Here is a 57,671-nt window from a genome sequence, read left to right on the forward strand (position 1 = left end):
TGCCTGTAGCAGGGGCAACACCGCGCACATGCGCCGGAAACGGCCAAAAACCGCAGGCCTGAGCGTCATTGGCGCGACCGATGCGGCTTACCTCATCCTCCGATGGCGTTGATCAGACCATCCTTAGATGTCGAACGCCTGGATACCGTCACCGTGCGCAATGCGCACGCGATTTCCCGTGAAAGGAATGACTACGCTCCCCACCGAAGGTGAAAGGCCCGGCAACAAGTCGGCCATGGCCTTGCATTGCTCATGGATAGAGCATCGAAGAATCCTCACCGACAAAGAGCCATTCACCACCTCATAGTCAGCACCCGCAACGTAATACTGACTCTCCATTGGCACCTTGAAATCTATCCGCACATTCTCGGTGTCCTGCCGATGAACAGTCAAGGGAGACAACGACAACTGGGAGTATTGAACCGGCACTTTGTTCTCCGCACATGCAGTGGTCGACATAGCCAGCACGGCCATCATCAACAAGTCTGAATTTCTCATAGCTTACGTTCCATGCCCTCGATCCACTTCAGGTGTGTATCTTTTTGTGAGACGACGTTAAGGATTCATCAGCATTACCGGCTGCAACTAGCGCTATTCCTTAATAACACAAAACGTGTCGATGGCGGCTATGTACGTGACTTCAACGAAGACGGGGCGACTTCGTCACTACGTTCCGCGGAAGTAAAAAGCAGCAACCCGGCACGTTATCCGCACCCACCTAGCCCACAAAAAGTCAGGCCGACTAAGCGAACCTGACCCCGTTATTTTGGGAACCAAACGCTTAGTCGATCCCTACACCGCCAGCACCCCTCGTTTCTCGCCAAGCCAAGCCGTGAGTCCAACAAGTTACGCGTGTGGCAACTTGGCATTGCCTTGCTCTCAGGTACTGGACTGATTACATACCGATCATGAACAATTCACCGGTATAGCGGCCCTGGAATCTCTCAATCGATTTTCCGGTCATCGCAACGACTTCCGCATCGAGCGCTGTGTACCCATCGCCGCCTCGCTGGTAGGCATAGGCGTTTCCCACCTGATGGATGCGCGCCGCGCCAGCTCCATACACTTGCGATTGCGAGTAGCCACTAGTCAGCACTGCTGCCAGCTTGGCGCCCGGCTCAAGCGTCACTATCCAGCGGACAGACTCATACGAACTCAGCACCAGGATGATCGGCTTGTTCGAACGTCGTACCCGCACCTGCACGGTCCCGATGCGGGCGCCGGCCCCTGACGTACTGGTTTCTCTACGCCCCTCGTAAACGCCGACCGCTTCAATATGCGAGGTTCGCCCAAGCTCAGCGATTTCTCCATGCGGCAAACGTGGTGCCGTCGCCCGTGCGCTGTTAGTTGCAGTAGATCGCAATAGCGCTGCGCGCAGTAGGCGCAATTGCTCGGTGGTCATCGGAATCCCGCCTGCCGCATGCCGCTCTACTTCGGCAGCCCGGAGCAATGACTGGTTCAGTTGTGCATTACGTGCAGCCACCAACTGGGCAATCGCCTGTGTCCGCACTTCAAGATAGGTATTCACGTCTACGGGCGGCTGCGACTGGAACCTCTCCACCAACCTGATCTGCGCGTTGTCGACCACGGCATTGCGGCGTAACGAGGGTACGTAGAGCACGCGACTACCCACTCCTGGAACATCGTCCAGTTCAGCCAGCGTGCGTTTGCTGATCGAGTAAATGTATGTCCGACTACCCTCCGGGTCGTTGGTGAAATAGCCGGTGATTACAAGAGCATCGGGATCCGGCGTAGTCGTTGCAGACGTCGCCATAAGCGGCGATAGCGTAATACTTGACGCCTGCAGTGATGGCAGCGCAAGCCGCTTGATCCCCCCGGCCACAGAAAAAGCGAATGTCTCATCGGACGAAAGGTTGGAGCGCCCCCATCCAGAGATCGGCATCTCGCGTTGGGAAAGGATTCGCGTAGTCCATCCCTCAGCATCACGGTGCAGCTCGATTTCTGCAATCGTTTTCCACGCCATCAGTAGAAAATGTAGTGGCTTGCCCGGCACTGGATATACCATCTGCAGGCCCGGCGATGACAGAGGGAGCGACTGTATATTTCCACTGGCCAAATCCAGAAACACAGGCCCCGCGTTACCCATTTTTTGGTCGGAGTTGTTTCGTGGCGTGTAGATCACACCTACATCCCCAACAAGGTGGATTCCCGAGGGCGTCATCGTAAAGGTCGCGAGCGCGTCACCGGACTCGGTGTCACTGAGTTGCACGCGCCCCTCGCTATTGCTGGAAATCACCACCCGCCCGTTTGGTGATAAGGTCGCCGAGGTGAAGAGACCATTCCTCTCTGCCACGACCTGGCCGCTACCGATATCCACCACCATGTACTTGTCGGCAAGTTGCAGCAAGGCGACGCCAGCCCGTGTTGCGAATGCCGCATCTGCAATGTAACTAGGCGCCGTCAGCACCTGCAATGGAGATTTGGGGACAGCGCGCAACGGCGGAGCGGCGATTAGCAGGCTGGCTCGACGCATTCCCAGCCATTGGCTAAGCGACGCATCGGCACTGACAAAGCATGCCTTGTCGCTCAGCGCAGAGCGGATATCCTGCGCACTTGAGAGAAAAGAGGGCACATAACTCCCCGAGCATTCCCGAGCGCGACGTATCAACCTTGACTGATATTCGGATTCCAGCGCCGCAACATCAGCCGCAAATATCTTCGCCGTCGCATCCAGGCCAGCTTTGCCGGCGAGAACCTCACTCCCTGGCGGCATCGCATCGGTAATGCGTTCTTCCATCGTTTTGCCGAGATTACCGCAGCCACCCAGGCACGCAGCCATGGCGAGCAACGCAACATTCCGTGTCAGAAATTTCATGCCCATCCCCAAGTGTTCTTCGTTCCGAGCGCGTGGCTCGAAAGGCCGGCAGATCATAGCCGAGGTGATCGTCGCCTGCCTATTGCGGCGCTAACGGGGTCCGGCGCTAACGGGGTCGGCGCTAACGGGGTCAGGTTCACCTCCTAGCCAAATTTCAGGCTACGGCCTCAGCTTTCGGGAGGGTTTCCTCGCTATCAGCACCAACGCCTGGCTGCGAGTCTTGTACCGTGGCCAGACTTCCGCGTATTGACGTTCCCGGCATCCCGCAGCACATCGTGCAGCGCGGGAACAACCGCTTGCCGTGCTTTCTGGATGATGGCGACCGATTGCGCTACCTGCACTTGCTGCATGAAGCCCTGCACGCCACAGGCTGCCAGCTGCACGCTTACGTCTTGATGGACAACCATGTGCACTTGCTAGTCACGCCACCTGCAGCGGGACGAATCGGGCAAATGATGCAACGCCTTGGGCGAAACTACGTCGCATTGTTCAATGGCCGCCACAGGCGCACGGGTACACTATGGGAAGGCCGGTACAAAGCGTGTCTTGTGGACAGTGCGGACTACGTCCTTCGCTGCTATCGCTACATTGAGCTCAATCCGGTGCGTGCTCGCCTGACCGACAACCCGGCAGCGTATTGTTGGTCCAGCTGCCCAGCCAGCCTAGGCCAACGCAAGCACTCCGCACTGACACCGCATCCCTGTTGGCTTGCGCTTGGCAGCGACCCGATCGAGCGATCCAACGCCTACCGTGCTCTGCTCGATAAAGCCCTCTCCGACGAACTGCTGCCAGCATTCGCCTTCATCTACAGCAGCAGCGAGCCCTGGGCCACGACGCCTTCCGCGCAATGGTCCAAGCCAAGACCCACCGCTTTGCAGGCATCAGGCCCGCTCATCGGCCACGCAAACCGAACACCGCCGACTGATAAGTTAACCTGACCCCGTTATTCGTCTCTCGTTGTAGACCTTTCCAGGCCCTGACATCGCGCCGTGCTCGATGGGCGCAAACCCGAAGCTGGTTTGTTCCTTCCCGTGCGTGACTGTGTAGTACATGTGCCCTGCTGCCGATGTTCCACCGTCAAGAAGCGGTATCCCCGGCGCGGCAAAGTAGAGAGTGACAGCGTATTTATCGTCCATGAGGTGTTCCTACTTTGATTTATGCCGGCAAGCGACCAGCAACTCGGATTTGATCGATGCCAACTGCGGCGGCTGGCCAAGCAGCCTGATGCTCAGCCGATACCTGCCAGGCTGAATTCCTTGCGCCCATGCGAAGGCAAGCTGCGTGTAGCGACGCTCTGGAGATTCCAGACCCGCAGATTGAAGGGACGAGCCATCCACCTCGTCCAGCCACACGCCTGGAACACGCCCGTCTGCACTCACAGCGATGGTCCGAGCGGGGACGCCGGCCTGCGATTCAACGCGCACCAATGGGATGTTGACTGCGCCGCTTGGTTCAAGCCGTTTCAGAACAAGCTCAGCGTGCAGGCTGGATCTGCGGAGCGCTTGAGCAGCTTCAAGTGACTTCAGAGCATCCTCGTCACCGACGCGGATACCCAGGAACAGTGTGTCAGTTGCGCTCTTACCAGGAGGCTGCACGTTGAATTCGACCACCATCGGACTGGTCATCGCCGTCAACTGCAGCGGTCGTACGATGGGAACCTGCCCATCAGCCGCAACGCGCGTTGGCACGTCCTGCGTCTGGGTTGTCTGTGCCTGGCAACTTGTCAGCAGCGAGATGCCTGAGCAGACCAGAACACATAGCAGTATTTGGCAGTATCGTTGCATGTGTATCCCTTTACTTTAAGCAAAACTAGCGAGCCGCGCGTCTATGGCCCTGCTTATTTATACAGTGCTAGCAGCCGTCCGGTTTATTTCCTACGCCATATAAAGTGACGGGGGCAACTAACCAACCTGAGTTACCCCAGCAGGACGACCACGCGGACGGCACGTTGTTGGCCTACCCAAGGCGCGCTCCTGCATGAAGTGAAGGCGGATTGCATGTTTGACCTCTCGGGCTAGACCCGCATGAAGCCACTTGCATAGACAGACAACCTCTCGGCTACATCGCAGCCAAGACCTTGTGCGGCGTGATGAGTTGACTTTTCGCGCGCACCAGATGCGTGTGCCCGCTTAACCAGTGGTACTCGGTTGGCAGTGCCACCATGCGGGCGCGTACCGGATTGAGTAGCGCAAGGCAGTGAGCACATACTGTTCGGTCTGTTCCAGGCAGGACTTGAACCGCCCTGCCACAGTGTTCCGCTGCGCCGGTGCCTGACGTTGAAAGCTTGCACATACGATTGGCCGCTGGGCCGCATCGTCGAAGACACTGCGCCAGCCTTATCCGCCGAGACCAGCAGGTGCACGTGGTTGTCCATCAGCACAAACGCATGCACTCGCACAGCAAAGCGCTCGCAGCCACGCATAGTAGAAGGCAATAGTGGTACCGATCTTCATCGTGCAAGAAAATCTCGCATCGATTCACGCCCCTCTGGACGACATGCATCGGAACGCCGGGCAGTTCCAGACGCGGCTGACGCGGCATGGCTGGGTCTCCTGCTCAAGAAGAAGACCTCAGCCTGACGGCAGCGATACAGGCTCGCTATCAGACATCGCCGCGCGGGCCTGTACGAGCGGCTCGTTTAGTACTTGCGCGCCCTCTTTCCCGCTCACTAATTACCACTCTACTTTTTTCGAGACCCTTCGTCATGAAATAGGAATCAAGGAATTTCCATTCACTATGCCGGTAAATATGAGCTTGGCTAAGGGAGGCGGAACAGCGTTCCCTACCTGAGTGAATTTTGATTGAATTCCTCCCGCAGGTAAGAACCCATCCGGGAAACCCTGCAACAATGCACACTCGCGCCAAGACAAACGTCGCGGCTTCACGAGCGTACGTCTATTGGCATCTTTTTCAAGATGCTCATAATTACTTGTAAAATCCCACCGCTGCTTTGAACCATCTTTAAGATTAGACCAAGTTAGCTCCATGGCAGGGGAAGCAGGATGTAACGTGGTATGCCGCCAGTTTGCTACTACCGTGTATGAGGGTCCATCCCATGGAGCCTTCCGATTTCTAGACATATAGTACCAAGGGAAGTTGTCACCATCCCCCCCTTTCCTTTCGTAGAACTCACCCTCAGGCCATTCTGGCAAATGTGCGATTAAGTCCCCATGCGAAACAAAATCAAGCAAACCAGAACCATGTGTTGGTTTAGGGAACTCAAACTTTAAACGAAGATCCTTGCGAACCCCCACAATTAAAACTCTAGAGCGTCTCTGGGCTAGGCCATAGCGATGAGCATCCATGCGTGAAAAAGAAATTTCGTATCCATTTGCAGCTTTTGACAGCTCTAAAATTTGCTTCTTAAAAAACTCACCTTCGCGCAAATTCATCAAACCTATTACATTTTCAGCAACAAAGAATCTAGGCGCACCCAAATTGAGCATTCTCACGAAATCTAGATAAAGATCAGATCTTTTATCCTCACCAGGATCACGACGCCCTCCCATAGAAAATGACTGACACGGGTATCCCCCAGAAAAAATGTCGGCATCCGGAGAAGCTATCAACTGTGAAACCGGCCCATTAAAAACTTCAGCTTTAGGAAACTGCTGAGAAAAAGTATCTGCAGCGTCTCTGACAACGTCATTTCCGAAAACAATTTCACAGCCAGCTGCTTGGGCTCCAATGTCGAGCCCACCGCACCCAGAGAAAAAAGATGCAACTTTCACAAGAAGTCTAGCCTTAGAATTGAACCCGAATTATATTTGCTTTAGACGATACTTTCACTTGCCATCACCTCTCTTACAAGATTTTCGGCGAAGGGAAAAGAGCCTATGCCGCTATTTTCTATGCCCTTAATCAGTCTCAGACGGTCTAGAAAAATGACACTAGCTATCTCAGTTGCTACAGCCCACTGCCCTCCGATCCGCCTAAAGCAAATCGGCACAAACATAAAGGTTTTCCAGGAGGCGGGAGAATTCACATAGTGAAGATTTTGCGGAGATGCAGCTAACTGCTTGTTAGTCCAATTCGACCTGGAACATGCGCATTGCCCTAGACCTACTACTATATGTGACTGCATGTCCCCCATACCGTGCCAAGCCACCAAATCGATTCCGCTGTCACCAGAGTCATTAGGACGGTAATCCTCTTCTGCCACGGAAAGTGACGCTCTTATATCAGCACACAAAGACGCCAACTTATTGTATGCACTACCGGAGTACCTACTTGCATTGGCTTTTCCGAAAATATGAACTTGAGATCCAGCGGGCATTACGGATGAAAATGCGACCATTGACATCCGCTCGAACTCATTTGTTATATCGTTCGCGCGCTCCTTCACAAAAGCCAAGTTTGCTGAGATAAGTAAAAACAAATACACATAGTTCAGCTCTCTTAGCTCAGCTTTTAAACTCAGCATTGAGTTCGAGGCATCTAGTGTAAATGGGTAACTATCCCCGTACTCTGAGTTTCTCCAGGAAGCAAGTGAGATGGCATCAGAGAATCTTCGTCTAAGTCGCGTTACTAGAGCCCTACGGCGATTGACTACCGGCGCTCGCCCTTCATCTCTATCCGACGCCTCCTCATCCATGTCTTCTGCTTCTTCTACATCATCGTCCCCTCGACCTGCGCCGGGCGAATCAAAGAAACGATCGATTGCAGTATCAACAGTTGATACGCCATCCATGTTTACCAGGCAAAGAAGCTCCATGAAGTCAAGACACGTATGGGTATCCGAATCAATTGGCTTTTTATTAATCGATATAAAGCTCATCCTTGGGCTATTCCTTCGAAACCTCTGAGTCTATAGAGCTTCTAAGATATCTAGCAGATTTCTCTAACCCTTGGGCCTTCTCAAGATCCTGCATATTTAACCCACTTGCATGCCTTAAGTTTTCGAGAGCGGTTGAGAGCCGGCTTTCAGCCTCAGCCATCAACTTCCTTATAAGGACTAATGGTCCATCAGTGAAGAGATCTGCCTCATCAAGGCTTGCGCCTCTTTTGAAGCTCTTTAAGGCGGAATCGTTCTTTACAACACGCGCCAAGGTTTTAAGTTGACGAGATTCACCCAACCGAGTTCGCCCACCCTCCTCCTTAAATATCCAGGTAAAGAGTTCATTTAGTTTTTCTCGATCAATCTCATGATACTCAAACCCCTCCCTTGACTTCAGGCCGACATATTCATATATACTAGTATAACTCAATGCAGTAGTTAGAAGAGAAAAGGAAATCTTATCCGGATCAATAGAGTTTTTTTCGAAAAATCCATCGTCATTAGCAACCTCTACCAGCTCTAACGCACATAATGTTTGAGATACGTAATCCGACCTGCTGCCAATTTGTTTAGCTAGAATTTTGTTCTTATCGGGAATATCACCAAAATGTTGCGAGAGCTGCTGGAGATAACGAGCTTTTTCAAGCGCCCCCCATTCATTCACGCCAGTGATGTGTCTATATCCAAGATATACAAGAATATCGTCACGTTTCTTGAATTTAAGAACCGGCACTTTTTCAGGTTTATTAGTAGCTTCTTCCCTCGCAGCTGTAACCTGTCGGACAAGTATTGGCGGGGGATCGTTCCTCCCTAGTAGCTTCACTGCAGCTAGACGACGATTACCCTCCACAACCACGAAATCTGTCGTTCCTTCCTTGGGAACCACTAAAAGCGGCTCTCCCTGAAAGAATCCCTGAGACCCGATTGAGAGCATCAGCTCCACTAAGCTGCACTCACGGAGAAGATATGTAAAAACTTCACTCTCCGCGCCACCACGAAGCTTCAAAGGTAAACGCGGATTATCTGGATCAAAGTGCAGTTTTTCTATCGAAATATCTAGAATTTCCGGCTCTGATGCCCTCTCCGCTTTGATCAAAGGCTGCATATCTTCCCTTCGCTAGACTTGGACGACGGCAAGCAAGGCCAGTCGATGATGTGGATGCAATCATACTCAAAAAGCGAGGGCGGCCTATTCGGCCGCCCTCGCTTTTTTGCACTGACTACCAGGGCCATTCAAACCCCAACAGGATTAGCCTTCTCCGGATCAATCTTGTACTGCTTGATCGCCCGGGCCACATCCTTGCCCGTCATCTTGCCGTCCTTCGCCAGCGCGGCAATCGCCGCATGTGCGATGTAGTAGCGGTCGACCTCGAAGAAGCGGCGCAGGTTGGCACGCGTGTCCGAACGACCGAACCCATCCGTTCCGAGCACGGTATAGGTCATCGGGACGAAGGCGCGGATCTGGTCGGCGAAGGCGCGCACGTAGTCGGTTGCGGCGATGGCCGGGCCCTGGCGGCCTTCCAGCAGCTGGGTGACATAGGGCTTGCGTTGTTCGGCTTCCGGGTGCAGGCGGTTCCAGCGTTCCACGGCGTAACCGTCGCGGCGCACTTCGTTGAGGCTGGGGCAGGACCAGATGTCGGCAGTGACGCCGAAGTCCTTGTCCAGCAGCTCGGCCGCGGCAATGGCCTCGCGCAGGATGGTGCCGCTGCCCAGCAGCTGCACACGCAGCTCGCCCTTCTTGGGCTTGCCGGCGTCGGTGAGCAGGTACATGCCCTTGATGATGCCCTCGGCTGCGCCTTCCGGCATGCCGGGGTGGGCGTAGTTCTCGTTCATCAGGGTGATGTAGTAGTACTCGTCGATCTGGTCTTCCATCATCGCCTTCATGCCGTGCTGCATGATGACGGTGACTTCGAAGCCGAAGGTCGGGTCGTAGCTACGCACGTTCGGAATCGAGCCGGCGATGACCTGGCTGAAGCCGTCTTCGTGCTGCAGGCCTTCGCCATTGAGCGTGGTGCGGCCGGCGGTGCCGCCGAGCAGGAAGCCACGCGTGCGCATGTCCGCTGCCTGCCAGGCGATGTCGCCCACGCGCTGGAAGCCGAACATGGAGTAGTAGATGTAGAACGGCAGCATCGGCACGTCGGACACCGAGTAGCTGGTGCCGGCGGCCATCCACGAGGCGATGGCGCCCGGCTCGCTGATGCCCTGCTGCAGCACCTGGCCGGTCTGGTCTTCGCGGTAGTACATCAGCTGGTCGGCGTCGACCGGCTTGTACTTCTGGCCGAACGGGGCATAGATGCCGATCTGGCGGAACATGCCTTCCATACCGAAAGTGCGCGCCTCATCGGCCACGATCGGCACGATGCGCGGGCCCAGTTCCTTGTCGCGCAGGGCGATGTTGAGGCTCTGTACGAAGGACATGGTGGTGGAATAGCTGCGCTCGCCGCTGTCCTTGAGCAGGCGCTCGAACTTGTCGAGCGTGGGCGCCACAAACGACTTGCTGGCCTTGGGACGGCGCTGCGGCAGGAAGCCGCCGAGCACGTTGCGGCGCTCCTTCAGGTACTGCACTTCCGGGGAGTCTTCGCCGGGGTGGTAGAACGGCACCTGGCCGTCTTCCAGCTGGGCGTCGGTCACCGGGATGTTGAAGCGGTCGCGGAAGTGCTTGACCGCCGCGTCGTCCAGCTTCTTGGTCTGGTGGGTGGGGTTGAGCGCCTCACCGGCCGAGCCCATGCCGTAGCCCTTGACCGTCTTGGCCAGGATTACGGTGGGCATGCCCTTGGTGTTCACGGCCTGGTGGTAGGCGGCGTACACCTTGTGCGGGTCGTGGCCGCCACGGTTCAGGCGCCAGATGTCGTCGTCGGACAGGCCGGCGACCATGGCCGCGGTCTCCGGGTACTTGCCGAAGAAATTCTCGCGGGTGTAGGCGCCGCCGAAGGCCTTGCAGTTCTGGTATTCGCCGTCGACGGTTTCCATCATCAGCTTCTTGAGGACGCCGTCGGTGTCCTTGGCCAGCAGCGCATCCCAGTAACCGCCCCACAGCAGCTTGATGACATTCCAGCCGCCGCCACGGAACACGCCTTCCAGCTCCTGGATGATCTTGCCGTTGCCGCGTACCGGGCCGTCCAGGCGCTGCAGGTTGCAGTTGACCACGAAGATCAGGTTGTCCAGGCCTTCGCGGCCGGCCAGCGCGATGGCGCCGAGGGTTTCCGGCTCGTCGCTCTCGCCGTCGCCGATGAAGCACCACACCTTGCGGTCGGACTTCTCGATCAGGCCGCGGTTTTCCAGGTAGCGCATGAACTGCGCCTGGTAGATGGCAGCCAGCGGGCCCAGGCCCATCGACACGGTGGGGGTCTGCCAGAACTCGGGCATCAGCCACGGGTGCGGGTAGGAGGAGATGCCCTGGCCGTCCACTTCCATGCGGAAGTTGTCCAGCTGCGATTCGCTGATGCGGCCTTCGAGGAAGGCGCGGGCGTAGATACCCGGGGCACTATGGCCCTGGATGAACAGCAGGTCGCCCGGATGGGTGTCCGAGGGCGCGCGCCAGAAGTGGTTGAAGCCTACGTCGTACAGCGTGGCGCTGGAGGCGAACGAGGCGATGTGGCCGCCCAGGTCACCCGGCTTGCGGTTGGCGCGCACGACGGTGGCCATGGCGTTCCAGCGGATGATCGAACGGATCTTCCACTCCAGCGCGGAGTCGCCGGGGTTCTTGGCCTCATTGGCCGGTGCGATGGTGTTGACGTACTCGGTGGTGGGCGAGAACGGCAGGTAAGCGCCGGCGCGGCGGGTCTGTTCGACCATGCCTTCCAGCAGCTGATGGGCGCGCTCCGGGCCTTCGACGTCGATGACGGCCTTGATCGATTCGAGCCACTCCTGCGTCTCTAGCGGGTTCGGATCGTTGTGCAGCACTTCGTTCAACCAGTTCATTAGCGCTCCCGGGGGGACACACCCCGCGGGTGTGTCGACATCGTGAATTCGTGAACCCCCAAGTGTACCGCACGCACCTGTTGCCATTCCTCGCTACGGTGGCGTATGGAATGGGACGGTGTCGTGCGCTGGGTGGGGTGGCGCTACCGGCTGGGGCGAGGATCAAGCGCAGCGGGCGCGACCGGGATACGACCAAAGGATGAGGGCCACCACGCGCCGGAGCCGACGCATGGGCCTTTCTCCCATCGGGACATTGTCCTCCTTCATGGGGAGAAGGCGCCCCGCAGGGGCGGATGAGGGGCGCCTCCGGCATCTGTAAATGCCTGGAATGACAAACGCGTCGCTACGCGCCTTCAGACGTGAAGCGACGACTTCTTCGCCCTCCCCCCCCCCCGCTCCGCACCCCGGCCCGCGCTTACGGCGCGGGCGCTCCAAGGCACGCGCGCCGGTGGCGCGCAAGCCGAGCCTTCTCGCCCCGAGGGGAGAGCGGCGTTGATCCCGCACCGAGCGAGGGCGGGACGAACGGACGAAGACGAACGATGGGACGCGTGCCGGTCAGAACGCCTGCAACGCTTCGGTCAGTTGGCCGTTGTTGTTGACTGCGCCCATGGTGTAGCCCTGCCAGCCCGGGTAGGCGTTGGGTTCCCAATAGAACACGCCGAGGACGCGCGAGCCGATGGCGTTGCTGCGGCTGAGCAGGTTGGTGAGCATGGCGCGGGTGGTGGCGGCTTGCTGCCAGTCCATGCCGACCTCGGCCACGATCACGTCGCTGCCGTAGCGGGAGATCATGTCGCGCATGTTGGTGTCCAGGCGGTTGTTGTAGTCCTGCCAGCTGCCGACCGGCGGGTAATGCGACATGCCGATGACGTCCCACTTGCCGCCGGCCGAGCGCAGGTTGTCGAAGAACCAGCGGAAGTTGGCGTTGTCGTAACCGTTGGCCAGGTGCACGATGACCTTGGCGTTGGGATACACCGCCTTGGTGGCGTTGTAGCCGCTGTTGATGAACTGGCCCAGCGTGGCGAAGTTGGGCGTCTTGCCCTCGTTCCACAGCATGCCGCTGTTGATCTCGTTGCCCACCTGCACCCAGCTGACGGTGATGCCGTTGTCCTTGAGGTACTTGAGGATGCCCTGGGTGTGGCTGTAGACATCGGTATTGAGCTGGGCGACGGAGTGGCCCGCCCAGGCGGCTGGCTTGGTCTGCTTGCCGGGGTCGGCCCAGCTGTCGCTGTAGTGGAAGTCGATCATGATGCGCATGCCCTGCGCGGCGGCGCGCTTGGCCTTGTCGAGCGTGTCGCGGCCGTCGTTCCAGCCGCCGGAGGGATTGACCCACACGCGCAGGCGAATGGCGTTGCCGCCGACGTCCTTGAACAGCTTGATGAAGTCGGTGGTCTTGCCCGCTGCATCGCGAAACACCTGCGGCGGATTGTTGGCTGCCTGCTGATTGAGCCAGCTGACATCGGCGCCCTTGGCGATGCCTTGCGCGCCGGCACCGGCACTGACAAGCCCCAGCAACAGCACCAGCAGCAAACGGCTGTACCCGGTACGAAAAATGCGCATGAAACCCTCTCCCTTGATCGATGGATGTCGCGCCAGATGGCGCCCTGCCTGATCCCCTCCCGAATCCGCCGCGTGATGCGTAGCGATACGGGCGATGCTTGCGACGGCCAGGCACGCCGCGAAACGGGGGCGATTCCAGCACGGCCGCGCAACGCGGTCGCGCTCGCTATAGGTACCGGAGGAATGCGGCATATCTCGCGGCGGAAAAAGCCTGCACCAGCGACCTGGCGTTGGTGTGCGACAGCACAGTGTTGTGCGGGTGCAGCAGGAAACCGGCGCGGTATTGCGCAAAACCTCTGCTCCGCGCGCGCAGTCGCTGCAGCGATACGCATGACCAGTTCGCTGCCACAGAACATGGACCTGGCCCGGTGCGACGCGGCGACGCGCGACGGGCATCGCGGCAGCCGGGCGCGCTGCCGGACGCGCAAACTCGCTGGCAGCGGGATAGCGATAGTCGACATTGATGATGCCAGGGCGCTTAGCTGATCACCGCCGCACGCTCACCGCGCGCATCGCTTGGGCCGACTGCCGATGCTGGAACAGCCGCACCGACTCGACACACGTCAGCGGCGCGCCGCGCAGCACCGTGGGCGATTCCAGTTCGGCGATACCCGCCTGGCGGGCATCGGGGCACTCCTGCTGCCCGACGCCCTGCCCGTTCGGAGCACGCGGCACGCCCTCGCCGCAGGCGCGTCGGCGACCGAACGGCACAACGCCGGGCAAGCCGGCGTTGTGTGTGCAACCTGCGATGGCGCTTGGCAGATGGAGGCGGCGCCGCGTAACGGATGGCAGCCAAGCCACCGGGCGCCACGACGCCACGCCTGCATGAGCGCACTCAGCCCAGCGCGCGGGCGCCCTGCTGTTGCTGCTGGGTCTGGGTCTGCTGCTGTTCCAATGCCACCGACTGCCGTGCGGCGTTGTCGGCCACGCGCTGACTGCTCTGTTCGAGTGGCGTGTTCATGGCGGTCATGGTGTCCACGCTCACACGCAGTTGCGCCGGGTCGTCCACGCGGCCCTGCACGGCGAACGTGCGTGCGGCATCCTGACTCATCATCACCGCATCGATGCGCTGGCCGCCGGCGGCGTGCATCTCCGAGGCAAGCGAGCCGGACAACTGCGCACTCTGCTGGTCGGGTGTGCGCCCGGCGCGTGCGTCCTGCGCATGCACGCCGCGCTGCGCATCCTGGAACAAGGCGTTGCCCAGGTGCCCGGGCTGATCGATTCGCAGCGAAGTGTGGTCGTTGCCATGCTCGCGCGCATCGCGCCTGGCCGGCTCGCCCGGGGCGAGCGGGCCGCGGATGGCGTCGACCACATCACGCCCAAGGCCTTGGGGGCCGCGTGTCACGATGGTGGTACCGGTACGCAGCTCGTTAACGTCGCTGCGGTACTCCTCGATCATCCGCGCGTTCTTTTCCGCGAGCGGGCGCGCATTGGGGTCGGTGAGTGCGGAGTGCTCGCCCAGGAAATTACCTAACTTGTGCGCACCCAGCGACGCCCCCGCGGCCATGAGCGGGTCATCCGGAATCAGGAAATTGGCCTTACTATTGCTATAACCCGATGCGCCCAAGGCGAGCATTTCAGTCGGCTTTGCGTAGATGCGTACCTGCCCGAAATGCGGCGACGCCGCGCTTACCGGGTCCGATGCCATCACGTGGTTAAGCACGCTGTTGCCGCCTTCCGGAATGCGGTAACTCAGGCTGGCCGCACCATAGGCGTTGAAGGTTTCGCCCTTGAGATCGTAGTGGTGCGCCGAGATTTGCGCGAGCGTGCCGCCGAGCGAGTGACCGGTGACGGTGACTTGCGGTGTACGCCCCTCTTCCTTGCCGATTTCCTTTGCATAATCCAGGGCATGCTTGGTCAATGCCAAAGCATCGGCTGCCTGCGGATTGGTCCGCGAGGTGACCATGGTTGCATCGGTGAGGATGTCATTGAGTGCGCCCTGGGTACCGCGGTGCGCAACAACGATCTCCCCAGTGCCCTCGCGTTGGTAAATCGTGCCTTGGTAACCATTCGCCTTGTTATTGACGTGTTCGACAACAGCGTAGCGCTGCCCTTCGATCGTCACGATCTCTTCATGCCCAGGGGCGCGGCGGCCTACTGCACGATCCTTATAGACGTCATCGGAAAGGCCGGCATATTGCGGAGACGGGATGGTCATGGCGTAACTTCCTTGGCAGCCAACGTGATGGTGAAGAGCTTGTCGCGGATCTCTGGCTTGAACTCCTCAGCAGCGTGCTTGCCCATATCTGGGAAGTTGCTCATTTCAGAGCGTGGGTAACGCTCGCTCCAGTAATACTCCGTGGACGCCTGCTGCGCAGTCACCGTCTTGCCTTCGATAAACGACAGGAAGCGGGTCTCTTCCTCTGCACCGGTGGCCTTCAGCATCACGCTGGCACCGCTGAATTCCCAATGACAGACGCCGCGACCGTAATAGTTCTCGTCCTGCATCAGATCGAGATACACGGTGCCGCGGTACTCGGTGTCGGACACCTTCTTCAGCGCGAAGTCTTCCTGGCTGGTGATGCGCCCGGCGGTACCGGTTTCCGGCTGGATCTTGCCGCATTCGGCTTCGTTGCTGACGTCGTACTGCGCCGCGCCCTGTACCAGAGCGAACGCGCCAGGCGCGTTCTTCAAGGTGAGCGTGACCTCGAAGGCCTTGCGCGGGTTTGGATTCAGCTTGGCAAGGCCGCGGCCACCGGCCTCGACGTTGGCTTCTGCAGTGGCCTCGGTTGCGGGGGAAAGGGTCTGGGTCATGCTGGTCTCCGGGGCGTTACAGGCCGTAAGCAGTAGGGCCAGCAGGCTCGGTGTGAGAATCAGGCGCAAGGCCGGCCTCCATGGCGATAGGGGGCTCAATCTAGTTCGCTCGAGCCTGGAGGGTCAATTTACGGCAGCTGAGGATGAGGCCGCCGTGAGCGGGCATCGGGCAGTTGTCGCCGGCGGGAAAACTGCGATGATCTGCGCTATCCGCCAGGGGGAGCGTGTTATCGCCACGGTTCTCACATCGCCCGCCGACAGCGTGGCTGTCATTGCGCGCGTGCACTGGCGCAACAGCCTGCGCATGCGCGTACTGCTCGCCGCCACCGCGGTGCTGGTGGTGTTGCTGAGCGTGCTGGGCACGGTGTTCTACCTTGGCGCGCGCGCGGAGTTGGTGGAAGCGGCGCGCGTGGAAGTGGACGGCCTGACCGAGCAGACCGCGCGCAGCCTGGCGGCGATGCTGGATTCGGTGCAGGTGAGCGGGCGCACGCTGGCGGCCAGCAGTGGTGCGGTGGGGTTGCAGCCGTTCAACTTGCGCGCGTTGTTGCTGGCCACGCTCAGTGGCGACCCGGATATCGGTGCAGCGCGGCTGATCATCGAACCACGGACGCAAAAAGCCGGCGACACCGGGTTTGTCTGGTACGTGCATCGCGACGGCACGCGCACCGTCGAAAAGTCGGTGATGGAACTGGGCTACGACTATCGCGCGATGCCCTGGTACCTGCGCACCCAGCGCGAAGGCCGCGCGTGGTGGTCCGAGCCGTACCTCAACACCAATGGCGGCAACGAGCTTTACACCAGTTACAACCTGCCGCTGCGGCGGCCGGGCGATGCGCCCGATGCAGCGCCTGTCGGCATGGTGAGCGTGGATTTGCCGTTGCAGCATCTGCGCGAGATCATCGACCAGTTGCCGCGCGATATCGGTATCCGGCCGATGCTATTGTCGCCGGAAGGCATGCTGGTGTTCAGCCCGGATCCGGCGCTGGACCTGCACACCACGCTCGATCGCTATGTGGCGCGTTCGCGACCGGATCTGGCGCCGTTGCAGCGTGCGATGGCCGCCGGCCAGCCGATCTCGTTCTCGCACACTGCGCCCGACGGCGAGCGCTTCCTGACCCATAGCGCGGCAGTTGGACGCAGCGGCTGGACCTTTGTGCTGTCGGCCTCGGAAGGCTATGTGTTGTCTGGCCTGAACTGGCTGGCCGCATGGGTGGCTGCGGCCGCATTGGTGGGTGCGGCCGTCTGGTGGTGGCTGATGGTGCGGATCACACGCAAGTTGACGCGGCCGATTGAAGAGTTGACCGACACCGCCGAGCACTTCCGTCGTGGCGAATTCGAGTACCCGTTACGGCATATCGAGCGCAATGACGAAGTGGGCGTGATGGCGCGCGCGTTCGATAGCGCACGCGATGCGATCCGCCACCATATCGCCGAGATCGGCGAGATGACCGCCGCGCGCGAGCGCATGCACAGCGAACTGCAGATTGCGCGCGAGATCCAGCAGGCGATGCTGCCCTCCGGGCGCACCTTCGACCGTGCCAGCTCGCACCTGGAAACCTGCGCCTGGCTGGAGCCGGCCAAGGCGGTGGGCGGCGATTTCTACCATTTCTTCGAAACCGAGCCCGGATTGCTGTGGTTCGTGGTGGGCGATGTCTCCGACAAGGGCGTGCCGGCGGCGCTGTTCATGGCGCGCGCGGTGAGCGTGCTGGAAATCGCTGCGCGCCGGCACACGCGCCCGGACGGCATCCTGATCGCCGCTTCCACCCGCCTGGCCGAAAACAACGACACCTGCATGTTCGCCACCGTGCTGTGCGGGCTGATCAATGTAGTGAGCGGCGACTACTGGCTGGCCAGCGCCGGGCACGAGCCGCCGCTGTTGATCGATATCGATGGCAAGGCCTACCCGTTGCCGCTGGAAACCGGCGGCCCGCTGGGTATCGAGCCGCAGGTGGCCTACCCGGTGCTGCAGGGGCGCATGACCGCCGGGCAGACCCTGCTGGGCTATACCGACGGGGTGACCGAAGCGATGGACGAGCAGGGCGCCAGCTATGGGCTGGAGCGCCTGCTCGGTGCGTTGCGGCCACGCCGCAGCGCGGCGGCGCAATGCAAGGCGGTGATCGCCAACATCGCCCACTTCACCGGCAAGGCCGACCCCTACGACGACATCACCCTGCTGGCGATCCGGCTGCGGCAGGAGCATGCTGGACGGGTGGCAGAGGCTGGCCGGGAGCGTCCCGGAAAGGCAACGACCCCATGAAGCTCGATCTGGCCATCGCCCCGTCGCTGGCCCAACTGGCCGGTGCCAACGACGCGCTGGAAGACTCGCTGACGCGCGAAGGCCTGCATGCCGAGCGGATCGGCCAGGTGCGGCTGATCGTGGAAGAGCTCGGTTGCAATGCGCTCACCCACGGCCAGTGCGCGGAGCAACCGCTACGCCTGCAGCTGCAGCTCGACCCGCAGGCACTGGTGCTGGAGATGCACGACCCCGGCACCGCCTTCGACCCCTGCGGCGCCGCCATGCCCAATGTAACCGGCGAGCTCGACGATCGGCAGATTGGCGGCCTGGGGTTGTTTCTGGTGCATCAGTTCGCTGATCACATCGACTACCGCCGCGATGGTGCATACAACATCGTGCGCATCACCCTGCTGCACCCGTACGCCCCTGTCCCCGAGGCTTTGTCATGACTACGCTCGCCATCCAGATCGACCCGCCGCAAGACACCCGTCAACGCGTCATCCTGACCGGGCGGCTGGATACCCATACCTACCAGGACCTGGACGCGGCGCTGTCGCCGTTGCTGGGCACCCGCATCACCACCCTGGTGCTGGATCTGGCCGCATTGGAATACATCTCCAGCGCCGGCATCCGCAGCATCTTCAAGGCGCGCAAGGCGCTGGCCACGCGTCATGGCAAGGTGTTGGTGTCGCACCCCCAGCCACAGATCCGCAAGGTCTTCGACATGGTGAAGGCCGTGCCGCTGAGCGATGTGTTCGCCTCCACCGAGGAGCTGGATGCCTATCTGGCGGCGATGCAGCGCAAGGTGATCGAGCAGAGCGCGCACGGCGACGCGCCGATCGTGCCGCACTTCGCCGAAGCCTAGCGCCTTGCATCGCCTGCGCATACACGTGGGGACGTGTGTGCGTGGGAGCTGTAGGGCGGGTTAGTTAGGCTATAGCGCCCTGCCCTGCGCGTTGCCATGCCTGCACTGATCATTTTCGATTTCGACGGCACCCTGGCCGATTCGTTCGGCTTCTTCCTGAGCACACAGCGCGAACTGGCTGCGCGGCACGGGTTCCGCGCGGCCGAAACGCATGAAGTGGACGCCGCGCGCAGGTTGAGCACGCGCGCGCTGATCAAGCAGTCCGGATTACCCGCCTGGAAGGTTCCGCTGGTGGCGGCCGACTTCATCCGCCTGATGCGCGCCGCGCCGCCGGCGGCGTTGTTTCCCGGCATCGCGCAGACAGTCGGCGCGTTACACGGCGGGGGGACGCGGCTGGCGGTGGTGTCGTCCAACTCGGCAGAGAACGTGCAACGCGTGCTGGGCGAAGAGCTGAGTAAGAAGTTCGCCCTCATTGAAGGCGGCGCGCATCTGCTGGGCAAACAGCGCGCCCTGCGACGCGTGCTGCGCGCCACATCGCACACCGCGGCACAGGCGATCTATGTGGGCGATCAGGTCGCCGATTGGGAAGCGACCCAGGTGCTGGGCCTGCCATTTGCCGCGGTGGCCTGGGGCTATGCGCATCCGGAGGTGTTTGCCGGATTAGCCGGAACGCAGCTGATCGCGCGCGTGGAAGACCTGCTTGCGCTGGGCATGCACTAGGGGAGCTCTGAACCAACCTTTCATAGGCTGCCGATCGACGTCCCAGACAGGCCAGGTCGCTCGCAAGCATTTGATCTTCATCGATGGCGATTGTCGCGATTGGGCCGGATTGCAGGCCCATGAGTTGTTCAGAGGCTGCCTGGCACCAGGCACCGCCCTCATCCGCCCTTCGGGCACCTTCTCCCACAGGTGGGAGAAGGACGGGGAGACAGTTGGTCGCCAACCGCGGAAGCTGTCGATGTGGCATTGCCGCATCGAAAGGGCGCGTCTCTACCGGGCTGGCTGGGAACGCTGGAAAAGCAGCGTACTTCTGCAACCTACTGCGTGCCACCTGACATACCCCGGCACAGGCAATCTCTGCTGTCGATCAATCGTCGACTGGGAAGCGAACCGAGTATTGGACTTGCCGTTCACTTCCTATCGTTTTCTTCGGTGATTTTATCGCTGTTGCTGTTGCTCCCGCTGTTGCTGTTTTTCTTGCCCTTGTTCTTGCCCTTGTTCTTGCCGTTGTTCTTGCCGTTGTTCTTGCCGTTGTTCTTGCCGTTGTTCTTGCTGTTGTTCTTGCTGTTGTTCTTGCTGTTTTTTGCTGCTGTTTTTTGCTGCTGTTGCTGTTGCTGTTGCTGTTGCTGTTGCCTGCGCATTTTGCTTACTCCAAGTCGCCTTAAAGCAAGCCGAGCACCGCAGTCATGCGTGGCCGAAGAGGCGCCCTTGTCTGAGCGAAGCGAGTTTGGGCGCCGTGCCGCGCGTGGCGAGGAGCGCAGGGGACCGGCGCGGCTGTATCGCGCCGGATTGCGTCGGCGACAGCGTTTTGGTGACTTTTGCCAAGACAAAAGTCACCCCGCGCCGCCAGGCGCGGAAGCCCTTGCCCTTGCTTCAAAGCCCTTGCTTCAAAGCCGTTGCGTAAAAAAGCTCAGCTTCAAAGCATCTCCCTCAGAGCTATTGCTTCAAAACCCGACCTCAAGCCTCCTGCCTGAAAGCAGCCGCTTCAACACCACGACGTAGCCGCAGCAACCCCAAACCACCCCGCAGACACAAGCCCACACTTCCACGGTGTATAGAGTCAGGCTTCTCCGCGACACGACGATCCGCAACTTCCCATGACCACACCGCCGCCCTACCTGATCACTCCCAAACTGCAACGTGCCACCGACGCCGAGGTGCAGAGGCTTGCCGACTGGCTGGGCCAGCCCCTGCCGGCCGGCTACGCCGAGTACGTGACCGAATGGGGCGCCGGCACCTACGACAATCGCGTGATCGTGCGCCTGCCCGCCGAGATCATCGCCGAGACGCCGGCCGAACAGGCGTTCGTGCGCGAGTACTTCGACGATTTCTGGGGCGAAGACCACACCTTGAACCGCGACGAAGCGGCCCAGGGCGTGGCCTTCGGGTCCTCGCTCGACGGCGACAAGATCCTCTACAGCCGCCAACGCCACGCGCTGTTCGTACTGCCACGCCAGGACGAACGTGTGTACTGGATGCCGCAGGGTTTTTTCGACCCGCTGGACTGGGGCACTGATGGCCCCGTCCTGCGCTCGGCCTTGGTCAGCTTCGATTCCGGCATCGACCGCGCCACTGTCGAACTGTTCACCGCACGGGCGCTGGGCGTGGATGCCGTCGCCGCTGCGATCCTGCGATTCACACCGGCAGCTCATCGCGTAGATGCACCGTGGGGTGCGCTGCTCTATCTGCCCGATGTGTATGGCCGCGCGCAGCTCATCCAGGCGCACGGAGACAAGCGCGTTGGCGTGCGGCTCGACTACGACACCGATCGCTCGCCGCCGGTCGCCTCCATTGTCGCGGCCCTGGAAGCCCTGGGCATGTTCGTGACGCAACGCAGCGCATGACGCATGTCTGGTGCTGAGCGTGAAACTCTCAGTTGCTCGCCCGCCAGGCGAACACTTGTTCGACATCAAGCGTCACGCGCATGCCACTGTTCGCGCGCTTCCTGCTCAGGCGGGGTTTCCTTGATCGGCCATGCCAGTCTCAGCTGCAGCACGTGATGCAGAGTGCAGCACTCCGCCCCGTTCAAGCAGACGACTACACCCCGCCCGAGCGCGGCAACGGTGCCGGTACATTCAACATGCCGCCGGCCGCCACATAGGCTGCCAGTGCCTGGCCCTGGCTCAGCAGATGCCCGTGCATGGTGCGCTCCGCACCTTCCGCATCGCCGCGCCGCACGCACTCCATCAGTTGCCGATGCTCGGCCAGCGATTGCGCCATGCGGCCCGGCGTGAGCAATTGCCGCCCGCGATGCATCTTGAGGATGCGGTGCAGGTCGTGGGTGACGCGGATCAGCCACGGATTGCCGGCGTAGTGCTGCACCGTCTCATGGATCAGATAATTGTTGCGGTAGTACTCGGCCAGATCGCCGGAGGCGGCCGAGGCCTCCATCGCCGCATGCAACTCCTCCAGGCGCTGCACACCGGCTGCGTCGATGCGCTTGACCGCGTCGTGTGCGCAGCGGCCTTCCAGCATCGCCATCACCGGAAACAGCTGGTTGAGGTCTTCCAGCGTCAGCCGCGTGACCCGGCTGCCGCGGCCGGCGTCCAGCTGCACCAGGCCTTCGGCTGCGAGCAGCTTGAGACTTTCACGCAAGGGGGTGCGGCTGATGCCGAGCTCTTCGGCCAGCGCGGGCTCGTCGATCCATTCGCCCGGCGGCAATGCGTAGTCGTAGATCTTCTGGCGCAGGCGCTCTGCCACTTCCTCGTACAGCGGTACGCGCTTCTTGGCGCTGCGCGAATCAGGGGCGAGGGTCATGGTGGGCAGGTCGTCGGGAGTGGAGCGGGGGCGCCCATTCTACCGGGGCGCCCCTGGACCCTGCCCGATGCCGCCGGCGTCACAGCCAACCCGGCACCACGAACAACAGCCACGCCGCCAGCGGCCCCAACACCACCACCAGCCCGCTGTAGACCAGGAAGCGGCGGAACAGGCCGTCGCGCTCTTCCTTGGCGGCCGAGGCCACCACCAGCGCACCATTGGTGGAAAACGGGCTGACATCGACGATGGTGGACGACACTGCCAACGCGCAGATCACCCCGGCCGCGCCGAGATGGCCCTGCATCAGGAACGGTACCGCCAGCGGGATGGTGGCACCCAGTACTGCCGCCGACGAGGCGAATGCGGACACGATGCCACCCACATAGCAGACCAGCAGCGCGCCGAGCAGCGGCATGCCGATGTGCGAGACGCCGGTGCCGATGTAGTCCACCGCGCCGGCTTTTTCCAGCACGGCCACATAGGTCACCACACCGCTGATCAATAGCACCGTGGACCAGCTGATGCCGTCCACCGCACCCTTCTGCGCATTCGGCGAGATCAGCGCCAACGCCACCGCGACGGTGATCGACACCAGACCGACATTGAGGTTGTAGACCAGCGCCGCGACACCCAGGCCAAGCAGACCGACCAAGGTGATGACCCGGTCGCGGGTGATTGCCACCGCCTCCAGGGCCAGTGGGTCGGTGGACAAGGTGCCGCCACCGGCAGCGACCAGCGCACCATGGCCTTCGATGGCGAAGCGGCGTTGCGAGGCCTGATCGCCGGTGACCGGCACGTACTGGGCATCGGCCAGCGACATCTCCTGCCGGCGCATCAGCTTGAGCCCGCCGAAGGCGCAGAAGCAGATGATCGCCATCATCAGGTTGAAGCCCAGACTGGTGAGAAACACCGCCATTTCGGTGACATCCAGCCCGGCCTTTTCCACCACCTTGTTGGTGATGCCGCCATACACGCTGATCGGCGAGAAGCCGCCGCCCTGCGCACCATGGATCACCAGCAGGCCCATCATCAGCGGATTGATGCGGTACTGCTTGGCAAAGCGCAACGCGACCGGGCCGATGATGGCCACCGCTGCCGGCCCCAACGCACCGAAGGCGGTGAGCAGGCCGGTGATGACGAACATCACCCACGGAATGGCCACGATGCGCCCGCGGACCGCACGCACCGCCCAATGCACCAGCAGATCGATCGTGCCGTTCTTCTGCGCGATGGCGAACAGATAGGTGATGCCGACCAGTGTCAGGAACAGGTCACCGGGAAAGCCGGCCAAGACCTCCTTGCCATCCAGCCCCACCCACACGCCACCGACGATGAACGCCAGCGCGAAGGCCACCGCACCCATGTTGATGGGCAATGCGGTCGCCACGATGAACATGACAACCAAGCCAAGAATCGTTGCAATTTGCGGGGTCATGCGCCCTCCCAGACACCTGATACGCGTACAGCACGGATGGCCACCCGCCATCCAAGGGTCACGCCGTCTATGCCACCTGCCAGTCCTTCATGCCGCGCGCTCGCACGCGGCGGCGACCCACTCCACGACACCGTGGGTGCTGTGGAATTCATCGACCGAGCGTGCCTCGCACTCCGGTACGACCTCGCGCGCCATGCGCGCCAGTGCGCTGCCGGGGCCGAGTTCGAGAAACACGCGCGCACCGCGTTCGGCCGCCTGCACCAGCACGTCGCGCCAGCGCACGATCTGCGCGATCTGTGCCGACAGGCTGTCGATGACCAGTGCCGGCGTGGTGACCGCGCGCGCATCGATACCGGCCAGCACGCGCACCGCTGGCGCGCGCACTGCCACCTTGTTCAATTCGATTGCGAACGCATCGGCTGCGTCGCGCAGCCACGGCGTATGCGCGGGCACGCTGACCGGCAGCAAGGCCGTGCGCGCGCCGCGCGCCTGCGCGTCATCGCCCAGCGCCTGCAAGGCGGCGCGTGGGCCGCCGAGCACGGCATGGTCATTGCCATTGATGATGGCAAGCGCGGCGCCATGGCTGTTGCAGAGCGATTCAAGCGTGATGAGCGGCAGGCCGACCACCGCCATCAGCCCGGCGTGCGCGGGGCTGGCGGCGTCCATCAGGCGGGCGCGGGTGGCGGCCAGCCGCAGGCAGGTGGCGATCTCCATGCTGCCGGCCACGGCATGCGCGGCGAGCTCGCCAACGCTATAGCCCAGCGCCATCAAGGGCGCCGGCAATTGCTGGCGTAGCGCCTGCCACTGCGCCAGCGTCGCTGCGCACACCAGCGGCTGGGCGATGGCATTGGCATAGCGGCCGGGATCGGCCGCCAGACGCTGGGACGATGTGCCCAGCAGCGTGTCCGCGAGCGCGACGACCGCAGCCGCAGCCGGCGCATCCGCCACCTGCGCGAACATCTCCGGGTGCTGGCCGCCTTGGCCGGGGCAGAGAATGGCCAGGCTCATGGAGTTGCTCGGTGAGCTGTGGTCGGACGGTGTCTGCCAGAGCTGCCCTCATCCGCCCTTCGGGCACCTTCTCCCGTGGACGGGAGAAGGACGGCCGTGCGTGTGGCGGCGGAGACTGCGGCGTGGCTGCATGCACTCGTGGACTGGGCGAACGTTACGGCAGCTGCAGAGCTGCCCTCATCCGCCCTTTGAGCACCTTCTCCCGTGGACGGGAGAAGGACGGCCGTGCGTGTGGCGGCGGAGACTGCGGCGTGGCTGCATGCATTCGTGGACTGGGCGAAAGCTACGACCACTGCAGAGCTGCCCTCATCCGCCCTTTGGGCACCTTCTCCCGTGGACGGGAGAAGGACGGCCGTGCGTGTGGCGGCGGAGACTGCGGCGTGGCTGCATGCACTCGTGGACTGGGCGAACGTTACGGCAGCTGCAGAGCTGCCCTCATCCGCCCTTTGAGCACCTTCTCCCGTGGACGGGAGAAGGACGGCCGTGCGTGTGGCGGCGGAGACTGCGGCGTGGCTGCATGCACTCGTGGACTGGGCGAACGTTACGGCAGCTGCAGAGCTGCCCTCATCCGCCCTTTGGGTACCTTCTCCCGTGGACGGGACAAGGACGGCGGTCCGCGCGGCGGCCGGTGGGTGGCGATGGCGACTCATGCGCGCTCCTGGCAGTACAGAAACCACGCGCAGGCCAACAGATCGGCGCTGCCGCCGGGGCTGAGCCGACGCCGGACAAAGCCATGGCCGATGGCAGCGAGCTGATCGCGCCAGTTCGGCTGCATGGTGCCGCCGTCGGCCACAAAGCGGGCTGCCTGCGCCTTGGCATACGCCAGTCCGTCGGCACCACCGCGATGCAGCAGGTTGAGATCGTCGACCTGTGCCACCAACTGCATCAGGGTGTGCGCGAGCGCGGCCTCTTGCGTGGCGCCGGTGGCCAGCCGGGCACGCAAGGCCGGCAGCGCCACCTCGCGCAGCAGCGGGTAACCCATCGAGGCCTGCTCGCGCACCCCGCTGACGTTGTGCTGCGCACGCATGCGTTGGCCGTTGCTGCGCGGATCCAGCGGCGCGGCCAGCAAGGCCTCGCGCCAGACCTGCACGCCCTGGCAGACGGCATCGGCGACCGGCGGCCGGCGCTGTGCAACGCGTAGGCGCGCCGACTGCGCGGTGAGCAGGCCGAGACTGAAGATGGCGCCACGGTGCGTGTTGATGCCACCCGTGGCACGCCGCATGGCGGCCTCGGCAGCGATGCCCAGATCGCGCAGGCGGGCGAAGGGCGCGTCGTCGATACCGGCCTGGGCGATGGCGACAAAATAGCCACGCAACGCAAACAGGCTGCGCAGGAAGGTGGATGCGTCCATGTCGGCGTGGCTGCCGCTATCGAACGGCGTGACCAGGCCCGGCTTGGGAGCACATGCGAGTTCGGCATGCAGCGCGCCAACCGCGAGCCGGCCCAGGCGATGTGCCAGCGGGCTGGTGTGAACCTGACCGGGGGACGAAGACGGCTGCTGCAATGCTGCGTGCGCTGCGTGATCGCACACCACCGTGCGCAACGCGCGCGCCTGCACTGGCGACGCGTTGTCAGTGATCAGCACCGACGCTGCGGCAGGTTGCGCTGCGACGGGCTGATTTCGGTCATCGGCGGGTTCAAGCCCATGCCCGCTGCATGCGGCAACAAGCGTTGACGCCTTCGACGCTTCACGCATCGCGTGTTCTGCAAGATGCAGCGTCGGCAGCAGAGTGTTCGGCGGCGCAGCGCCACGCTGCACGGCTGTACCTTCGACGTAATGGCTGCGTTGCGCCTGCGTCTTCATGCCGCGCTCCAGACCGGGAACAGGGCGGCCCGCGGCAGCAGGCGGCAGCCGTTGCTGGACTTCACCAACACCTGCTGCGCACTGCCAGCGTATTCGCGCCAGTTCACCGCCATGTCGTCGGGCAGCAACAGCTCGCCATCTGCGCGTTGTCCATGGCGCTGTTCCCAGCGCTGCAGCAGCGCGACCACGGCATGCGCCTGTTCGGGCGTTTCGACGGTCCACAGCACATCCAGATCCGAGTGCGCGTGTACATAGGCCAGGCCGGTCAATGCCTGCCAGGCGAAGCTGCCGAACACGCGCGGCTGCAAGGCAGTGGCCTGGCATTGCGTCAGCAGCGCCTGCAAGGCCGGTTGCGCGGTATCGGGGGCGTGTGCGAGCACGGCGTCCAGTGCGAGCGGCGCGGTGCAGCGCGCAATCTCTTCAACGCGCACGCTCAGCGCCAGGCGGTGCTTGTCTTCCGCAGGCGGCAACGGCACACCCAGGCGCATGCTGCCCGGTGCCTCGCTGCCGTCGCGGCGCGCCACGACCGCCGGCAGGCCGGCAGCAAACCACCGCTGCAGCCGCGGCTGCGCACCGGGCGTGAGCGCCTGCCACTGCGCCGCAGGGCGCAACCACACCAGGGCGTGGCGGCCGGCCATGTCAGGCCTGCCCCGCTGCCACGGCAGCAGCGACGTCGTGCGCCAGGGTGCGGCCACCGCGCTGCGCACCGCGCGCACGACGCTGGTCGCCATCGGCAGGGGCAGCCAGCGCCTCCAGCAGCGCCTGCGCCAGATCGCCGTCCCACAGCGCGTCCACCGCGCCCATGCGCACGTAGTTCTCCACACCCGGCGCAAACACCGGCGAACTCTTGCTCAGCGCCTGCAAGGTCTCCACCGGCTGCTTGGTGACCCGCGCCATCGCACGCAGATCCATCACCCGGACCTGCGCGCTCGGCAAGGCATGGATGCGATCGGCCATCAGGCCGAAGGACAGGAATCCACCGCTGACGGCTTCGCCATAGACCAGCGTGACCAGCCGCGCACCGCGCTTGCGCGCAAGATCCAGCGCGCGCGCCAGATGCGCGAAATAGCCGTTGATGCCGAGCAGTTCGTCGCGACGCGCCAGCCGCTGCCCGGCGGTGTCGGCCAGCATCACGATGGGGCGTTGCGGATGTGCGCGGGTGCTGGCCAGCACGCTGGCGGCCAGCGCCAGGGCATGGTCCACGCCCACTTCCAGCTTGTTGGCGGTGCCGATCACCGTCACCTCGCCTGCGGCGGTGGTGGCGCTGCCGGTAAGGACATCGTCGTTGCGGGCGATGGCGTGACCGAGCGGAAACAGCTGGTCGAGCAACTGGCTCAGTTCCATGGCGTGCTCCGGTCTGCGGTGGCGGCATGGTCCACGCCCACTTCCAGCTTGTTGGCGGTGCCGATCACCGTCACCTCGCCTGCGGGGGTGGTGGCGCTGCCGATAAGGACATCGTCGTTGCGCGTGATGGCATGACCGAGCGGAAACAGCTGGTCGAGCAACTGGCTCAGTTCCATGGCGTGCTCCGGTCTGCGGTGGCGGCAAGGAAGGCGTCGGTGTCCAGCAGCGGCAGGCGCTGTGCATTGGCGATGCCCTGCCGCGTCCATATCTCCAGGCCGTCGCGGCAATCGCCGTACGCGTCGATGCGCGCGGACAAGTGCTGATGCGCGCGCTCCAGCGCCTGCAAGGCGGCTTCGCCGTCCGGTTCGGACAGCGTGTCCAGCGTGCTGGCTGCAGCATCGGCGAAGGCCGCGATGCGATCTGCCACCAGGGTGCGCGCTTCGCCGAGTAGATAGCGGTGTTTGCCGCCAGTGACGCGCCACACCAGGGCACGGTCGCGCGCATCGAACTCCTCTACACCGCGCACGGTTTCGATCACATCCGGGCCGGACAGCGACAGCCGGCCCTCTTCGGACATGATCACCGCGCTGCAACAGCGCGCCACGATGCCCATGCCACCGAACGCGCCGTTGCCGCTGCCGATCAGCGCCAGCACCGGGATGCCCGCGGCGCGGGTGTCCAGGGTGGCGCGCATGACTTCGGAGATGGCGATCAGGCCGGCGTTGGCCTCATGCAGGCGTACGCCGCCGGTATCGAGCAGCAGCAGCACCGCGTCCGGGCGCGTGGCGCTTGCGCGTTCGAGCAGGCCGGTGAGCTTGGCGCCGTGCACTTCGCCGACACCGCCGCCCATGAAGGCGCCCTGCTGCGCGGCGATCAGCACGTTGCGGCCCCGCAGCGTGCCTTGCCCCACGATGACGCCATCATCGAAGGCGCCCGGTACGTCGAGCTGCGCCAGATGCGGGCTGACCAGGCGTCTACGCGGGCCGACGAACTCGCCGAAGCTGCCGGCATCCAGCAACCCGTCGATGCGCTCGCGCGCGTCGGCTTCGTAATAGCTGCGGTCGGCCATGGGAACGGTGGTGCTCATGTGCGGCTCCGGCTGACTTGTGTAGGAGCACACCCGGGCGCGACCGAGGCGTTAGCGGCCAAGCCCGTCGCACCCGGGTGCGCTCCTACGGAGGTATCTGTCTCTGTGCAGTGCATGCGGCTCATGCGTCGGCTCCTTGCAGCACGTCGATGGCCTGGTCCAGGCGCAGGCTCACCACCGCCGGGGTGGCGCCGACATCGTTGATGCTGATGCGCACATCGCGCAGCGGGTGGCGTACGGCGAAGTCGTCCAGCACCGCTTGCCAGATCGTGCCGAAGCCACGCGCGGCGGTGAGGACCTGGATCTCCATCGCGCCATCCAGCGGTACGCGTTCGACCAGGACTTCCAGGTTGCCGGAGGCGACCACGCCCACCAGCGCATGTTCCAGACCGGTGCGCGCACCGTGCTGGCCGTCAAAGCGATATCGCAAGGTTTCCATGCTGAGCCCTTACCAATTGCGGAAACGTTTCGGCGGGTCGTACAGCCCACCGGACCAGCGCACCAGGTCCTTGACCGTGCGCGCGGCAAGCAGATCGCGCGTGGCATCGCGCGGGCGAATGCCCAGGTCGTCCGGGCGCTTGATCACGCCGCGGTCGCGCAGGTTTTCCACCATGCGTTTGTCGCGCGCCAAACCCACCGCGGTGTAACCGGACACGCCGCGGATCGCCTGCTCGCGTTCTTCCGGCGTGCGGCACAGCAACAGGTTGGCGATGCCTTCTTCGGTGAGCACATGGCTGACGTCGTCGCCGTAGATCATCACCGGCGGCAGCGGCATGTTGGCGCGCTCGGCCAGTTCCCAGGCATCGAGCCTGTCGACGAAGGCCGGCGCCATGTGCTCGCGGAAGGTCTCCACCATCTGCACCACCAGCTTGCGCCCGCGCGGCATCTCGCCGGGCCGTGCGGCCTCGCGCCCGGCCTTGAGCCAGGCAGCGCTGGCATGCCGGCGGCCGCGTGCATCCGACCCCATATTGGGCGCGCCACCGAAGCCGGCAATGCGGTCGCGCGTGGCGGTCGAGCTATTGCCCTGCAGATCGATCTGCAGGGTGGACCCGATGAACATGTCGCAGGCATACAGGCCGGCCGTCTGCGACAGTGCGCGGTTGGAGCGCATGCTGCCGTCGGCACCGGCAAAAAACACATCCGGGCGTGCAGCGATATACGCCTCCATGCCCAGCTCGGAGCCGAACGAATGCACCGATTCGACGAAGCCCGATTCGATCGCCGGAATCAGCGCCGGATGTGGATTGAGCGCCCAATTCCGGCAGATCTTGCCCTTCAACCCCAGCGATTCGGCATAGGTGGGCAGCAATAGTTCGATGGCGGCGGTATCGAAGCCGATGCCGTGGTTGAGGCGTTCCACGCCATACTCGGCATAGATGCCCTTGATGGCCATCATCGCCATCAGCACCTGGATCTCGGAGATCTGCGCCGGGTCGCGGGTGAACAGCGGTTCGATGTAATTGGGCTTGGGCGCCTGGGTGACGAAGTCCACCCAGTCGGCAGGGATATCCACGCGCGGCAAGGTGTCGAGGATTTCATTGACCTGCGCAATCACAATGCCGCCCTTGAACGCCGTGGCTTCCACAATCACCGGCGTGTCTTCGGTATTGGGGCCGGTATAGAGATTCCCGTGGCGATCGGCGGCCTGCGCGGTGACCAGCGCAATACGCGGCGTGAGGTCGATGAAGTAACGGCCGAACAATTCCAGGTAGGTGTGGATGGCACCGATCTCGATGCGCCCTTCGCTCACCAATCCGGCCAGGCGCGCGGCCTGCGGGCCGGAGAACGAAAAATCCAGCCGCTTGGCGATGCCGCGTTCGAACACATCCAGATGCGCGGCCAGCGACAGCACCGACTGCACCATGTGCAGGTCGTGCACGCGGGCCGGGTCTACCTCGGTCAGGCAGCGCGCGAGAAAGTCGGCCTGCTTCTGGTTATTGCCCTCCAGGCACACCCGGTCGCCGGGTTCGATCACCGCCTCCAGCAGCGCCACCACGTCATCGGCGGCCACCACCCGCCCCTGGGGCGCGAGCGCAGCGGCGCGCTGCAGGCGCTGGCGGCGGCTTTCGGCCTGGGTGTCCCACTGTCGACTCATCGCTCTTGCCTCACCGGGCCGAGCCCGTAATGTCATAGTAATTACATCGTAATTATGGAGATTGGCGCTGTCTAGCCGCGTTGCAGCATGGCGGCGCCGATGCCTGCAGCCGGTCAGCCAGGCGACAGGTGCGCGCTTGCGATGCCCACCGCTTCGATATATCGTTTCCACATGATTCGATATATCGAATGACAATGCGTTCCCGCCGTCACGGCCCATCCGAGCTGGATGCGCTGGCCGACAGCGCGCCTGGGCGCAGCGGCGCGCCTGGGCGCAGCGGCGCGCGGCCGCTGGAGCACGGCGATCTGCGCCTGTTGTTGCTGGCACTGATCGAACAACACCCACGCCACGGCTACGAGTTGATGCGGCAGATCGGCGCACTGTTCAAAGGCCTGTACGCGCCCAGTGCGGGTGCGATCTATCCGGCCCTGGCGCAACTGGAAGCCGACGGATGGGTGGATGCGGCCCTGCAGCAGGGCCGCAAGCGCTACCACCTCAGCCCTGCAGGCCGTCACTACGCCAGCGAGCACCGCGATGCGCTGGATGCCGCGCTGGCGCGTACCCAGCAACGTGCGCGCGCATTGATCAAGGCACAGACCCCTGCCCCGATCCGCGAGGCCATCCACCGTATCAAGCACAGCCTGTTCGCACGGCACGGGCAGTGGAGCGACGCCGAAACCATACGCATCGCCACCCTGCTCAACGCCGCCGCCGATGCCATGGAGCGGGACGATGAGTAAGTGCATGTGTCTGCCGCTTATGGCTTTCCAGCTTGCGCTGGTCCGGGACGCGGTCGGCTGCTGCCGTGGTTCCCCTGGCATGGGATGCGCGCAGGACGCGCTTTGGTTTGCGGTGATTGCCGCAAGCGGTAGCGCAGCCAGCGACAACTCACCGGAGCGAAAGTATCAAGCGACGGCGTTGCATCGTTCCAACCACATGAGGCTTCGCGCATAGCCTGGTCCGCCGCTGCGCGGCACCTTCTCCCCTTTGAAGGCAGACAATGTCCCGAGGGGGAGAAGGGTAGGCACAACATTGGCTGGCTGCTGCGCTGTTACGCCCTTGATTTCGATCTTCATCGTGTTTCATCACCCACTCCCCAACGCCGTATCGCGACACGGTATCCACAGGAATCGCACTTCATGGCTGCACATACCAACACCCAGATCCGCCGCGACCCACGCCTGCGTACCGTGCAGGTGGTGCGCTGCGAGTCGGTCACGCCGCAGATGCGCCGCATCGTGTTTGGCGGCAGCGAACTGGCCGGTTTCCAGAGCGAGGCGGCGGACGATCACGTCAAACTGTTTTTCCCCAATGCCGACGGCGCCTTCGTGCTGCCGACGATGACGGCCGACGGCCCGCGCTATGACGAAGGCGCCCTCCCCTCGCCCGGCCGGGACTACACGCCGCGCCTGTTCGACCCGCAAACCGGCGAACTCAGCATCGACTTCGTGCTGCATGGCGACGGCGTGGCCTCCAGCTGGGCGGCACAGGCGCAACCGGGCGATGCACTGTGCATCGGCGGCCCACGCGGCTCGTTTCTGGTGGCCGACGATTTCGATCATTACGTGCTGATCGGCGATGAAACCGCGTTACCGGCGATCGGCCGCTGGCTGGAAGCCATGCCGGCGGACATGCACGCCGACGTCTTCATCGAAGTGGCCGATGCCAGCGAGCGCCAGGAACTGCTCAGCGCTGCCGACGTGGATGTGTACTGGCTGGAGCGCAACGGCTTCGACGCGGCCAGCAGCACACTGCTGGAAGACAGCCTGCGCGACTACGAGCCGCACGACGGCGACACGTTCTACTGGATCGGTGCCGAATCCATGCGCGCCCGTGCCATGCGCAAGTTCATTGAAGAGCACATGGGCGTGGACAAGGAATGGGTGCGTGCGAAAGGGTATTGGAAGGCGAGCCCCGCAGCGGAGTAATGGCTTGCGTGCGCACTGCCACTGATCGCGTGCCGCTCCTCGCGTAGGGGCGCACCTGGGCGCGACGGGCTTTGCCCAGACAGCCGCCCGCGTCGGCGAGTCTGCCGATAAAGCGTCCGCGGCCAGGGCCGCTCTTACGTAGCGACGGTCAGGAGTGACAGAGCGTTTTGCGCACGCAACAACAAAAGCCCGCCAATCGGCGGGCTTTTGCATTGACGCATTGCATTGACACACCGGCGCGATCGCTCGCACCGGTGTGCCGGCAGCCGGCGCTTACTTCGCCGCAGCAGCCTCACCCGCCTTGGCCTGCAGGGCTTCGGTGGTGATGCGGATCTTCACTTCGTCGCTGACGTTCGGGGCGTACTGGCCCACGCCGAAGTCGCTGCGCTTGATCGTGGTGGTGGCGTCGAAACCGGCCGCCGGCACCTTCTTCATCGGGTGCTCGCCGGCACCGTTGAGGGTGACGTCCAGCACCACCGGCTTGGTCTGATCCTTGATGGTCAGATCGCCGGTGACGGTCAGCTTGTTGTTGCCGGCGGCTTCGACCTTGGTGCTCTTGAAGGTGGCGTTCGGGAACTTGGCCGCGTCGAAGAAGTCACCGCTCTTCAGGTGTTCGTCGAACTTGGCGGTGAAGCTGTTCAAGCCCGACAGCGGCAGGGTGACCTGCACGGTGGACTTGGTCACGTCGGCCGCGTCGTACACCAGGGTGCCGTCGACATTGCCGAAGTGCGCGCTCGGGTTGGAGAAGCCGAAGTGGCTCCACTGCGCGATCACGTCGGTGTGGCTCGGGTCCAGGGTGTACGTGCCGGAGGCAACCTGCACGGCCGGTGCGGTCGAGGCCGTCGATTCGGCAGCGGCCGGTGCCGTCGCAGCAGCGGTCTCGGCCGGCGCGGTGGCGGCCGGGGTTTCGGCGGCCGGGGTGGCGGCGTTGTCGGCCGGCTTGGAGCAGGCGGCGATAGCCAGGGTCAGGGCGAGCGGCAGCAACAGCTTGTGGGTGGTCTTCATTGGAACTCCATGTGATGAGAGACGCGTTGGATCAACGCGGATGGGGCGAAACGCAGACGGACGAGGACTGCAGGAAACTGGAAACGGCAAACCTATCTTGCACGGCAGTGAGCAGACGGCGAAGGACGGCAGGCCCAGAACGCGCAGTGGAGGTGACATCCACCGCTTCCGGGCATTGACCGCGCTCACCTGAGGGTGAGCGCAATCGCGTCATCGACGACATACGGCCATGCAGCAACACATATCGCAAACGACACCAGGCGGCTCCCATGACCACGCTCACTCACTTCCGGGCAGCCACGCTGCAGCATTGCTGTCAGGCCGGATGCGTCACGCGCGGCGCGGCGCACTGCCAACGATCACTCAAAGCGCGCAGCTTCATCGAAGCTCAGGCGCGGCGAGCGCGGGAACAGCCCGGCCGGATCACCGTAGCCCAGGTTGATCAGGAAATTGGACTTGATCGGCGTGCCGGCAAAAAACGCCGCGTCCACCTTGGCATTGTCGAAGCCGGACATCGGGCCGGCATCCAGACCCAGCGCGCGCGCAGCCAGGATCAGATAGGCGCCCTGCAGCGAGCCGTTGCGGAACGCCGATTCGGCGCGCCCTTCGCGCGGGCCGTCGAACCAGCTCTTGGCGTCGGCATGCGGGAACAGGTACGGCAGCTTCTCGTGGAAGTCTTCGTCGTGCGCCACGATCACCGTCACCGGTGCGGCCAGAGTCTTGGCGGCGTTGCCTTCGGACAGCGCCGGCTTGAGCTTGGCCTTGCCGTCGGCGCTGGTCACGAACACGAAGCGCGCCGGGCCGCTATTGGCCGCCGTGGGGCCCCACTTGACCAGCTCATAGAGCTCGCGCAGCACGTCCTGGCTGACCGGCGTGTCGGCAAACGCGTTCTGCGTGCGGGCGGTGCGGAACAGCTGATCCAGTGCGGCGGCGTTGAGCGAGTCGGACATGAGCACTCCAGAAAAAGGGATGGCGCGACGGTAAGCTGTGGCGTCGGCACCAGTGTGAAGACCCGCAGTGTAGAGTGGCGCGATTGCCGCCACACGCGTTCAATCTGAAACAAATCTATGTCGGATCTGAAACGATGGGGCTGACCTGGGCGCTGAGCGACGGCCGCGCCGGCAATGCGCGCCAGGCCGAGGCGCTGGCGCGTGCGCTGCACCCCGATGCCTTTGAGCCGATCCATCTGCATGCCCGCGCGCCCTGGCGCTGGGCCGCGCCGCGTCTGCTGCCCGGCGCGCAGCAGGCATTTGGCACTGCGTTCGCCCGGCACCTGCAGCAGCCGCCTGCATTGGCCATTGGCTGCGGGCGGCAGGCAGCGCTGGCCACCCGGTTGCTGCGCGCCGGCGGCAGCCGCAGTGTGCAAATCCTGGATCCGCGCCTGGATCCGCGCCACTGGGACCTGCTGGTGGTGCCCGAGCACGATGCGCTGCGCGGCGAGAACGTGCTCACCCTGCTCGGCAGCCTCCACCCGGTGGACGATGCCTGGCTGGCGGCCGGGCGGGACGCGTTCCCCGCGCTGGGCGGCTTGCCCGGCCCGCGGCTGGCCCTGCTGGTCGGCGGGCCCACCGCGCCGGTGCCGTGGACGCCACCGGCGCTGGCGGCGCTGTGCGCACGCTTGAGCGCGCAGCTGCGCGCAGTGGGCGGCAGCCTGCTGGTCACCCTCTCGCGGCGCACGCCGGCCGATGCCATCGCCCCGCTGCGCGCCGCCTGCGCCGGCCTGCCGCATCTGCTGTGGTGCGACGGGCGCGATGGTCCCAACCCATATGCCGGCCTGCTGGGCTGGGCCGACGCGATCGTGGCCACCGCCGATTCGGTCAACCTGCTATCCGAGGCCTGCGCCACGCGCGTGCCGGTGGCCGCCGCATTCGGCAACCTGGCAAACGGGCGAGTGGGCTCCTACCTGCACGCGCTGCGGGACCGCCAGCGGTTACACGACACCGATGAAGTTCTCGGCGCCGGAGCCGATATCGCTCCGGTACGCGAGACCGCGCGCATCGCCGAGCAGGTGCGCGCGCGCCTGTCGCCCTGACCCACGCGCCTGACGATGGCGCCCGACACAAGGATGCTGGTCGATGAAGAAGCGAAGAAGCAGACCGACACTGAGGTGGACGATCGGGTTGGCATTGCTGGTCGCAGCGCCATGGGCCGCCAGTGCAGCAACGCCGCAGTGCGTACCGCGCTACCCCTCGCCGCAAGCCACCGCGGCAATGTTCGACATGGCCAGCGCCGCGGCGCAAGCCCTGGAGGCATTGCCCGGTGCGCAGGTGGTACTGCTGGCGCGCGGAGGACAGGACCTGAGCCGATACGGGCTCAAACATAGCCACATGGCGTTTGCGTTGCGCGATGACGATGGCCTGTGGCGCGTGCGGCATCTGCTCAACCGCTGCAAGAGTGATGCATCGCAGCTCTATGTCGAAGGCCTGAGCAACTTCGTTGGCGAAAGCGCGTTGACCAGCGATCTGCGCGTGGGCGTCCCGACCCGTGCCGTGCAACAACGCCTGCATGCCTTGCTGGCCGGCAACGGCGAGCTGGCCCATCGCCTGCATGAACCCCGCTACAGCATCGTGGCGTACCCGTTTTCCACCGAGTACCAGAATTCCAATCAATGGGTGTTGGAAGTGCTGGCCGTCGCATTGGCCGCAGATACCCAACCGCCGCAGACCATTGCCGACCGCCGCGCAGCGCAGGCCTGGTTGCGTGGCGCACGCTATCACCCAAGCATCCTGCATCTGGATCTGCGTCAGCGCCTGGGTGCGCGTTTTGTCGCCGCCAATGCCGCAACCACCGACCATCCTGGCGGTGAGCGGGTCTCCGGCGATTATTCGGTGGTCACGGTCGAATCGGTGTTCGACTTCCTGCATCAACGCGACGCGCTAACCAAGGAACTGTCGATTGAGCGCACCGTCATCTCTCCTGGAGAAATGCCGTGAACCGTGCCGCGTTGGCCGCAGGCCTGTTGCTCATCGCTACGACGCTACCTTGCGCGCACGCTGGTGAGATGACCACGCCCGGCGAGAAGTCGGAATTCTATTCGGCCCTGGCAGTGTCGACGCCAGTGCTGGTCGTCGGTGGGGCCCTGGCCTCTGTGCTCTCCCCTGCATCCATGGCAGTGCAGGCAGCGCGCGAAGCCAGCAGCACACCACACGCCGGCACACTGCCGCCCATGCGGGTGCAAGCCGTGCAGACCTTGCCAGAGGGCGCACGCGAGGTGCAGCTGCAGAACCCGCAGCAGACCGACGCCACCCTGTCGCTGCGCTGGCCGGCACGCCAGGATGACCCGGCCACCGGATTTCGGGTGGGCGACATGGTGTCGTTCCAGCCCAGCCCGGCCGGCAGTGGCTGGACCGTGCAGGATCCGCAAGGCCAGGCCCTGGCGTTCCTGCCGACCGGCGAGGCGGCGGCACATAACAGCAGCCGGACCTGGTGACCCCATCGCGCTGCCGGCGCAGCACGCAGATGCGTGGCCGCGACGCTGCAGACGTGGTGCCGCGCCACAGGATGTCGCGGGTCACAGCGCCTGCAGCGACACATCCACCGCCTGCGGCGAACCCACATCCAGGCCCGCCGACCGACGCTTGCCATGCCACTGCTCGGGACACCGCTGAGCGCGCGTCCCATGCCGCCAACCGATCGCCAGCGACTCCACGACGCGACGCGCCCTGCCAACACCGCCCGCGCGCAGCCAGTAATGACCGATGACACTGCCGCCGCGTTGGCGGGCATGCGAACACTGCGCGCACCCTGGTGATGGAACCGATCATGCAACCTGAGCCGATGCCGTTGTCACGCCTGTTGCCGGCCTCGCTCGCCGCCGGTGCGGCGCTGTGGTTCGGGGTCGGTCTCACGCCTGCATGGTGGTGGGCATGGCTGGCACCGGTGCCGTTGCTATGGCTGGCCCTGTCGATCGAACGCAGCGGCCAGGCGCGGCTGGCGGTGGCGATCGCCACGCTGCTGGCCGCCACGCACTACACAGCCTACTTCGCCGTGGTGATGCCGCTGCCGGCTGCCGTGATCGCCACGCTGGGCATGGCAGCGGTGTGGCATCTGGTGGTGATGGGCACGCGCCGCCTGGTGCAGCGTTTGCGCAATGGCTGGAGTGTGCTGGCCTACCCGCTGCTGTGGGTCACGCTGGATCTGCTGATGGCGCGGCTGCTGCCCGACGGCAACTGGGGCAGCCCTGCCTATAGCCAGGCGGAGGTGCTGCCCATACTGCAGCTCACCTCACTGGCGGGCGTGTCCGGGCTGTTGTTCGTGCTGTGCCTGCTGCCATCGCTGCTGGCACTGCTGCTGTGGCGTGGCAATCGAGTGCATCGCCCGGCAGTGCTGGCGGGAACCGTCATGCTGCTGTTGGCGTCGGCCAGCGGCTACGGCCTATGGTGCCTGCAGATGCCGGCGACGGGCACGCCGATGAAGATCGGCCTGGCCTCCATCGACCAGGCCATCAACGCATCGGCCACGCCGGCGTACTGGCAACCGATCCGCAACCGCTACGACGTGCTGGTCGGCGAGCTGGCCGCGCAAGGCGCGCACCTGGTGGTACTGCCGGAAAAGATTGCGGTGCTGCCACCGGCAGAGTTGGCGCGCTGGCAGGCGCACTTTGCGGCGCTGGCGCGCACGCACCGGCTCTGGCTGGTGGTCGGCGTGGGCGAACACGGCGCACATCCCCGCAACCTGGCCTGGCTGTTCGATCCGCAGGGCACGCGAGTGGTGACCTACGACAAGCACATTCTGGCGCCGCCGGAGCGCGCGCAGCACTACGCCACCGGCACGCACTACGCGCTACAGACCATCGGCGATGCGCGGCTTGGCCTGGCGATCTGCAAGGACATGTTGTTCGCGCGGCTGGCACGCGCCAATGGCCAGCGCAACGCGGCGATGATGCTGGTACCGGCATGGGACTTCGGCTATCACGATGCCTGGATGTCGGCGCACATGACGGTGCTACGCGGCGTCGAAAACGGCTACGCAGTGGTGCGCACGGCGCGCGAAGGCTGGCTGATCGCCAGCGATGCGCAGGGCCGCGTGCTGCTGCAGGCCGCCAGCGCACCGATGCCCGGAGCCAGCGCACTGGTCAGCGTCCCAGCGGGGGCGCAGCGAGCCACGCCGTATACCCGGGTGGGCGACCTGTTCGGCGGATTGTGCGTGCTGGCGGCGCTGCTGCTGGTTGCGGCGGCGTATCGCCGTAGAGCGTCTCCACCATTGGCATCTGCGCGCTGAGTCACGCAGGCATCGCGCTTCACCGCAGCCACTGCGCTGGCCCGGCGGCAGCGGCACGCGGATAATCGGTGCACCCCCTGCACGAAACCACCATGTCCACTGCCCCCACGCCGCAGTTCGCACCGCTCACCGCCCGCGCTCTGACCTGGGCGGTGCTGGCGATGGGCGCGGTGGTGCTGCTGTCCAACATTCTGGTGCAGTACCCGATCAACGACTGGCTGACCTGGGGCGCGTTCTCGTATCCACTGGCATTTCTGGTCAGCAATCTGATCAACCGTCGCTTCGGGCCGCGGGCCGCGCGCACGGTGGCCTGGTGCGGGTTTGCGCTGGCGGTGCTGCTATCGGTATGGCTGGCGACGCCGCGCATCGCGGCTGCCTCATGCACGGCGTTCATCGCGGCACAATTGCTCGACATCACCGTATTCGACCGGCTGCGGCACGGCAATTGGTGGCGCGCGCCGATCGTGGCCACCACCTGCAGCGCCACGCTGGATACCACGATTTTCTGGAGTATTGCCTTCGCCGGTGCGTCATTGCCCTGGCTGAGCTGGGCCGCAGGCGATCTGGCGGTGAAGCTCGGCATGGGCGTGTTCCTGCTCGGGCCGTTCCGCGCATTGCTCTGGCGCAGTGCGCCGCGCCCCCGTGCCTGACATGCCTTACAACGGCGCTTGCGTGACTGCCGGCGTGCGGCCTCCAACGATCCTTCGCAGCGCTCTGCAAGATCCGCGGTAACGGTTGCCCATTCCTGTCAGCGCGTGCTGGAAAAGCTGCCTGACGATCGCACGGGAAAGCCTTCCCACAACAACCGCTCCTACAACGCAGCCACATCCTTGCCGGCGGGAAACTCCAGCCCCTGCGCACGCGCTGCGTGGAAGATGCTGCTGCGCGCGTGCTGGATGGCGGCGGTCGGCGTGATCAGGCGCGGGCGCCGGTCCAGCGTGCAGGACAGCCCGGCCTCCACCAGCGTGGCATGCGCATCGTGCAGCGCTTGCGCGGCCGTGCCGGGCAGCCACTGCGCCTGCACCAGTGCATCGATCAAGGCGGGCGTGTCGCACACCTGCAGCAGTGGCGGATGCTGCGCGGCCTGGCCCAGCACACCGGCCTGCAACAGGAATTCCAGATCCACCAGGCCACCGGCGCCCTGCTTCAGATCCAGCCGCGCGGCGTCGCTGCGATCCAGTTCGGCGCGCATGCGCGCCCGCATCTTGCGCACGTCCTCGTGCAGCAGCGCGACATCGCGTATGCGGGTGAGCGTGTCGCGGCGCACCTGTGCGAACGCATCGCACAGCGCGGCATCGCCGGCGACCGCGCGGGCACGTACCAGCGCCTGATGCTCCCAGGTCCACGCGCGCTCGCGCTGGTACTCGCGATAACTGGCCAGCGACGACACCAGCGCACCCTTGCCGCCGTCCGGACGCAGCCGCACATCGATGTCGTACAGCCGACCGGCACCGGTTTCGGCGGCGAGCAGCGCCATCACCTTTTGAGCAAGTCGCGCGAACCAACGCCCTGCGTCCAGCGGTCGCTTGCCGTCGGAGTGTTCGGCCTCGCGCGGGTGGTCGTAGAGAAACACCAGATCCAGGTCCGAGCCGAAGCCCAGCTCCAGCCCGCCCAGGCTGCCGTAGCCCACGATGGCAAATGTGCCGCCAGGCACCTGCCCGTGCGCGGCCACCAGTTCCCTGCGCGCCAGCTCCAGCACCGTCTGCACCACTGCCTCGGCAAGCCAGGCCAGCTGGCGGGTGCTTTCCACCGCCTGCTGGCGGCCGTCGAGCGTGGCCAGCGCAATGCGGAAGCTCAGCGCCAGCCGGCGTTCGTTGAGCTCGCGCAGGGCCGCTTCGGTGTCCTCGATGTGCACGGTGTCGGCGCAGGCGGCCTGCAGCGCTGCACGATCGGGTAGCGCGCCGCCGATGCGGGTGTCGAGCAGTTCGTCCAGCAGCAGCGGATAGGCCGCCAGGCGCTCGGCCAGCAGCGCGCTGCGCGAGAGCACATCCACCAGCCGCGCAAGCGCGCTGGGCTGTTCGTCCAGCAGCGCCAGATAGCTGGTACGGCGCAAGGTGGCCTGCAGCAGGCCCAGCATGCGCCGTACCGCCGCATCGGGCTGGCTGCCGCGGGTGGCGGCATGCAACAACGCCGGCACCACGCGGTCCAGCCGCGCACGCGCGGTATCGGACAGGGCACGCACGCCGGAGGATTGCGCGAAATCGCCCAGCACCTGATGCGCGCTGCCCGGATCGTGCAACCCGATCCCCAGCAGTGGCGCCGCATCTCCATCGGGCAGCGCGCGCCAGTAATCGGCCAGCGCATCGGGGGCGGTGTTGCGCACGCGCGGTGCCAGCAGTTCGGCAAATTCGGCAGCCACCTGCGTGCGATGCGGTGCCAGTGCGTCCAGCAATGCCTGCCAATCCGCGTAGCCCAGGCCCAGCGCGATGCGCTCGCAGTCCAGCGGCGCCTGCGGCAAGGCATGGGTCTGTGCATCGCGCAGCATCTGCAGGCGGTTTTCCAGCCGGCGCAGGAACCGGTACGCCTCGGCCAGCGCCGCGCCGGTATCGGGTTCGATCTGGCCCGCAGCGACCAGCGCATTGAGCGCGGGCAACAGCCGACGCTCGCGCAGGGCCGGCTCGCGCCCGGCGCGGATCAACTGCAGCGATTGCGCCAGAAATTCGATCTCGCGAATGCCGCCCGGCCCGCGTTTGATGTCGTCCAGCCGGTCATGTCGCGCAACCTCGGCGGTGATGGCGGCCTTCATTTCGCGCAGGCCATCGAGCGCAGTGAAATCCAGATAGCGGCGGTAGACGAAGGGCCGCAAGCTCTCCAGCCAGGCCTCGCCGGCGGCGACATCACCCGCCACCGCGCGCGCCTTGAGCCAGGCATAGCGCTCCCAATCGCGGCCTTCGCGCTGGAAATACTGGTCCATGCCGGTAAACGACAAGGCCACGCGCCCGGCACTGCCGAACGGACGCAGGCGCAGATCCACGCGGTGACTGAAGCCTTCGGCGGTGGTTTCGTCCAGCAGCTTGGCCAGTTGCTGGCCCAGCCGCGCGAAATATTCCTCGGCCGCCAGCGGGCGTGGTCCGTCGGACTGGCCGCCCTGCGGGTAGGCGTACACCAGGTCCACGTCCGACGAAAAATTCAGCTCGCCGCCGCCGAGCTTGCCCAGGCCGAAGACCACCAGCCGCTGCACGCTGCCGTCGTCGGCAATCACCTGCCCATGGCGGCTGGCGAACTGCTGCTCCAGCGCCTGCAGGCCAATTTGCAGGCAGGTTTCGGCCAGGCCGGTGGTGCCGGCCAGGGTGGCCTCCACGCTGTCCAGGCCAAAGACATCGCGCCACACCAGGCGGGTGGACGCAGCGGCGCGGTAGCGACGCAGCTGCACCGGCCAATCCTGCGGTTGCGCCGGGTCTAGTAGGGGCAACGGCAAGGGTGGCGGGTCGGCCTGCGCCAGATGCGCAAGCAGCGCTGGCTGACGCGCAAGCGTCTCCAGCGCGAAGTCGCTGGCGAGCGCGAGCTGCGCCAGCTGCTGGCCGACAGCTTCATCGGGCTGCGGCTGCCCGGCGGGCAGCGCCTGGCAGACACGCGCCACGGCCCGTTCGATCAAGGCGGTCAACGCAGGAGAGGCGGATACGGTGGGAAGCGACATGTGCCGATTCTGGCATTCCCACCCTGTAGCAGCACGTCTACACCACTGCGTGGATGTTTGATCGTCTGCAAGGATTGCGCGCGATGGAGGGATGCAGGAATGCAACGAGACGCCTGAGCGTTAAAGCATGCTCGCCTGCGCCGTGCAGTGCGCGACACCTGCGGCCGATGCCAGCGCTGACTGCATCTGGCCCTTCCTGCACACATGCAGCTGCATGCACGGCATACGGTATGGCGGTCCCGGCACCAGAACGCCTTGGCCATCTGCAACGCAGCATGCACGTAGATCACACGCAAGGGCGCAACGCCACGCGCGTTTTCGCTGCATTGAACAGATCGCTTACGCCGCCCTGACGATGCCCGTGCTGCACTGCGGTTTTCGCACGAGGCCCTGCCATGCCCACGCTCCTGCCTGCTGCATTGCTGCCGTCACAGATCCCGCTGGACAACGACGGCAACGATCTCGATCTGCCGCCCAGCCTGCCGTTCCTGCATCTGTGGACCGGCACGGACGGCAAGAGCCGGCTCAATCCCTCGCAATTGCCCGGCTTCGGCAGCAAGAGCGTGGGTGGCGGTGCGGCGCCGCAATGGCTGCGGCCCTTTCCCGGCAAGGTGCTCGGCATCCAGTTCGCGGTGCTGCCGGTGGGCTGGGTCGGCGACTGGCATGAGAGCCCGCATCCGCAATGGGTGATTCCGCTGCGCGGCCGCTGGTTCATCGAGACCGGCGACGGCACGCGTGTAGAGATGGGGCCTGGCGATATCCACTTCGGCCAGGACCAGGGCACTGCCGATGCACGCGGCCACCGCTCCGGCCAGCTGGGCGACACCCCTTGCCTGCAGATGCTGGTGCAGTTTGCGCAAGCGCCGGCCGCGGCGGTTGCGCATCCGTTCGGCCACGAGGCACCGCGCTGATGCAGGCGCACTGCCGTGTGCGTGCACCTGGCCCGGCGCAGCCAACGCACTGCGCACCGCCGCACGCGCACGCTGCGGCACTGGCCACGCGCCTGGGCGATGCACGGCTGTACACCTTGTACGACCAGGCCACCTGGTCCGAAGGCCCGGCCTGGTGGGAAGCGCACCGCACCCTGGTCTGGAGCGATGTCGTCGGCCGCCGCGTCCTGGGCTGGCGCGAAGACGGCGCAGTGGATGTGTTGCTGGATGCCACCGCCTTCACCAACGGCAACGCCGTGGATGCGCAGCAGCGGCTGGTGCATTGCGAACATGGGCGCCGCGCGATCACCCGCAGCGATGCACACGGCCGCGCACATCTGCTGGTGGGCCGTTTCGAGGGCAAGCGGCTCAACTCACCGAACGACCTGGCCGTGGCGCGCGACGGCGCGCTCTGGTTCACCGACCCACCCTTTGGCCTGCTCAAGCCCAGCCAGGGCTGTCCTGGCGAACAGGAGCTCGATTTCCACGGCGTGTACCGGCTACCGCCCGATGGCGGACCGTTGCAATGCCTGGCCCGGCTGGACCACCCCAACGGGCTGGCGTTTTCGCCCGATGAGCGGGTGTTGTATGTCTCGCAGACGCCTGAGCACGGCCCCGGCACACCGGAGATCACCGCCTTCGATTGGCACGATGGTGCACTGCACGATCCGCGCCGCTTTGCGGTGGTGCCCGAGGGCATTGCCGATGGTTTCTGCGTCGATGATCAGGGCTGGCTGTGGAGCAGTTCCGCCACCGGCATTTGCATCTTTGATCCCGCCGGGCGCCTGCTTGGGCAGGTGCCCACACCGCAGACCGCCTCCAATTGCACGTTCGACCCACCCCAACAGCGGCTCTTCATCACCGGTGGCAGTTCGCTATGGATGCTGCAATTGCAGGGAACATAAGCGGAACCACGCGGCGTGGCGACGCTGCGCACGCTTGACCTGGCAAACGCCAGGCAATAAAAAAGCCCGCTTGCAGCGAACTGCCAGCGGGCTTTGCTCCCTCCCCCACGTCGGGATGCAGGATCATAGTGCGCGCCCCGAATGCGACTTGCACGCTGCACTGCAAAACAACACCAGACAGTACAGAACTGGCTCAGTTTTCTTCACATGGTGCTGGCGCTGCAGGCGCTCACCGCAGCAGATCCGGCTGCGCCCGATACCACTCCGGCGCACGCAGCAGATGCCATTCGGGCGTGTCGTTGCGCAGGCCCACCGCCGCACTGAGCATGCCCCAGCGTGCAAGCAGGCTGCCGCTGCGTTGGCGGCCCTGCAGGCGTAGACGCGCATCGACCTGGAAGCGATCGTTACGCGCCTGCAGCCGATCGACGATGACCGTCTCGTCTTGCCAATGCACGCGGCCAGTCACCTGCGCCTGGCCTGCATCCACCAGCCGCAACATCCAGTTCGGAATGGAGCGGTCGCGTGCATACAACGCCATCAGAAATGCCAGGTCGCGTACCTGGATGCGCACCCGCCCATCCACACCGATCGGCTGCCGCCATTGCATGCGCGTATCGTCCAGCACGATGCGCGCCCACCATCCATCGCGACGCTGTCCATCCGGACCAGTAAAGCCGACGTTGCGCAGTTGCACGGTACTGGCATCGAGGCGAAAGGTTTCCTCGCGCAGATCGCCGCGCTGCAAGCGCAGATCCGCATCCACATCGCCACGCATCGCAAGCCCTGCAAATTGCAGGCGGGCCGCACGCGCACCGATGCGCAAACCACCGGTGCCGATCCTTCCACCCGGCTCGATCTTCAGGTCGCCACTGAGCACGCCGTTGCCGCCATCGAAGCGCAACTGCTGTTGCGGCAGATAGCGGTTGTACGCACGCAGATCCGGTACGCGTGCATTGGCAAAGGTCAGGTGCGCGCGCGTGGCATCGCGCAGGCTGGCCAGGTTGCGCGCATCGGCACGCGTGCGCAGGTCCAGCCGCAGATCACGGCCTTGCACGAACGGACGTGCCGGTGCATCGGTATGCGCAATCGAAAACTGCTGCATCTGCAGTGCGAGCGCGGGCAGCAACTGGCCGTTGGCGTCGGCGGCCACGCGCAGATCGGCACTGGCCTGGCCCGCGATCGCGTGGCCCATCACGCCCACCTGGGCACGCACATGCGGTACCTGCAGGCGGCTGCCGGCACCGAGGCGGCCACGGTCGATCCGCAGATCGGCATCCACCAGGCCATCGCCTTCCAGGGTGAGCCAGTCCACATCGGGAAACAGCGCCGGAATCCAGCTGAGCGAAGCCAGCTGCCAATGCAGGCGGGCATGCCCGGACGTCCGCGGCAACAACGCGCGCAGACCGCCCAGCGGCACCTGTCTGCCCTGCACGCGCAGATCCGCATCCAGGGTGAGTCCGGCATCGGCGGGCTCGGGCATGGCGATCTTCAGGCGCATGTCTTCATCCACCTGCAGCTGCGCGGTGAGTTCGCCCAGCAAGGCTGCCGGTGCGCGCGTGCTGTCGTGCAAGGGTGCGCGCCAGTGCAACTGGCTGCCAGGTTGCAGGGCGCCGCGCGCCCAGCGCAGCTCGCCGTCTGCGCGTCCCTTGCCCGGCCGGGTCACGACGCGGTGGCGCCCCTGCGCATTGCGCGTGACATCCAGCGCCGCGGTGCCGCCATGCACGGCCAGCAAGGCGTCGGAGAGCTGCAGCAACGCCACCCCACGCGCCTGATCGGGCCTGTGCCGGGCGATGCCGGCTTCCAGGCGGAGCTGCCCGTTGCGCAGCAGCTCGTTCTGGCCCCAACGCACACGCGCCTGGTCAAAGCTGGCACGCGAGGGATACAGCTCCATCGGCCCACCGCGCAGCTGCTTGAACACCCCCAACTGCAACTGCCCCTGCCCCTCGATGTGTAGCTGGTGCAGCGACAACGCCTGCACCAGCTCGGCGTCGATGCGGTCGAACTGCAGCGTCCATGCCCGAGCAACCGGCTGCTGGACTGCAGGCAGCTGCGTTCCCGGCCGAACAGCTGTTCTTGGCTGCGAAGCAGCGCCGTCTGCCTGACTGGAGGTTGTGCTGCCCGATGCCGTTGGCGTTGCAGCAGGCGCTGATGCCTGTGGCGCGGCAGTGACGGCAGCGCGCGCTTCCCCGGCGGCAGATTTCTCGGATATTGCGCCTGCGGTAGCGACGGGCCGCTGGGCGGAAGATGCGGCGCCACCAGATGACGGGTTTGCCACGGCTGCTGGCGGCGTTGTGGCCTGAAGCGCGGCACGCACGCCATGCACCTGCAACTGCGGCACCAGCAGTTGGCGGTGCAGCAGCGGCAACAGCCGGATCTGCCCGCTCATGCGCTGGGCACTGACCGTCCAGCGGTGACGCGTGGAGCGCCCCTGCAGGGCCACGTCCCATAACACCAGCCGACCCGGCCACCAGGTCAGCGCCGGCCCCCACTGCATGGCGAATGTGTCCGGCCTGCGATTGAGCGCGGCCGGTCCCAACGGGGTATTGAGCAGCAGGTTGCCCAGCAACAGATAGCCTGCGTACAGCGCGACCACGACCAGCAATGGCCAGCGCAGTGCGCGCGGTAGGGCGCGCCAGCGGGCGCGAGGCGGCATCGTCATGACGGCAGGCTCCTCAAGGACCGCGCACGCGGCGCCGCGCAGTGTGGCAAGCGGGCCGTGAGTGCGGTGCGCAGCGGGCTCCCCCTTGAGGTCGCCCGGCTTGCATCGCGGCCGCAGCCATGGCGGCGGGAGGGTTGCTGGTTGCGGTTGGCGACACAGCGTAGCCACCGATGCAACAGGTATCCCCGCGGCGCGCTGCCAGCATCCGCATGCACCACGCGCGAGGCGCGGCATGACCTTCTACGCCGCTACAACGCGGCACCATCGGAACGAGACATCAGTTCCACGCCGGCCTGCCAACCAACTGCCTGCGCACATCGCGCTTGAGGCGAAGCAGTTGCATGCGCGGCCTTCGGCCGGACGTGTGCCTTACTTGCTCCTGGACACCGCAGGCAACAGGCCAGGTTGCGACTCATACCACTCACGCGCGCCAGCCAGATGCCATTGACGTTGCTTGCCATCGAGTTCGATGCCGGCACCGAGCACGCCCCAGCGCAGGTAGAGATTGCCGCGGCGCTGTGCGTCGTCGAGCGCCAGGCGGGCACGCAAGGACAGGCGCTGGTTTTCGGCATGCAGATCATCGACGGTGAGTTGCTGCTTGCGCCAGCGCACCCGACCGGTTGCGTCGAGTTGCCCCGAGTCCAGCAAACCCACCACCCAGCGCGGATAATCGCTGCGTTGTGCGAACACCGACAACAGCGGTGCGGCATCGCGCATGTGCAACGCGGCATCGGCATCCAATTGGAACGGCGCGCTGGCCTGGATGGTGCCGGCACCGACCTGCAACTCGCCCCACCAGCCGGCATCGGCGCTGTCTTCTCCCACCCGCATGTTGCGCAGGCGCACGCGGGTGCCGCTGAGATCGAAGAACTTGTTCTTGAAGTCGGCACGCTGCAGCTGCGCCTGCAGTTCGGCGTCGCCGCGCATCTGCACACCGGCCAGCGCCAAATGCGCGCCCTGGCCGCGCAGATGGGCATGACCGCTGCCCACATCGCCGGAGGCGTTGAGCGCGACATCGCCGGTCAGGCTGCCGCGCCCGCCGAGCAGGCGCACGTTGTTGCCCGGCAGATAGCGGTTGTAGACGGTCAGGTCGGGCACCTGGGCATCGCTGAAACGCAGCTGCGCCTTCAGCGTGTCGCGCAGGCGCGCCAGCTCGGCGTCGCCATGCATGGCCAGCTGCAGGTCACGGCCATCCAGCAATACCTGCCGCGGCGCGTCGCGCGGCGCAGCCTTGAAGGTGGGAATGCTCACGTCCAGATGCGCCTGCGGCGTGGCGGCGTCGTCGATGCGCCCACGCGCGTTGGCAACGCCTGCCAGCCGCGTATCGAACACCTGCGCCACCGCTTCGACCCGTGGAATCTCCAGGCTGCTGCCACTGGTCAGCCGGCCCTGCGCCAGGCGCAGGTCGGCCTCGACCAGTCCGCCGCCTTCCAGCTGGAACCAGGGCTTGCGCACGAACAGCTCGGCAATCCAGTTCAGCGATTCGAACTTCCAGCGCCCCTGCACCTGACCGGACAGACGCGGCAGCACCTGCGCCGGCTGCTCGAACGGGATGCTGCGGCCGGCGATGCGCAGGTCGGCGTGCAACTCGCTTCCCGTGTCTTCATCGCGCGGCAACCGCGCCTGCAAGCGGATGTCCTGTGCCACGTCCAGTTGCAGCGCAAGCATGCCGCGGTCGGTGGCCCCCACCCCGGCCATCAGCGGCAGCCGCCATACCGCATGGCTGCCCGGCTGCAGTGCACCGTTGGCTAGCGCGATGTCGGCCTCCACCCTCGCCGCCGACGGCCCGCTGCGGATGTCCACGTGCGGTGCGCCGGTATCGATCTTCAGCGCCACCGTGCTGGCTTTCAGCTGCAGGCGCGCCTGGGTGATGCCGAGCTTGCGCAGTCCCGGGGCCTGGTCGCGGTAATGGCGCGGAAACTGAAACTGCGCATCCAGCTGGGCGCCATTGAAGACCTGGACGCCATCGTAGCTGACCACCGCATCCTCAAAGCCGGCTTCGGAGGCAAACAGTTCCGATGGCCCGCCCTTGAGCTGCTTCAGGAAGCCGACCTTGCCGTGCCCATTGCCGGCGATCAGCAACTTGCCCAGGCGCGCACTGCGGATGCTGTTGCTGGTGATCGCATCGAAGCGCAGCGTCCAGCCCCGGTTGCCGCGCGGTGGTGGCGGAATGGGGGTGTCGGAGCTGTCCACTTCTGCGCTGACATTGGTGGCATGCAACCACGGCAGGCGCACCTCGCGCCGGAACAGGGCCAGCAACGCGATACGCGCATGCGCGCGATCGGCGTGGAAGACGTACACGGTGCGGTTGGCCTGCCCGCGCATGCGCACGTTCCAGGCCATCACCTCGCCCGGGAACAGCGTCAGTGCCGGGCCGGTCTGCATGGTGAACTTGTGCGGCTGCCGGTTGGTGCTGGCATCGAACAACGGGGTATTGAGATAGAGGTTGCCGGCCAGCAGATACAGCACGTACAGCGCCAACACCACGACCACTGCAAGACGCCACGGCCGGGGCCAGCGCTGGAAGCGATCGCGAAGAGAGGGCATGGGCACGGGTGCAGGACGAGTCTGCAACCACTATCGCGGGTGCGTTGACGCAGGAGCGTGAATACGGGCGAAGGCTGGCGGCCGCAGGCGCGCTGCCTGATCCCGGTTCGGGGCAAGCTGTGAAGGCTCACGGGACTGCAGACTTCGTGCGCGGCCCTGGCGCCCACCGGGCGGTAGCCCTGGCTGCGGACGGGCGCGGCTATTCCCGCGGTGCACAGCTTGCCCTGGAAGCGCGATAACGCTCACCGGACAGCCGCGCTTGCCTGGCATTACCAGGCTGCGGTGATGCAGCCGTTTCTTCGGCGATAGGGTCTGCCTGCAAGGGCGAAGGCATGTCTCCAGACGGGCACACCGCACAGGGAGATTTCGCGGATCTTGTCGTGCGACTGGGCCACGCCAGCACGCCAGGCCGAAACCGCGGCCGCTGTGCGTCGCTGCGGGGTGATGCACGGCGGATGCCATGCATCTGCGGCGACATCGCCCAGTGACCTGATATTCCAGGCTGGCCGCCGTCAGCTGGCCAGGCACGGGCGACGTGAGCGATTAACCCGTTTGCAACTTCATGTCCGTCTGCGCCACGCAACGACATGCGCAGGTCATGTGCGCGGCGGATAACGTTGCCACCTGTTCGGTCGCGGTGCAGACGGCGCCCTCCTCCTGGCCACCGCAGCGACAGGTCACCGTGGGTGGTGTGTTCGATACGCCGGGCCGGCTGCTGAAGTCGGCCCGGCGCTTTTTCGCTTGCCCGGCAGCTCCCGAACCGGTACGACGCTCTCCGCAGAGGTGCCTGATTCGGCATGTATCTTTGCAACGGCGCGGTGTGTCGGGGCGACAGGCTTCTCCATCTCGCATCCATGCCGGTTGCATCGCGTGTCGAGCTGATCGAGTGCTGCGCGGTTGCCGGCAGAAGATGGTGCCGGACAAGGCCACGGGCCGAGCCTGCAAGATCGTCCACAGGCGCGGTTGCCGCGTCCACGCCATCACCGCGCAAACCGGAATCTGTAAGCCGCGACTCGCACAACGAACTCCGCAGTTTGCAGCGTCCAGCAAGGTGCTGGCCTCAACCTGCGACCAGCCGCCTGCACTGGCTGCAGCGGGCGGGGTCGGCCGCCTACCTGCTCAGCCCGTGCATGACCTCGTCGGCGCGTCCCGCATCGTCGACGCAGTCGGGACCGTGCCTCACGCAGCCTCATCGATGCGGCGTGCGCGACGCGTGCGCACTGCCGTCGCCAGCCGTTGCAGTACCTGCACCGAGGAGTCCCAGTCGATGCAGCCATCGGTAATGCTCTGGCCGTAAGTCAGCTCGCACCCGGGAACCAGTTCCTGGCGGCCGCCGACCAGATGGCTCTCGACCATGACGCCGACAATGCGCGTCTCGCCGCCTTCCAGCTGCGCTGCAATGTCCTCGACCACCTTGGGCTGGTTCTCGGGATTCTTGCTGCTGTTGGCGTGGCTGGCATCGATCATCAGGCGCGCCGGCAGGCCGGATGTGTTCAGCACCTGGCTCGCCGCCTCCACACTGGCCGCATCGAAATTGGGCACCTTGCCGCCACGCAGGATCACGTGGCAATCCGGGTTGCCGGCAGTGGCCGCCACCGCAGTGTGGCCGTCCTTGGTCACGGCCAGGAAATGGTGCGGATGCGAGGCCGCACCCACCGCGTCCACCGCAATCTTGACGTCGCCGCCGGTGCCGTTCTTGAAGCCCACCGGGCACGACAGCCCCGAGGCCATTTCGCGATGCACCTGGCTTTCGGTAGTGCGCGCGCCGATTGCGCCCCAGGCCACCAGGTCGGCGATGTACTGCGGCGAGATGATGTCGAGAAACTCGACGCCGGCCGGCAGGCCCAGGTTGTTGATGTCGCGCAGCAAGCCACGCGCCACGCGCAGGCCCTTGTTGATCTGGAAGCTGCCGTCCAGGTCCGGATCGTTGATCAAGCCCTTCCAGCCGATGGTGGTGCGCGGCTTTTCGAAGTACACCCGCATCACGATCTCCAGCGCATCGCCGAACTGGTCGCGCAACGGGCGCAGACGTTGCGCGTAGTCCATTGCGGCCACCGGGTCGTGGATCGAACAGGGCCCGATCACCACTGCCAGGCGGTCGTCGCGGCCGTGCAGGATTTCGTGCAGCGCGGCCCGCGATTCGGTCACGGTCTCGGAGGCGCGCTCATCGCAAGGCAGCAGCGCCAGCAGCTGCGAAGGAGGGGCAAGGGCTTCGATCTTGCGGATACGCAGGTCATCGGTCACAGGCGGCATAACGTTGTCTCGGGTCGGCAGTGCATCGGGGAAGCCAGGCAAAGCGGCAACAAAAAAGCCGCCAGTGAGCGCTGGCGGCTTTTCGGGAATGCTGCTGAAGTTTCCTTCAGGGTGAATGCACTCCTTCCTCCGCCAGCGGCATCGGAAAACCGTAGTACCAAAAATAAAACTGGCTGCGGGGTGCGTTCATGAGGTGCATTGATACCACGCGTGTTTGCGCGTTGCCACTGTTTCATCGGCAACGGACCCTGTGCATCGAAGCACTGGTTGCGTGGCGCGGCAAGGAGTCAAAGGCATGGCATCGACGGTTGATCGGGGCTACGGAATGCAATCCGATCGCTGTCGAGCTGCCGATGGGCCTACGTGCAGCGGCAGTGTCGCGGGATAGTCCTGCGCGTCACTGGCGCGGTGCGATCAAGACACTGGCGTGGAGATTCACCCGCCTGACAGCGCGCACCAGGTGCAAGGTCGCCTTGACCCCTGCACACCAAGGGACGTTTCAGGCCCGCTCCTCGTGGCGAGCGGATGCGGATACCGTGTCCAGCAGCTGTGACATGAGCGGTGCCGCACTGCCGACCTGTCAGTCCTCAGCGGCGGTTGGGGCGGTCCAGCTCTTGGGCAGGAGTGCGCTCCGGGCACTCTCCTAGCCCAGGAACACCGGAAGTATCGTTTCACCCTCACTGTTTGATGCGTCTCTAGACCCTGAAATTTACAATACAAATCAGTCACTTGTTACGCTATCAAGCATGATGTATCGTTTCAGAAATCGTTTCATACGTGATTTGCATGCCCCAGCCCGAAGCAATAGAACGCCTGGTCACCACGCTGCGCGTCAACGGCCCGTTGCGCGGCGCCGATCTTGCGGGTCGATTGGGCGTGAGCAAGGCAACCCTTTCTCGTCTGGTTGCCGCCGCAGGAACTGCGGTGCGGCGCTACGGCAGCGCGCGCGCCACCAGCTATGTCGCCGCGGGCGAGGTACGGGGCGTGCGCGCCTGGCCGCTCTACCGCATCGACAGCCATGCCCGCGTTGTGGCGCTGGGCCAGCTGCATGCACTCCATCACGACCATTTCTTCGTGGAGCTGCTGCGGGAAAACCCGGTGCTCCTGCATCCGCCGATGCAGCTGGGTGTGTTCGAGTCGCTGCCCTGGTTTCTGGATGACCAGCGCCCGCAGGGATTTCTCGGGCGCAATCTGGCACGTCGCGTCTCCGGGCCGTTGCGGCTCCCTGAAGATCTCATGCTGTGGTCGCCCAGTGACACACTCGTCGCGCTGCTGTCCGACGGTCACGACCAGCTCGGCGACCTGCTCGTTGGCGAGCATGCGCTGGCACGCGCGCTGTCGTCGATCGACCAGCCCGAGTGCATCGATCTCGAAGCGCGCCCGGAGGCCTATCTCCAGCACGCCGATGCCGCACTGCGCGGCGAGGACGTCGGCTCGTCCGCTGCAGGCGAGCAACCGAAGTTCACTGCCGTACTGCGCGAACACGGCGTGTATCGTCCGGTCATTGTGAAGTTCTCCGACCGGATCGATCAGCCGGCCGGGCGGCGCTGGGCGGACCTGCTGCAGATGGAGCACCTGGCCAACCAGGTGCTACTTGCCGGTGGCATCGCAGCCGCAACGACGCAGCGACTGGAGGCCGGCGAGCGCGTCTTTCTCGAATCCACGCGCTTCGATCGCACCCCGACGCTGGGCCGTCACGGCTTTGTTTCGTTGATGGCGATCTTTACCGCGTTCTATGGGCAGTCGGAGGTCGGCACATGGCGCGCGCTTGCGCCGCTGCTCAAACGCGATGGTTGGCTGAGTGCGGAAGATGCCGAGCGTCTTGAGGTGATCAGCTGGTTCGGCACGCTCATCGGCAACACCGACATGCATCTCGGTAACGCAGCGCTGATTCTTGCCGACACGCTGCCGCTGCGGCTCGCGCCGGTGTATGACATGTTGCCAATGGCGCTGCGGCCGGCATCCAGTGGCGAAATCGTGCCAAGGGATATCGAGAGTCCACCACCCGCGGTCGGTCAATTTGCACAATGGCGACGCGCCGCGGAGATGGCCGAACAGTTCTGGCAGCGGTCCATCGACGACGCGGGCTTGAGCGATCAGATGCGCGGCATCGCCACGCGTGCGTTGGCACGCTTGCACCAAACTGCATCGCGTCTTGCCTGATCGTCTTGCCTGATCGTCTTGTCTGATCTTCTTGTCTGATCTTCTTGCCTGATCGTCTTGCCTGATCGTCTTGCCTGATCGTCTTGCCTGATCGTCTTGCCTGATCGTCTTGCCTGATCGTCTTGCCACACGCCACGGCAACGGTGCCGTGGCGTGTCCGCCGCAATGACCCTCACTCAGAACGTGAACACATACTCCGCCGCCACTTCGCGGCCGATCGGGTTGAACAAGGTGGTGTTGTAGAAGCCGTAGCCGTAGAAGCGCTCCTTGTTCTCGTAGCCCACTTCGTTGAACACGTTGTTGACGTAGAAGTTGACCTTGGCGTGGTCGGTGATCCTGTAGCCGGTGCTGAGGTTCCAGTAGATCGCCGGGCCCACGCGGCCGAAGTAGCGCTTGCTGGTCTGGCCCAGATTCACGTTGCCGGTATCGGTGACCAGGCACTCGTCGGAGGCGCTGGGCTGGTAGCCGTCATCGAAGCGGGCGCAGGTGCCCCAGTTGACCGCGCGCATCGAGCCAAGCCGGCGGAAGTACACGGTCCAGTCCCAGGCGCCGCCGTTGTCCCAATGCACGCTGCCACGCACGCGGCTGCGCACGCGTTCGTCGCGACGGTTCTCGTCGCTGTCGGTACGGTAGATCTGTTCGCGATAGGCGATCAGATTGTTGTAGTCCAGCGACAGCTGGAAGTTGCCCCAGCCGGCCGTGCTCAGCCGGTATTTCAACGACGCATCGATGCCGGAGGTTTCCATCTGCGCCAGGTTGATCGGGCCGCGCTCGATGGCGGCGATGGTGCCGTCGGCATTGCGCGTCACGCGCGAGGTGATGGTGTCGCAGTAGCCGGTACCGCCGGGGTTGTTCCAGGCGCCGCCGCTGATGGTGGTGCCGGTGCGGCAGCCCGCTTCGGCCGACAGGATCTCGTCGCGGTCCAGGTCCTTGATCATTTCCTCCAGCTGGATGCGGTAGTAGTCCACGCTCAGCGACAGCCCCTGCACGATGTCCCACACCACGCCGCCGGTGAACGAGCGGCCGGTTTCCGAGCGCAGGTCCGGCGTGCCGCGACGGTTCACGTCCACGGTGTAGAAGATATTGTTGTTCTCGTCATTGCAGCCGCCGGTCTGGTACGCGCCGGAGGTGATGCAGCGGTACTGGTCGATCACGGTCTGGTTGGTGGAGCTGGGTTCGCCCAGCACGTAGTGCATGTCCGGTGCACGGAAGCTGGTGGCCAGGGTACTGCGCACCAGCAGGCTCTCCACCGGCCGCCACTCCAGGCCGGCGCTCCAGGTGGTGTCGCTCTGTTCGCCCACCTCGGTCTGGATGGCCGCAGACGAGCGATAGTTGCTGTAGCGGTCGTAGCGGCCGGCGATATTGGCGCTGAGCGTGGACAGCAGTGGAATCTGGAATTCCAGCCCGGCCGAACTACGCAGGCGCTCGCCACCCCCACTGTCGACCACATCCACCGGGTAGCACTCGTTGGCGCACGGGTCGGGCGAGAGCTGATAGCCCTGCTTGGCGACTTCGGCCACGGTGGCGAAGCGGATCGGCCCGGCCCAGCCCTGCACCACGTCGCCACTGAGGCTGAAAGCGGCCTGGTTCACCCACGAATAGGCCGAGTTATGCGACTTGGCAACCAGGTCGTCGTACTCGTTTCCGGACAACGGCGTATACCAGCGCGCCTCGTTGACCGCGTAGATCGGGTTGCCATCGGCACCAGTACCAAGCGGGCTGCCGAGAAAGTAACCGGTGGCGCGCGCGGTATCCACGGTGCGGATGTATTCGTCCACCGTGTAGCGCGAACGGCCCACGCTCAGCTCCCAGTCGAAGCGGTCGGCCCACACCCCGCGCAGGCCGGCGCCCAGATCCCAGGACTGCTCCTTGTTGTAGTTGGCCAGCCGGTCCCAGCCACCGGCTTCGCGGCGGGTGAGCTGGCGGATGGCATTCAACTGGCGCCCGGTGCGCGCATCCTGAAACGGCCCGAGCAGCACATACGGCGGGTCGTAGGTCCAGCGTCCGATGCTGCGGTTGGCCGACAGCGTGGCCCAGGCCTCGGTAGCCTCGCCGAACTTCCAGGTACCGTACAGATACGCCGAATAATCCTCGCTGCCGGTGACCAGGCCCCAGTCGCCGTAATCGCGCGCCATGCCGCAGTAACTGCCGGCGTCGGTGAGCGCACCGGTGTTCTGGTTGTAGCTCAGGCGCTGGCCGTCGATGAACTCGCCGCCGAAGCGCGCGCAGGTGCCCGCAGGCGGCGCCAGGCGCTCATTGGTGTTGGCGTCGACCAGGCTCAGGCCGGTGAACGGGTTGAAGCCATAGCGGCGGTTCTGCCCGGTCCAGTTGGAGTAGGACATGTCGTCCGAATCATCCATCTGCGGGCGATCGCGCCCGCTCAACGGATCGCGCCGGGTGGCCTGCAGCGCGTAGGTCACGCTCCAGTTCTCGCCGGTGCGCCCGCCGGCCCAGGACACGTCGAAACTGTCGCGGCCACCTTCGGTGGCGGTGCCGCCGCGCAGGCGCAGCTGGTCGCCCTGGTAGTCGCGCTTGAGGATCACGTTGATCACGCCGGCCACCGCGTCCGAGCCGTAGATCGCCGAGGCGCCGCCAGTGAGGATGTCGATGCGCTCCACCGCGGCGGCGGGGATGTTGCTGTAATTGGAGAAGTTGCTCTCGCCGCCATAGGGCAGCGGGTAATCGGCCACGCGGCGGCTGTTGACCAGCAGCAGGGTGCGCCCGGGCCCCAGATCGCGCAGGTTGATCGGCGAGGCGTTGGGCGTGTGCGAGCCCCACTGCGTGTCGGCTTCCACCGAGCCCTGCTGGTTCATGCTGTTGAGCACGTCGTAGACGGTGGCGAAGCCTTCCTGCTGGATCTGCTGCGCGGAGATGGTGACCACCGGCTGCGCGCCTTCGACCTGTGCGCGTTTGATGCGCGAGCCGGTGACGCTGACCGCGTCCAGGGTGGAGGTGGCGCGCGGTGTGTCCGGCTCGGTTTGCTGGGCCATGAGCGGCGACGCAGCGGCGGCCGCCAGTGCTAGGGACACGGAAATCGACAAGGCAAGACGATGGCTGCGGCAGTTCATAAGATCCCCGGGAGAAGCCGGACGTGGCCGGCGTGGCAGTGCACTGCAACGACGTCTGCCAGCGATGCATGCACCGCCGCCCCTTGTCCGATGGCCCCCCGACCACGCGGCGCAAACGCCTGCCCAGCGACGCTAGAACTGCGATGACATCGGTGTCAACA

General features: G+C 64.7%; 45 protein-coding genes and 2 pseudogenes. 16 read left to right on the top strand and 31 right to left on the bottom strand.

Annotated elements, in window-relative coordinates; all coding sequences use genetic code 11:
* Positions 1-123 precede the first annotated feature (123 nt).
* Both A7D17_RS01460 and A7D17_RS01465 read right to left on the bottom strand, forming a co-directional pair.
* Complete coding sequence (locus tag A7D17_RS01460) at positions 124-498, bottom strand: hypothetical protein (protein WP_153041872.1); 375 nt, start codon at positions 496-498, stop codon at positions 124-126.
* Between the two features lie 397 nt (positions 499-895).
* On the bottom strand, positions 896-2,836 hold the full coding sequence (locus tag A7D17_RS01465) for a WD40 repeat domain-containing protein (protein WP_153041873.1): 1,941 nt from the start codon (positions 2,834-2,836) through the stop codon (positions 896-898).
* Positions 2,837-3,063: 227 nt separating this feature from the next.
* Here A7D17_RS01465 and A7D17_RS22340 point away from each other — a divergent pair.
* Positions 3,064-3,761: pseudogene (locus tag A7D17_RS22340) on the top strand (transposase).
* 4 nt (positions 3,762-3,765) lie between these two features.
* Here A7D17_RS22340 and A7D17_RS22345 read toward each other — a convergent pair.
* The 11 genes from A7D17_RS22345 to A7D17_RS01505 form a co-directional block, all read right to left on the bottom strand.
* Positions 3,766-3,972 carry a hypothetical protein gene (locus A7D17_RS22345; RefSeq protein WP_239692116.1) on the bottom strand — a complete coding sequence of 69 codons (207 nt, stop codon included), beginning with the start codon at positions 3,970-3,972 and terminating at the stop codon, positions 3,766-3,768.
* Positions 3,973-3,981: 9 nt separating this feature from the next.
* Complete coding sequence (locus tag A7D17_RS01475) at positions 3,982-4,461, bottom strand: hypothetical protein (protein ID WP_239692117.1); 480 nt, start codon at positions 4,459-4,461, stop codon at positions 3,982-3,984.
* A 389-nt stretch (positions 4,462-4,850) separates the two neighbouring features.
* On the bottom strand, positions 4,851-5,258 hold the full coding sequence (locus A7D17_RS24745; protein WP_323210239.1) for a transposase: 408 nt from the start codon (positions 5,256-5,258) through the stop codon (positions 4,851-4,853).
* A gap of 280 nt (positions 5,259-5,538) precedes the next feature.
* Positions 5,539-6,567, bottom strand: coding sequence for a DNA (cytosine-5-)-methyltransferase (locus A7D17_RS22355; protein WP_082861641.1), 1,029 nt, complete (start codon positions 6,565-6,567; stop codon positions 5,539-5,541).
* A gap of 41 nt (positions 6,568-6,608) precedes the next feature.
* On the bottom strand, positions 6,609-7,613 hold the full coding sequence (locus A7D17_RS23830; protein WP_153041874.1) for a hypothetical protein: 1,005 nt from the start codon (positions 7,611-7,613) through the stop codon (positions 6,609-6,611).
* A gap of 7 nt (positions 7,614-7,620) precedes the next feature.
* Entirely contained in the window at positions 7,621-8,718 is a 1,098-nt protein-coding gene (locus A7D17_RS22360; protein ID WP_082861642.1) for a ParB N-terminal domain-containing protein, read from the bottom strand.
* Positions 8,719-8,846: 128 nt separating this feature from the next.
* Positions 8,847-11,534: a pyruvate dehydrogenase (acetyl-transferring), homodimeric type gene (gene aceE, locus A7D17_RS01485; RefSeq protein WP_064507483.1), complete on the bottom strand. Its 2,688-nt coding sequence runs from the start codon at positions 11,532-11,534 to the stop codon at positions 8,847-8,849.
* A 555-nt stretch (positions 11,535-12,089) separates the two neighbouring features.
* Positions 12,090-13,091 (bottom strand): arabinogalactan endo-1,4-beta-galactosidase, encoded by a 1,002-nt coding sequence (locus tag A7D17_RS01490; protein ID WP_064507484.1) that lies wholly within the window; start codon positions 13,089-13,091, stop codon positions 12,090-12,092.
* 486 nt (positions 13,092-13,577) lie between these two features.
* Positions 13,578-13,814: a hypothetical protein gene (locus tag A7D17_RS01495; RefSeq protein WP_153041875.1), complete on the bottom strand. Its 237-nt coding sequence runs from the start codon at positions 13,812-13,814 to the stop codon at positions 13,578-13,580.
* A gap of 112 nt (positions 13,815-13,926) precedes the next feature.
* Positions 13,927-15,249 carry an XVIPCD domain-containing protein gene (locus A7D17_RS01500; RefSeq protein ID WP_064507486.1) on the bottom strand — a complete coding sequence of 441 codons (1,323 nt, stop codon included), beginning with the start codon at positions 15,247-15,249 and terminating at the stop codon, positions 13,927-13,929.
* On the bottom strand, positions 15,246-15,845 hold the full coding sequence (locus tag A7D17_RS01505; RefSeq protein WP_064507487.1) for a hypothetical protein: 600 nt from the start codon (positions 15,843-15,845) through the stop codon (positions 15,246-15,248). The genes A7D17_RS01500 and A7D17_RS01505 overlap by 4 nt, the downstream gene beginning before the upstream one ends.
* Before the next feature lie 196 nt (positions 15,846-16,041).
* Here A7D17_RS01505 and A7D17_RS01510 point away from each other — a divergent pair, with 196 nt between their 5' ends.
* The 4 genes from A7D17_RS01510 (at position 16,042) to A7D17_RS01525 (ending at position 19,666) form a co-directional block, all read left to right on the top strand.
* Entirely contained in the window at positions 16,042-18,102 is a 2,061-nt protein-coding gene (locus A7D17_RS01510; RefSeq protein ID WP_082861644.1) for a SpoIIE family protein phosphatase, read from the top strand.
* Positions 18,099-18,530, top strand: a complete 432-nt coding sequence (locus A7D17_RS01515; RefSeq protein ID WP_064507488.1) for an ATP-binding protein — start codon at positions 18,099-18,101, stop codon at positions 18,528-18,530. The genes A7D17_RS01510 and A7D17_RS01515 overlap by 4 nt, the downstream gene beginning before the upstream one ends.
* Positions 18,527-18,946, top strand: coding sequence for an STAS domain-containing protein (locus A7D17_RS01520; protein ID WP_064507489.1), 420 nt, complete (start codon positions 18,527-18,529; stop codon positions 18,944-18,946). Before A7D17_RS01515 ends, A7D17_RS01520 begins: the two co-directional genes overlap by 4 nt.
* A 96-nt stretch (positions 18,947-19,042) precedes the next feature.
* Entirely contained in the window at positions 19,043-19,666 is a 624-nt protein-coding gene (locus A7D17_RS01525; RefSeq protein WP_064507490.1) for an HAD hydrolase-like protein, read from the top strand.
* Positions 19,667-20,076: 410 nt separating this feature from the next.
* On the opposite strand, the gene A7D17_RS24395 is transcribed toward A7D17_RS01525, so the two are convergent.
* Positions 20,077-20,307: a hypothetical protein gene (locus A7D17_RS24395; protein ID WP_064507491.1), complete on the bottom strand. Its 231-nt coding sequence runs from the start codon at positions 20,305-20,307 to the stop codon at positions 20,077-20,079.
* Positions 20,308-20,763: 456 nt separating this feature from the next.
* Between A7D17_RS24395 and A7D17_RS01535 the strand changes: the two genes are divergently transcribed.
* Positions 20,764-21,510, top strand: a complete 747-nt coding sequence (locus A7D17_RS01535) for a hypothetical protein (protein ID WP_064507492.1) — start codon at positions 20,764-20,766, stop codon at positions 21,508-21,510.
* Between the two features lie 193 nt (positions 21,511-21,703).
* On the opposite strand, the gene A7D17_RS01540 is transcribed toward A7D17_RS01535, so the two are convergent.
* The 10 genes and pseudogenes from A7D17_RS01540 to mdcA form a co-directional block, all read right to left on the bottom strand.
* Positions 21,704-22,423: a GntR family transcriptional regulator gene (locus tag A7D17_RS01540; RefSeq protein ID WP_064507493.1), complete on the bottom strand. Its 720-nt coding sequence runs from the start codon at positions 22,421-22,423 to the stop codon at positions 21,704-21,706.
* 79 nt (positions 22,424-22,502) lie between these two features.
* On the bottom strand, positions 22,503-23,858 hold the full coding sequence (locus A7D17_RS01545; RefSeq protein WP_064507494.1) for an SLC13 family permease: 1,356 nt from the start codon (positions 23,856-23,858) through the stop codon (positions 22,503-22,505).
* A gap of 87 nt (positions 23,859-23,945) precedes the next feature.
* Positions 23,946-24,866 carry a malonate decarboxylase subunit epsilon gene (gene mdcH / locus A7D17_RS01550; protein ID WP_064507495.1) on the bottom strand — a complete coding sequence of 307 codons (921 nt, stop codon included), beginning with the start codon at positions 24,864-24,866 and terminating at the stop codon, positions 23,946-23,948.
* A 646-nt stretch (positions 24,867-25,512) separates the two neighbouring features.
* Positions 25,513-26,370, bottom strand: coding sequence for a triphosphoribosyl-dephospho-CoA synthase MdcB (mdcB, locus tag A7D17_RS01555; protein ID WP_064507587.1), 858 nt, complete (start codon positions 26,368-26,370; stop codon positions 25,513-25,515).
* A gap of 296 nt (positions 26,371-26,666) precedes the next feature.
* The gene (mdcG, locus tag A7D17_RS01560; RefSeq protein ID WP_064507588.1) at positions 26,667-27,308 is read right to left on the bottom strand and encodes a malonate decarboxylase holo-[acyl-carrier-protein] synthase; all 642 of its coding nucleotides are present in this window, start codon (positions 27,306-27,308) and stop codon (positions 26,667-26,669) included.
* A 1-nt stretch (position 27,309) separates the two neighbouring features.
* Complete coding sequence (mdcE, locus tag A7D17_RS01565; protein WP_064507496.1) at positions 27,310-28,014, bottom strand: biotin-independent malonate decarboxylase subunit gamma; 705 nt, start codon at positions 28,012-28,014, stop codon at positions 27,310-27,312.
* A gap of 23 nt (positions 28,015-28,037) precedes the next feature.
* Positions 28,038-28,190 (bottom strand): annotated as a pseudogene (locus A7D17_RS23555) (biotin-independent malonate decarboxylase subunit gamma); the annotation flags it as partial.
* The gene (locus A7D17_RS01575) at positions 28,181-29,101 is read right to left on the bottom strand and encodes a biotin-independent malonate decarboxylase subunit beta (RefSeq protein ID WP_064507498.1); all 921 of its coding nucleotides are present in this window, start codon (positions 29,099-29,101) and stop codon (positions 28,181-28,183) included. The gene A7D17_RS01575 and the pseudogene A7D17_RS23555, both read right to left, overlap by 10 nt.
* A 121-nt stretch (positions 29,102-29,222) precedes the next feature.
* Complete coding sequence (gene mdcC / locus A7D17_RS01580) at positions 29,223-29,540, bottom strand: malonate decarboxylase acyl carrier protein (RefSeq protein ID WP_064507499.1); 318 nt, start codon at positions 29,538-29,540, stop codon at positions 29,223-29,225.
* 9 nt (positions 29,541-29,549) lie between these two features.
* Positions 29,550-31,196, bottom strand: a complete 1,647-nt coding sequence (gene mdcA, locus A7D17_RS01585) for a malonate decarboxylase subunit alpha (protein ID WP_064507500.1) — start codon at positions 31,194-31,196, stop codon at positions 29,550-29,552.
* Between the two features lie 194 nt (positions 31,197-31,390).
* Between mdcA and A7D17_RS01590 the strand changes: the two genes are divergently transcribed.
* Both A7D17_RS01590 and A7D17_RS01595 read left to right on the top strand, forming a co-directional pair.
* Complete coding sequence (locus A7D17_RS01590) at positions 31,391-31,936, top strand: PadR family transcriptional regulator (protein ID WP_064507501.1); 546 nt, start codon at positions 31,391-31,393, stop codon at positions 31,934-31,936.
* A gap of 399 nt (positions 31,937-32,335) precedes the next feature.
* Positions 32,336-33,124: a siderophore-interacting protein gene (locus tag A7D17_RS01595; RefSeq protein ID WP_064507502.1), complete on the top strand. Its 789-nt coding sequence runs from the start codon at positions 32,336-32,338 to the stop codon at positions 33,122-33,124.
* A 273-nt stretch (positions 33,125-33,397) separates the two neighbouring features.
* On the opposite strand, the gene A7D17_RS01600 is transcribed toward A7D17_RS01595, so the two are convergent.
* A complete protein-coding gene (locus A7D17_RS01600) occupies positions 33,398-34,129 on the bottom strand; it encodes a YceI family protein (protein ID WP_082861646.1) in 732 nt (243 codons plus the stop codon).
* A gap of 359 nt (positions 34,130-34,488) precedes the next feature.
* The gene (locus A7D17_RS01605; RefSeq protein WP_053502876.1) at positions 34,489-35,079 is read right to left on the bottom strand and encodes a malonic semialdehyde reductase; all 591 of its coding nucleotides are present in this window, start codon (positions 35,077-35,079) and stop codon (positions 34,489-34,491) included.
* Positions 35,080-35,213: 134 nt separating this feature from the next.
* Here A7D17_RS01605 and A7D17_RS01610 point away from each other — a divergent pair, with 134 nt between their 5' ends.
* From A7D17_RS01610 to A7D17_RS01630, 5 genes are all read left to right on the top strand, one after another.
* Positions 35,214-36,161, top strand: coding sequence for a mitochondrial fission ELM1 family protein (locus A7D17_RS01610; RefSeq protein WP_064507503.1), 948 nt, complete (start codon positions 35,214-35,216; stop codon positions 36,159-36,161).
* Positions 36,162-36,204: 43 nt separating this feature from the next.
* Positions 36,205-37,062, top strand: coding sequence for a DUF2145 domain-containing protein (locus A7D17_RS01615; RefSeq protein ID WP_064507504.1), 858 nt, complete (start codon positions 36,205-36,207; stop codon positions 37,060-37,062).
* Positions 37,059-37,559, top strand: a complete 501-nt coding sequence (locus tag A7D17_RS01620; protein ID WP_064507505.1) for a hypothetical protein — start codon at positions 37,059-37,061, stop codon at positions 37,557-37,559. The genes A7D17_RS01615 and A7D17_RS01620 overlap by 4 nt, the downstream gene beginning before the upstream one ends.
* A gap of 332 nt (positions 37,560-37,891) precedes the next feature.
* Complete coding sequence (locus A7D17_RS01625) at positions 37,892-39,349, top strand: nitrilase-related carbon-nitrogen hydrolase (protein WP_161946514.1); 1,458 nt, start codon at positions 37,892-37,894, stop codon at positions 39,347-39,349.
* A 92-nt stretch (positions 39,350-39,441) separates the two neighbouring features.
* Complete coding sequence (locus A7D17_RS01630; protein WP_064507507.1) at positions 39,442-39,999, top strand: VUT family protein; 558 nt, start codon at positions 39,442-39,444, stop codon at positions 39,997-39,999.
* A 161-nt stretch (positions 40,000-40,160) separates the two neighbouring features.
* Here A7D17_RS01630 and glnE read toward each other — a convergent pair whose 3' ends face one another.
* Positions 40,161-42,986, bottom strand: a complete 2,826-nt coding sequence (glnE, locus tag A7D17_RS01635) for a bifunctional [glutamate--ammonia ligase]-adenylyl-L-tyrosine phosphorylase/[glutamate--ammonia-ligase] adenylyltransferase (RefSeq protein WP_064507508.1) — start codon at positions 42,984-42,986, stop codon at positions 40,161-40,163.
* Between the two features lie 395 nt (positions 42,987-43,381).
* Here glnE and A7D17_RS01640 point away from each other — a divergent pair, with 395 nt between their 5' ends.
* Positions 43,382-43,897 (top strand): cupin domain-containing protein, encoded by a 516-nt coding sequence (locus A7D17_RS01640; protein ID WP_064507509.1) that lies wholly within the window; start codon positions 43,382-43,384, stop codon positions 43,895-43,897.
* Positions 43,897-44,820, top strand: a complete 924-nt coding sequence (locus A7D17_RS01645; RefSeq protein ID WP_064507510.1) for an SMP-30/gluconolactonase/LRE family protein — start codon at positions 43,897-43,899, stop codon at positions 44,818-44,820. The genes A7D17_RS01640 and A7D17_RS01645 overlap by 1 nt, the downstream gene beginning before the upstream one ends.
* A 229-nt stretch (positions 44,821-45,049) precedes the next feature.
* On the opposite strand, the gene A7D17_RS01650 is transcribed toward A7D17_RS01645, so the two are convergent.
* The 3 genes from A7D17_RS01650 to A7D17_RS01660 all read right to left on the bottom strand — a co-directional run bounded on the left by A7D17_RS01650 (position 45,050) and on the right by A7D17_RS01660 (position 52,279).
* Positions 45,050-47,479 carry a hypothetical protein gene (locus A7D17_RS01650; RefSeq protein ID WP_064507511.1) on the bottom strand — a complete coding sequence of 810 codons (2,430 nt, stop codon included), beginning with the start codon at positions 47,477-47,479 and terminating at the stop codon, positions 45,050-45,052.
* Positions 47,480-47,848: 369 nt separating this feature from the next.
* Positions 47,849-50,026 (bottom strand): translocation/assembly module TamB domain-containing protein, encoded by a 2,178-nt coding sequence (locus A7D17_RS01655; protein WP_064507512.1) that lies wholly within the window; start codon positions 50,024-50,026, stop codon positions 47,849-47,851.
* Positions 50,027-51,205: 1,179 nt separating this feature from the next.
* The gene (locus A7D17_RS01660) at positions 51,206-52,279 is read right to left on the bottom strand and encodes a 3-deoxy-7-phosphoheptulonate synthase (protein WP_064507513.1); all 1,074 of its coding nucleotides are present in this window, start codon (positions 52,277-52,279) and stop codon (positions 51,206-51,208) included.
* 777 nt (positions 52,280-53,056) lie between these two features.
* Between A7D17_RS01660 and yjjJ the strand changes: the two genes are divergently transcribed.
* Positions 53,057-54,442: a type II toxin-antitoxin system HipA family toxin YjjJ gene (yjjJ, locus tag A7D17_RS01665; RefSeq protein WP_064507514.1), complete on the top strand. Its 1,386-nt coding sequence runs from the start codon at positions 53,057-53,059 to the stop codon at positions 54,440-54,442.
* Between the two features lie 176 nt (positions 54,443-54,618).
* Here yjjJ and A7D17_RS01670 read toward each other — a convergent pair whose 3' ends face one another.
* Positions 54,619-57,432, bottom strand: coding sequence for a TonB-dependent receptor plug domain-containing protein (locus A7D17_RS01670; RefSeq protein ID WP_064507590.1), 2,814 nt, complete (start codon positions 57,430-57,432; stop codon positions 54,619-54,621).
* Positions 57,433-57,671: the final 239 nt, after the last annotated feature.

The sequence above is a fragment of the Xanthomonas floridensis genome (genome assembly GCF_001642575.1).
Classification (GTDB): domain Bacteria; phylum Pseudomonadota; class Gammaproteobacteria; order Xanthomonadales; family Xanthomonadaceae; genus Xanthomonas; species Xanthomonas floridensis.

Excerpts from the sequence above, each read along its gene's own strand:
- A7D17_RS01475 (WP_239692117.1), bottom strand. The coding sequence starts at position 4,461 with ATGACCAGTCCGATGGTGGTCGAATTCAACGTGCAGCCTCCTGGTAAG.
- A7D17_RS01500 (WP_064507486.1), bottom strand. The coding sequence starts at position 15,249 with ATGACCATCCCGTCTCCGCAATATGCCGGCCTTTCCGATGACGTCTAT.
- A7D17_RS01575 (WP_064507498.1), bottom strand. The coding sequence starts at position 29,101 with ATGAGCACCACCGTTCCCATGGCCGACCGCAGCTATTACGAAGCCGAC.
- A7D17_RS01660 (WP_064507513.1), bottom strand. The coding sequence starts at position 52,279 with ATGCCGCCTGTGACCGATGACCTGCGTATCCGCAAGATCGAAGCCCTT.
- A7D17_RS23830 (WP_153041874.1), bottom strand. The coding sequence starts at position 7,613 with ATGAGCTTTATATCGATTAATAAAAAGCCAATTGATTCGGATACCCAT.
- A7D17_RS01505 (WP_064507487.1), bottom strand. The coding sequence starts at position 15,845 with ATGACCCAGACCCTTTCCCCCGCAACCGAGGCCACTGCAGAAGCCAAC.
- A7D17_RS01540 (WP_064507493.1), bottom strand. The coding sequence starts at position 22,423 with ATGACCCTCGCCCCTGATTCGCGCAGCGCCAAGAAGCGCGTACCGCTG.
- A7D17_RS22360 (WP_082861642.1), bottom strand. The coding sequence starts at position 8,718 with ATGCAGCCTTTGATCAAAGCGGAGAGGGCATCAGAGCCGGAAATTCTA.
- mdcG (WP_064507588.1), bottom strand. The coding sequence starts at position 27,308 with ATGGCCGGCCGCCACGCCCTGGTGTGGTTGCGCCCTGCGGCGCAGTGG.
- A7D17_RS01535 (WP_064507492.1), top strand. The coding sequence starts at position 20,764 with ATGACCACACCGCCGCCCTACCTGATCACTCCCAAACTGCAACGTGCC.
- mdcA (WP_064507500.1), bottom strand. The coding sequence starts at position 31,196 with ATGAGTCGACAGTGGGACACCCAGGCCGAAAGCCGCCGCCAGCGCCTG.
- mdcC (WP_064507499.1), bottom strand. The coding sequence starts at position 29,540 with ATGGAAACCTTGCGATATCGCTTTGACGGCCAGCACGGTGCGCGCACC.
- A7D17_RS01655 (WP_064507512.1), bottom strand. The coding sequence starts at position 50,026 with ATGCCCTCTCTTCGCGATCGCTTCCAGCGCTGGCCCCGGCCGTGGCGT.
- mdcH (WP_064507495.1), bottom strand. The coding sequence starts at position 24,866 with ATGAGCCTGGCCATTCTCTGCCCCGGCCAAGGCGGCCAGCACCCGGAG.
- aceE (WP_064507483.1), bottom strand. The coding sequence starts at position 11,534 with ATGAACTGGTTGAACGAAGTGCTGCACAACGATCCGAACCCGCTAGAG.
- A7D17_RS01510 (WP_082861644.1), top strand. The coding sequence starts at position 16,042 with ATGATCTGCGCTATCCGCCAGGGGGAGCGTGTTATCGCCACGGTTCTC.
- A7D17_RS01520 (WP_064507489.1), top strand. The coding sequence starts at position 18,527 with ATGACTACGCTCGCCATCCAGATCGACCCGCCGCAAGACACCCGTCAA.
- A7D17_RS01670 (WP_064507590.1), bottom strand. The coding sequence starts at position 57,432 with ATGGCCCAGCAAACCGAGCCGGACACACCGCGCGCCACCTCCACCCTG.
- A7D17_RS01595 (WP_064507502.1), top strand. The coding sequence starts at position 32,336 with ATGGCTGCACATACCAACACCCAGATCCGCCGCGACCCACGCCTGCGT.
- A7D17_RS01525 (WP_064507490.1), top strand. The coding sequence starts at position 19,043 with ATGCCTGCACTGATCATTTTCGATTTCGACGGCACCCTGGCCGATTCG.
- A7D17_RS01600 (WP_082861646.1), bottom strand. The coding sequence starts at position 34,129 with ATGAAGACCACCCACAAGCTGTTGCTGCCGCTCGCCCTGACCCTGGCT.
- A7D17_RS01640 (WP_064507509.1), top strand. The coding sequence starts at position 43,382 with ATGCCCACGCTCCTGCCTGCTGCATTGCTGCCGTCACAGATCCCGCTG.
- mdcE (WP_064507496.1), bottom strand. The coding sequence starts at position 28,014 with ATGGAACTGAGCCAGTTGCTCGACCAGCTGTTTCCGCTCGGTCACGCC.
- A7D17_RS24395 (WP_064507491.1), bottom strand. The coding sequence starts at position 20,307 with ATGCGCAGGCAACAGCAACAGCAACAGCAACAGCAACAGCAGCAAAAA.
- A7D17_RS01630 (WP_064507507.1), top strand. The coding sequence starts at position 39,442 with ATGTCCACTGCCCCCACGCCGCAGTTCGCACCGCTCACCGCCCGCGCT.
- A7D17_RS01645 (WP_064507510.1), top strand. The coding sequence starts at position 43,897 with ATGCAGGCGCACTGCCGTGTGCGTGCACCTGGCCCGGCGCAGCCAACG.
- A7D17_RS01515 (WP_064507488.1), top strand. The coding sequence starts at position 18,099 with ATGAAGCTCGATCTGGCCATCGCCCCGTCGCTGGCCCAACTGGCCGGT.
- A7D17_RS01615 (WP_064507504.1), top strand. The coding sequence starts at position 36,205 with ATGAAGAAGCGAAGAAGCAGACCGACACTGAGGTGGACGATCGGGTTG.
- A7D17_RS01650 (WP_064507511.1), bottom strand. The coding sequence starts at position 47,479 with ATGACGATGCCGCCTCGCGCCCGCTGGCGCGCCCTACCGCGCGCACTG.
- A7D17_RS01590 (WP_064507501.1), top strand. The coding sequence starts at position 31,391 with ATGCGTTCCCGCCGTCACGGCCCATCCGAGCTGGATGCGCTGGCCGAC.
- A7D17_RS24745 (WP_323210239.1), bottom strand. The coding sequence starts at position 5,258 with ATGCGTGGCTGCGAGCGCTTTGCTGTGCGAGTGCATGCGTTTGTGCTG.
- A7D17_RS01605 (WP_053502876.1), bottom strand. The coding sequence starts at position 35,079 with ATGTCCGACTCGCTCAACGCCGCCGCACTGGATCAGCTGTTCCGCACC.
- A7D17_RS01610 (WP_064507503.1), top strand. The coding sequence starts at position 35,214 with ATGGGGCTGACCTGGGCGCTGAGCGACGGCCGCGCCGGCAATGCGCGC.
- A7D17_RS01625 (WP_161946514.1), top strand. The coding sequence starts at position 37,892 with ATGCAACCTGAGCCGATGCCGTTGTCACGCCTGTTGCCGGCCTCGCTC.
- A7D17_RS01490 (WP_064507484.1), bottom strand. The coding sequence starts at position 13,091 with ATGCGCATTTTTCGTACCGGGTACAGCCGTTTGCTGCTGGTGCTGTTG.
- A7D17_RS01545 (WP_064507494.1), bottom strand. The coding sequence starts at position 23,858 with ATGACCCCGCAAATTGCAACGATTCTTGGCTTGGTTGTCATGTTCATC.
- A7D17_RS01465 (WP_153041873.1), bottom strand. The coding sequence starts at position 2,836 with ATGAAATTTCTGACACGGAATGTTGCGTTGCTCGCCATGGCTGCGTGC.
- A7D17_RS22345 (WP_239692116.1), bottom strand. The coding sequence starts at position 3,972 with ATGGACGATAAATACGCTGTCACTCTCTACTTTGCCGCGCCGGGGATA.
- glnE (WP_064507508.1), bottom strand. The coding sequence starts at position 42,986 with ATGTCGCTTCCCACCGTATCCGCCTCTCCTGCGTTGACCGCCTTGATC.
- A7D17_RS01460 (WP_153041872.1), bottom strand. The coding sequence starts at position 498 with ATGAGAAATTCAGACTTGTTGATGATGGCCGTGCTGGCTATGTCGACC.